The 57,671-nt window shown below is 42.3% G+C and carries 53 protein-coding genes and 1 riboswitch (2 of these 54 only partly in view); of the genes, 10 read left to right on the plus strand and 43 right to left on the minus strand.

Translation table 11 applies throughout. The features are described 5' to 3' along the window. On the minus strand, window positions 1-1,518 hold the 5' portion of the coding sequence (locus tag ABFY09_RS01345) for a methyl-accepting chemotaxis protein (RefSeq protein WP_347982494.1). It extends 474 nt beyond the left edge of the window; 1,518 of the gene's 1,992 nt are visible here — the first part of the coding sequence; the start codon lies at window positions 1,516-1,518; its stop codon lies off the left edge, out of view. 252 nt (window positions 1,519-1,770) lie between these two features. Between ABFY09_RS01345 and nspC the strand changes: the two genes are divergently transcribed. Further along, window positions 1,771-2,868 (plus strand): carboxynorspermidine decarboxylase, encoded by a 1,098-nt coding sequence (nspC, locus tag ABFY09_RS01350; protein WP_347982495.1) that lies wholly within the window; start codon window positions 1,771-1,773, stop codon window positions 2,866-2,868. 37 nt (window positions 2,869-2,905) lie between these two features. Then, window positions 2,906-4,144 carry a saccharopine dehydrogenase family protein gene (locus ABFY09_RS01355; RefSeq protein WP_347982496.1) on the plus strand — a complete coding sequence of 413 codons (1,239 nt, stop codon included), beginning with the start codon at window positions 2,906-2,908 and terminating at the stop codon, window positions 4,142-4,144. A 105-nt stretch (window positions 4,145-4,249) separates the two neighbouring features. Here ABFY09_RS01355 and ABFY09_RS01360 read toward each other — a convergent pair whose 3' ends face one another. The 11 genes from ABFY09_RS01360 to ABFY09_RS01410 all read right to left on the minus strand — a co-directional run bounded on the left by ABFY09_RS01360 (window position 4,250) and on the right by ABFY09_RS01410 (window position 14,959). Then, window positions 4,250-4,846 (minus strand): ABC-type transport auxiliary lipoprotein family protein, encoded by a 597-nt coding sequence (locus ABFY09_RS01360; protein WP_347982497.1) that lies wholly within the window; start codon window positions 4,844-4,846, stop codon window positions 4,250-4,252. 16 nt (window positions 4,847-4,862) lie between these two features. Further along, entirely contained in the window at window positions 4,863-6,509 is a 1,647-nt protein-coding gene (gene pqiB, locus ABFY09_RS01365) for an intermembrane transport protein PqiB (RefSeq protein ID WP_347982498.1), read from the minus strand. Then, the gene (locus ABFY09_RS01370; protein WP_347982499.1) at window positions 6,506-7,780 is read right to left on the minus strand and encodes a PqiA/YebS family transporter subunit; all 1,275 of its coding nucleotides are present in this window, start codon (window positions 7,778-7,780) and stop codon (window positions 6,506-6,508) included. The genes pqiB and ABFY09_RS01370 overlap by 4 nt, the downstream gene beginning before the upstream one ends. Window positions 7,781-7,859: 79 nt before the next feature. Beyond that, a complete protein-coding gene (locus tag ABFY09_RS01375) occupies window positions 7,860-8,723 on the minus strand; it encodes an LEA type 2 family protein (RefSeq protein ID WP_347982500.1) in 864 nt (287 codons plus the stop codon). A 34-nt stretch (window positions 8,724-8,757) separates the two neighbouring features. Continuing rightward, window positions 8,758-9,759 (minus strand): hypothetical protein, encoded by a 1,002-nt coding sequence (locus ABFY09_RS01380; RefSeq protein WP_347982501.1) that lies wholly within the window; start codon window positions 9,757-9,759, stop codon window positions 8,758-8,760. Between the two features lie 74 nt (window positions 9,760-9,833). Further along, window positions 9,834-9,974, minus strand: coding sequence for a hypothetical protein (locus ABFY09_RS01385; protein ID WP_347982502.1), 141 nt, complete (start codon window positions 9,972-9,974; stop codon window positions 9,834-9,836). A 138-nt stretch (window positions 9,975-10,112) separates the two neighbouring features. Then, a complete protein-coding gene (rluF, locus tag ABFY09_RS01390) occupies window positions 10,113-11,162 on the minus strand; it encodes a 23S rRNA pseudouridine(2604) synthase RluF (RefSeq protein ID WP_347982503.1) in 1,050 nt (349 codons plus the stop codon). Between the two features lie 240 nt (window positions 11,163-11,402). Beyond that, the gene (locus ABFY09_RS01395; RefSeq protein WP_347982504.1) at window positions 11,403-12,299 is read right to left on the minus strand and encodes a DMT family transporter; all 897 of its coding nucleotides are present in this window, start codon (window positions 12,297-12,299) and stop codon (window positions 11,403-11,405) included. A 68-nt stretch (window positions 12,300-12,367) separates the two neighbouring features. Next, complete coding sequence (locus ABFY09_RS01400) at window positions 12,368-13,834, minus strand: NAD(P)/FAD-dependent oxidoreductase (RefSeq protein WP_347982505.1); 1,467 nt, start codon at window positions 13,832-13,834, stop codon at window positions 12,368-12,370. A gap of 12 nt (window positions 13,835-13,846) precedes the next feature. Next, window positions 13,847-14,386 carry a hypothetical protein gene (locus ABFY09_RS01405; protein ID WP_347982506.1) on the minus strand — a complete coding sequence of 180 codons (540 nt, stop codon included), beginning with the start codon at window positions 14,384-14,386 and terminating at the stop codon, window positions 13,847-13,849. A 75-nt stretch (window positions 14,387-14,461) separates the two neighbouring features. Further along, entirely contained in the window at window positions 14,462-14,959 is a 498-nt protein-coding gene (locus ABFY09_RS01410; protein WP_347982507.1) for an ATP-binding protein, read from the minus strand. Window positions 14,960-15,379: 420 nt separating this feature from the next. On the opposite strand from ABFY09_RS01410, the gene ABFY09_RS01415 reads away from it, so the two are divergent. Next, a complete protein-coding gene (locus tag ABFY09_RS01415; protein ID WP_347982508.1) occupies window positions 15,380-17,428 on the plus strand; it encodes a bifunctional diguanylate cyclase/phosphodiesterase in 2,049 nt (682 codons plus the stop codon). A gap of 198 nt (window positions 17,429-17,626) precedes the next feature. Here the strand turns inward: ABFY09_RS01415 and ABFY09_RS01420 are convergent, their stop codons facing one another. Beyond that, window positions 17,627-18,337 carry an FRG domain-containing protein gene (locus tag ABFY09_RS01420; RefSeq protein ID WP_347982509.1) on the minus strand — a complete coding sequence of 237 codons (711 nt, stop codon included), beginning with the start codon at window positions 18,335-18,337 and terminating at the stop codon, window positions 17,627-17,629. A gap of 481 nt (window positions 18,338-18,818) precedes the next feature. Here ABFY09_RS01420 and ABFY09_RS01425 point away from each other — a divergent pair, with 481 nt between their 5' ends. Continuing rightward, window positions 18,819-19,502: an NYN domain-containing protein gene (locus tag ABFY09_RS01425; protein ID WP_347982510.1), complete on the plus strand. Its 684-nt coding sequence runs from the start codon at window positions 18,819-18,821 to the stop codon at window positions 19,500-19,502. A 271-nt stretch (window positions 19,503-19,773) separates the two neighbouring features. On the opposite strand, the gene ABFY09_RS01430 is transcribed toward ABFY09_RS01425, so the two are convergent. From ABFY09_RS01430 to ABFY09_RS01455, 6 genes are all read right to left on the minus strand, one after another. Further along, window positions 19,774-20,973 (minus strand): sirohydrochlorin chelatase, encoded by a 1,200-nt coding sequence (locus tag ABFY09_RS01430; protein WP_347982511.1) that lies wholly within the window; start codon window positions 20,971-20,973, stop codon window positions 19,774-19,776. 78 nt (window positions 20,974-21,051) lie between these two features. Beyond that, entirely contained in the window at window positions 21,052-24,957 is a 3,906-nt protein-coding gene (gene cobN, locus ABFY09_RS01435) for a cobaltochelatase subunit CobN (protein ID WP_347982512.1), read from the minus strand. A 37-nt stretch (window positions 24,958-24,994) separates the two neighbouring features. Further along, complete coding sequence (gene cobW / locus ABFY09_RS01440; protein ID WP_347982513.1) at window positions 24,995-26,074, minus strand: cobalamin biosynthesis protein CobW; 1,080 nt, start codon at window positions 26,072-26,074, stop codon at window positions 24,995-24,997. A 2-nt stretch (window positions 26,075-26,076) separates the two neighbouring features. After that, the gene (gene cobM, locus ABFY09_RS01445) at window positions 26,077-26,868 is read right to left on the minus strand and encodes a precorrin-4 C(11)-methyltransferase (RefSeq protein WP_347982514.1); all 792 of its coding nucleotides are present in this window, start codon (window positions 26,866-26,868) and stop codon (window positions 26,077-26,079) included. A gap of 33 nt (window positions 26,869-26,901) precedes the next feature. Then, window positions 26,902-27,678, minus strand: coding sequence for a precorrin-3B C(17)-methyltransferase (gene cobJ / locus ABFY09_RS01450; protein ID WP_347982515.1), 777 nt, complete (start codon window positions 27,676-27,678; stop codon window positions 26,902-26,904). A gap of 119 nt (window positions 27,679-27,797) precedes the next feature. After that, window positions 27,798-28,163, minus strand: a complete 366-nt coding sequence (locus ABFY09_RS01455) for an MliC family protein (RefSeq protein ID WP_347982516.1) — start codon at window positions 28,161-28,163, stop codon at window positions 27,798-27,800. Window positions 28,164-28,412: 249 nt separating this feature from the next. Beyond that, window positions 28,413-28,585, plus strand: a riboswitch (FMN riboswitch). A gap of 117 nt (window positions 28,586-28,702) precedes the next feature. On the opposite strand from ABFY09_RS01455, the gene ABFY09_RS01460 reads away from it, so the two are divergent. After that, complete coding sequence (locus tag ABFY09_RS01460) at window positions 28,703-29,194, plus strand: 6,7-dimethyl-8-ribityllumazine synthase (RefSeq protein ID WP_347982517.1); 492 nt, start codon at window positions 28,703-28,705, stop codon at window positions 29,192-29,194. Window positions 29,195-29,291: 97 nt separating this feature from the next. Here the strand turns inward: ABFY09_RS01460 and ABFY09_RS01465 are convergent, their stop codons facing one another. Next, window positions 29,292-29,531: a hypothetical protein gene (locus tag ABFY09_RS01465; RefSeq protein WP_347982518.1), complete on the minus strand. Its 240-nt coding sequence runs from the start codon at window positions 29,529-29,531 to the stop codon at window positions 29,292-29,294. Next, window positions 29,528-29,782, minus strand: coding sequence for a hypothetical protein (locus tag ABFY09_RS01470; RefSeq protein ID WP_347982519.1), 255 nt, complete (start codon window positions 29,780-29,782; stop codon window positions 29,528-29,530). Before ABFY09_RS01470 ends, ABFY09_RS01465 begins: the two co-directional genes overlap by 4 nt. 445 nt (window positions 29,783-30,227) lie before the next feature. Here ABFY09_RS01470 and ABFY09_RS01475 point away from each other — a divergent pair, with 445 nt between their 5' ends. Then, window positions 30,228-31,721 carry a methyl-accepting chemotaxis protein gene (locus ABFY09_RS01475; RefSeq protein ID WP_347982520.1) on the plus strand — a complete coding sequence of 498 codons (1,494 nt, stop codon included), beginning with the start codon at window positions 30,228-30,230 and terminating at the stop codon, window positions 31,719-31,721. A gap of 59 nt (window positions 31,722-31,780) precedes the next feature. Here the strand turns inward: ABFY09_RS01475 and ABFY09_RS01480 are convergent, their stop codons facing one another. Further along, the gene (locus ABFY09_RS01480; RefSeq protein ID WP_347982521.1) at window positions 31,781-31,936 is read right to left on the minus strand and encodes a DUF2496 domain-containing protein; all 156 of its coding nucleotides are present in this window, start codon (window positions 31,934-31,936) and stop codon (window positions 31,781-31,783) included. Between the two features lie 142 nt (window positions 31,937-32,078). Between ABFY09_RS01480 and ABFY09_RS01485 the strand changes: the two genes are divergently transcribed. Together ABFY09_RS01485 and ABFY09_RS01490 are read left to right on the plus strand one after the other, a co-directional pair. After that, window positions 32,079-32,726 (plus strand): thiopurine S-methyltransferase, encoded by a 648-nt coding sequence (locus ABFY09_RS01485; protein WP_347982522.1) that lies wholly within the window; start codon window positions 32,079-32,081, stop codon window positions 32,724-32,726. Between the two features lie 159 nt (window positions 32,727-32,885). Next, window positions 32,886-35,150 (plus strand): YgiQ family radical SAM protein, encoded by a 2,265-nt coding sequence (locus ABFY09_RS01490; RefSeq protein WP_347982550.1) that lies wholly within the window; start codon window positions 32,886-32,888, stop codon window positions 35,148-35,150. 34 nt (window positions 35,151-35,184) lie between these two features. Here ABFY09_RS01490 and ABFY09_RS01495 read toward each other — a convergent pair whose 3' ends face one another. The 19 genes from ABFY09_RS01495 to iscR all read right to left on the minus strand — a co-directional run bounded on the left by ABFY09_RS01495 (window position 35,185) and on the right by iscR (window position 53,620). Continuing rightward, the gene (locus ABFY09_RS01495) at window positions 35,185-35,841 is read right to left on the minus strand and encodes a hypothetical protein (protein WP_347982523.1); all 657 of its coding nucleotides are present in this window, start codon (window positions 35,839-35,841) and stop codon (window positions 35,185-35,187) included. Window positions 35,842-36,108: 267 nt separating this feature from the next. Continuing rightward, window positions 36,109-37,446 carry a ribosome biogenesis GTPase Der gene (gene der / locus ABFY09_RS01500; protein WP_347982524.1) on the minus strand — a complete coding sequence of 446 codons (1,338 nt, stop codon included), beginning with the start codon at window positions 37,444-37,446 and terminating at the stop codon, window positions 36,109-36,111. A gap of 87 nt (window positions 37,447-37,533) precedes the next feature. Beyond that, on the minus strand, window positions 37,534-38,667 hold the full coding sequence (gene bamB, locus ABFY09_RS01505) for an outer membrane protein assembly factor BamB (RefSeq protein WP_347982525.1): 1,134 nt from the start codon (window positions 38,665-38,667) through the stop codon (window positions 37,534-37,536). A 2-nt stretch (window positions 38,668-38,669) separates the two neighbouring features. Next, window positions 38,670-39,311: a tetratricopeptide repeat protein gene (locus tag ABFY09_RS01510; protein WP_347982526.1), complete on the minus strand. Its 642-nt coding sequence runs from the start codon at window positions 39,309-39,311 to the stop codon at window positions 38,670-38,672. A 58-nt stretch (window positions 39,312-39,369) separates the two neighbouring features. Then, complete coding sequence (gene hisS, locus ABFY09_RS01515) at window positions 39,370-40,644, minus strand: histidine--tRNA ligase (protein ID WP_347982527.1); 1,275 nt, start codon at window positions 40,642-40,644, stop codon at window positions 39,370-39,372. 9 nt (window positions 40,645-40,653) lie between these two features. Further along, window positions 40,654-41,766 carry a flavodoxin-dependent (E)-4-hydroxy-3-methylbut-2-enyl-diphosphate synthase gene (gene ispG / locus ABFY09_RS01520; RefSeq protein WP_347982528.1) on the minus strand — a complete coding sequence of 371 codons (1,113 nt, stop codon included), beginning with the start codon at window positions 41,764-41,766 and terminating at the stop codon, window positions 40,654-40,656. A gap of 8 nt (window positions 41,767-41,774) precedes the next feature. Further along, window positions 41,775-43,055 (minus strand): RodZ domain-containing protein, encoded by a 1,281-nt coding sequence (locus ABFY09_RS01525; protein ID WP_347982529.1) that lies wholly within the window; start codon window positions 43,053-43,055, stop codon window positions 41,775-41,777. A gap of 1 nt (window position 43,056) precedes the next feature. Continuing rightward, window positions 43,057-43,782, minus strand: coding sequence for a hypothetical protein (locus tag ABFY09_RS01530; protein WP_347982530.1), 726 nt, complete (start codon window positions 43,780-43,782; stop codon window positions 43,057-43,059). Between the two features lie 42 nt (window positions 43,783-43,824). Beyond that, complete coding sequence (gene rlmN, locus ABFY09_RS01535) at window positions 43,825-44,940, minus strand: 23S rRNA (adenine(2503)-C(2))-methyltransferase RlmN (RefSeq protein ID WP_347982531.1); 1,116 nt, start codon at window positions 44,938-44,940, stop codon at window positions 43,825-43,827. 145 nt (window positions 44,941-45,085) lie between these two features. Further along, complete coding sequence (ndk, locus tag ABFY09_RS01540) at window positions 45,086-45,493, minus strand: nucleoside-diphosphate kinase (protein WP_347982532.1); 408 nt, start codon at window positions 45,491-45,493, stop codon at window positions 45,086-45,088. Window positions 45,494-45,669: 176 nt separating this feature from the next. Beyond that, the gene (locus tag ABFY09_RS01545) at window positions 45,670-46,824 is read right to left on the minus strand and encodes an IscS subfamily cysteine desulfurase (protein ID WP_347982533.1); all 1,155 of its coding nucleotides are present in this window, start codon (window positions 46,822-46,824) and stop codon (window positions 45,670-45,672) included. Window positions 46,825-46,888: 64 nt separating this feature from the next. Further along, the gene (locus ABFY09_RS01550) at window positions 46,889-47,314 is read right to left on the minus strand and encodes a SufE family protein (RefSeq protein ID WP_347982534.1); all 426 of its coding nucleotides are present in this window, start codon (window positions 47,312-47,314) and stop codon (window positions 46,889-46,891) included. A 118-nt stretch (window positions 47,315-47,432) separates the two neighbouring features. Next, on the minus strand, window positions 47,433-47,963 hold the full coding sequence (sufT, locus tag ABFY09_RS01555) for a putative Fe-S cluster assembly protein SufT (RefSeq protein WP_347982535.1): 531 nt from the start codon (window positions 47,961-47,963) through the stop codon (window positions 47,433-47,435). Between the two features lie 6 nt (window positions 47,964-47,969). Continuing rightward, the gene (locus ABFY09_RS01560) at window positions 47,970-48,320 is read right to left on the minus strand and encodes an iron-sulfur cluster assembly accessory protein (protein ID WP_347982536.1); all 351 of its coding nucleotides are present in this window, start codon (window positions 48,318-48,320) and stop codon (window positions 47,970-47,972) included. A gap of 9 nt (window positions 48,321-48,329) precedes the next feature. Continuing rightward, on the minus strand, window positions 48,330-49,547 hold the full coding sequence (locus ABFY09_RS01565) for a SufS family cysteine desulfurase (protein WP_347982537.1): 1,218 nt from the start codon (window positions 49,545-49,547) through the stop codon (window positions 48,330-48,332). A gap of 11 nt (window positions 49,548-49,558) precedes the next feature. Then, window positions 49,559-50,818, minus strand: coding sequence for a Fe-S cluster assembly protein SufD (gene sufD, locus ABFY09_RS01570; protein WP_347982538.1), 1,260 nt, complete (start codon window positions 50,816-50,818; stop codon window positions 49,559-49,561). A 3-nt stretch (window positions 50,819-50,821) separates the two neighbouring features. Then, complete coding sequence (gene sufC / locus ABFY09_RS01575; RefSeq protein WP_347982539.1) at window positions 50,822-51,607, minus strand: Fe-S cluster assembly ATPase SufC; 786 nt, start codon at window positions 51,605-51,607, stop codon at window positions 50,822-50,824. A gap of 13 nt (window positions 51,608-51,620) precedes the next feature. Beyond that, window positions 51,621-53,057 (minus strand): Fe-S cluster assembly protein SufB, encoded by a 1,437-nt coding sequence (gene sufB / locus ABFY09_RS01580; RefSeq protein ID WP_347982540.1) that lies wholly within the window; start codon window positions 53,055-53,057, stop codon window positions 51,621-51,623. Window positions 53,058-53,131: 74 nt separating this feature from the next. Continuing rightward, window positions 53,132-53,620: a Fe-S cluster assembly transcriptional regulator IscR gene (gene iscR, locus ABFY09_RS01585; RefSeq protein WP_347982541.1), complete on the minus strand. Its 489-nt coding sequence runs from the start codon at window positions 53,618-53,620 to the stop codon at window positions 53,132-53,134. Between the two features lie 293 nt (window positions 53,621-53,913). Here iscR and ABFY09_RS01590 point away from each other — a divergent pair, with 293 nt between their 5' ends. Next, window positions 53,914-54,405 carry a hypothetical protein gene (locus ABFY09_RS01590; RefSeq protein WP_347982542.1) on the plus strand — a complete coding sequence of 164 codons (492 nt, stop codon included), beginning with the start codon at window positions 53,914-53,916 and terminating at the stop codon, window positions 54,403-54,405. A gap of 94 nt (window positions 54,406-54,499) precedes the next feature. Here ABFY09_RS01590 and ABFY09_RS01595 read toward each other — a convergent pair whose 3' ends face one another. Continuing rightward, window positions 54,500-56,521: an NADPH-dependent 2,4-dienoyl-CoA reductase gene (locus ABFY09_RS01595; protein WP_347982543.1), complete on the minus strand. Its 2,022-nt coding sequence runs from the start codon at window positions 56,519-56,521 to the stop codon at window positions 54,500-54,502. 95 nt (window positions 56,522-56,616) lie between these two features. Here ABFY09_RS01595 and ABFY09_RS01600 point away from each other — a divergent pair, with 95 nt between their 5' ends. Further along, window positions 56,617-57,228, plus strand: a complete 612-nt coding sequence (locus tag ABFY09_RS01600) for a TetR/AcrR family transcriptional regulator (protein ID WP_347982544.1) — start codon at window positions 56,617-56,619, stop codon at window positions 57,226-57,228. Here the strand turns inward: ABFY09_RS01600 and ABFY09_RS01605 are convergent. Next, window positions 57,214-57,671, minus strand: partial view of a DMT family transporter gene (locus tag ABFY09_RS01605; RefSeq protein ID WP_347982545.1) — the 3' portion only. Its footprint extends 451 nt past the window's final position; 458 of the gene's 909 nt are visible here — the last part of the coding sequence; its start codon lies off the right edge, out of view — the gene reads right to left on this strand; its stop codon occupies window positions 57,214-57,216. The genes ABFY09_RS01600 and ABFY09_RS01605 overlap by 15 nt on opposite strands.

Here is a 57,671-nt window from a genome sequence, read left to right on the forward strand (position 1 = left end):
TGTTTGCTCTGCAATAGATTCAATGGTCTCTAAGATAGTACTAATTTGCTCTGTGTTTTTAGCAACAGATTGTACAGCTTCGTGGCCGTTTTCCACTTCCGAAGAAAGGCCCGTTATGGACTGTAAGATAGCTTCCATATTACCAGCACCTTGTGTGCTCTGCTCATAGAGCGTTTCTGTTGTCTCTGAAGATATCTGCATGTCTTTTGAAATAGTAGCACTCGTCAAAGACATTTCTTCCATCGCGGACGCCATTAAATCGGTTTGATTAAATTGCTCTTGAGTTTCCTGCAAAGCGCTCTTAGAAAAGCCGCTTAAAGTACTCATACACTCTTTGGATTCAGAAGAAAGCTCAAGCATGACACCAAAAGAACGTCTTAGATGACTTAGATGTAAATTCAAATAATGAATGATCTCCCCCAATTCATCATGGGATGAATTATCTATTTCAGAAACTAGATCACGTTTATCAGACACATTTAACAATGATGAATTAATCAGTCGAACACGCGTATTAATAGAGCGAATTAAAACAAAAGCTAAGAAGATAATAGGGCCAATCAATGCAAAAAAGCTGATGATTAAGCCATTGAAATAGAGCTTATTCGTGGACGTCAAAGACATATTCAAATCCTGAAGCTCTGAGCCTATTTCATCCGTTACCGATTTTATTAAGGCTATTTTCCCTGTTGCCAAAGCAAACCAGTTTTCTGGCCCTTGCACATAGGAAACATCCGTTAGTGTTATAAACTCTTCTGTTATTTCTTCGACCTTTTGCCACTGCTCATCTTTAAAGGCTTCATTTAATAAATTGGCTTCCCAATCCGAAGACACTGTATAGAAATGTTCCAACTGATGATGTTCATCGTCGATAAAAGCAACAATCTGGGACTGGCGCATGTCGGTTGTCTTTTGCGCGGCAAACACTCCGTTTAAAGCGCCTCGATATTGACCAATACGCTCTTTCATCCACAAAAGACTTAGGCGCGCTTCAAGCGCTTTGGCGATGGTTCGGTCTTTAATATCTGACATGACTAACTGAATGGCATTTAACGCCTGTCTATTGACCTCTGAATAAAAGACAAATGCGTTATTATTCGTTACTAAACGATCTACTTTCTGGCGAATATCGTTCTTTTCTTTTAGCCTAGATAATATCGGATCACGTACGTGATTCAGCTGCTCTAATGTCATCATATTAAAGGAATCAGGATTAACATTTTGAAGAGCGACTTCGGTTTCATCCGCCACTTTACGCTGGGCTAATAATGCCTCTTTTCCTTTACTCCCTTTACTACCAAGAAAGCCTGCTGATAGCCCTCTTTCTATCGCAAAATTATGAGCAACATCGTCCAACAGTACAGACAACCTCACCATATCTTCTGCGACGAGCCCTTCATTCACTTGTTTGTTTAAATCTAGAGCCAAAAGAGCAGTAACAAAAACGGCAAAAAGAGAAGGAAAAAAACCTACTATAACAATAGCTTGGGACACTTTCAGATTGGATAAAATCGACACTCTAACACTCCCTATTAAACATGCTCAAAACAAGCTTAGACCAAGTTATAAATATTTTCTATAAATCATACAAATAAACCTAAGAGTTACCCTACTAATACCATAATAATCAAAAAAGCATTCACACCTCAAAGCAAGTTATTTAAGACAGAGAAAGGCACCGGAAAACACCATTAAAATACTTTCGTTTAAACTAGAAAAAGCCTTTTCCTTTCTCTAAAATACCGCGTTTTCACATGTAAGCAGATTGCCATGATTAAGACACCTTATTATCTCATCGACAAAGCCGCTCTGTTAAAGAACTTAGAGAAGATTGCCTATGTACGCGAACAGTCTGGCGCGAAGTCTTTACTTGCTCTGAAATGCTTTGCTACTTGGTCTGTGTTTGATCTTATGCAGGAATACATGGATGGCACGACGTCTTCTTCTTTGTACGAAGTGAAGCTAGGTAAAACAAAATTTCAAGGTGAAACCCATGCCTACAGTGTGGCGTATGCGGACGATGAAATCGCCGAGGTGTTAGACCATTCCGATAAAATCATTTTCAATTCCATTGGGCAGTTCTCTCGCTTTAAAAATGCCAGTGAAGGAAAAGTCCGTGGGTTACGAGTGAACCCTCAAGTGAGTACGTCTGAGTTTTTGATCGCTGACCCTGCGCGCCCTTTTAGTCGTCTTGGTGAGTGGGACCCAGAAAAAATCGAAACCATCATCAATGACATTTCTGGTTTTATGTTCCACAACAATTGTGAGAACGATAACTTTGAGCGTTTCGATGAGATGCTGACGCTTATTGAAGAACGTTTTGGTCATCTTATCCAGCAAGTAAAATGGGTCAGCTTAGGTGGTGGTATTCATTTTACTGGTGACAATTACCCTATTGATGAATTCTGCCAACGCTTGAAAGCCTTTTCAGAAAAGTACGGAATCCAAGTTTATCTAGAACCGGGTGAAGCCTCGATCACCAAAAGCACAACGCTCGAAGTGACCGTGCTAGACACTTTGTTCAATGGTAAAAATCTGGCCGTTGTCGACAGCTCTATTGAAGCGCACATGTTGGATTTATTGATTTATCGAGAGAATGCCAAAATGGCGCCGTGCGAAGGCAATCATGAATACATGGTTTGTGGTAAATCTTGTCTCGCTGGTGATATTTTTGGTGAGTTTAAATTTGATGCACCATTAAAAGTCGGCGATCGTTTGTCTTTTCAAGATGCCGCGGGTTATACCATGGTGAAGAAGAACTGGTTTAATGGTGTTAAAATGCCATCCATTGCTGTACGCCAATTAAATGGCGAGATCGAATTGGTTAGAGAATTCGACTACCAAGATTTTGAGCAGAACCTTTCTTGATTCTGCCAACACTCACACTCTAAAGAGAAACACGATTATGAAAAAGAATGTATTGATTATTGGTGGCGGTGGCGTCGCGCGCGTTGTGGCTCACAAATGTGCCCAAAACAATGACGTGTTAGGCAACCTTGCCATTGCATCACGTAGCGTCAATAAGTGCGAAGAGATCGTTGCTAGCGTCAAAGAAAAAGGCAGCATGAAAGTGGCTGGTGAACTAAAAGCTTACGCACTGAATGCTTTGGACGTTCCCGCAACGGTACAGTTAATCAAAGACACACAATCCGAGATCGTCATCAATGTGGGTTCGGCTTTCATTAATATGTCGGTTCTTGAAGCGTGTATCGAAACAGGCGCAGCGTATTTAGATACAGCCATCCATGAAGAGCCAGAGAAAATCTGTGAGCAACCACCTTGGTACGCTAACTACGAATGGCAGCGTCGTGATCGTTGTAAAGACAATGGCATCACAGCGATTTTGGGTGTGGGTTTTGATCCGGGTGTGGTCAATGCTTTCGCAGCGTTGGCTTACAACGAATATTTCGATAGCGTGAGCGACATTGATATCATCGACATTAACGCTGGCAGCCATGGCAAATATTTCGCGACGAATTTTGATCCTGAGATCAATTTCCGTGAGTTCACTGGTCGCGTTTACTCTTGGCAGAACCGTGCATGGCAAGAAAACAAGATGTTCGAAATCAGCCGAACAGATGACTTACCAGTAGTCGGTAAGCAAACCGCTTACATGACAGGCCATGATGAAGTGCATTCTTTGTCGCAAAACTTAGACGTGCCAAACGTGCGTTTCTGGATGGGCTTTGGCGAGCATTACATCAATGTATTTACGATTCTGAAAAACCTTGGTTTGTTGTCTGAGCAACCCGTTACTACAGCAGAAGGTTTGGAAGTGATTCCACTTAAAGTAGTAAAAGCGGTACTTCCTGATCCTTCTTCTCTTGCGCCTGAATACACAGGCAAAACTTGCATCGGTGATGTGGTAAAAGGCATCAAGGATGGTAAAGAGAAAGAAGTCTTCATCTACAACGTGGCGGATCACAAAGACGCTTACAACGAAGTAGGCAGCCAAGGCATTTCTTACACAGCGGGCGTTCCACCGGTTGCCGCGGCTATCCTTGTTGCGAACGGCACTTGGGATGCAAAAGAAATGCGTAATGTTGAGCAGCTTGATCCAAAGCCTTTCCTAGGTTTGCTAAACGACATGGGCTTACCCACTCGCATTAAAGACGAAGACGGCGACCGCCCTTTCACGCTTTAAAAACGGACGCCTAACGTTACGTTGAAGTAAAAAATAACCCCGTCATTATTAAAGTGACGGGGTTATTTTTTATCTATTCATTTTCAATTATACGCAATGATAAAACTATTTATTCAAGGTCTGCGCAATGCTGTTGGCCATTGGGCCTATTACATCGTTAAACCAACTCTCTGATAAAGCCTGCACCATAGAAGCATAACCGTCCGATGTTAAGCTCTCTGTCACATAAAAGGTTTCAGAGGCAGACAGCACGCCTGATGCCGACATCATCTGCCAACGCCCAGAAATATGAACCATACCTTTTAGATCGACATAAAAGTCATCCACTTCTATGTTCAAAAGCGCAATGGCCTCTGCTGGTAACCTTTGACCACCAAACCAAGTCACATTAGGCAGGGCTTTTTCTAGGCGTTGTTGAGTCAATCGCGTCAATTGTGGCGACAAGGTTTCCGCCCATAAATTATTCGCTGATCTATGTACTTGGCCTTCTTCAGTGACCAATACGATTTCATTACCTGCCAAATAATTGGCCACGGAAACAGGCATTATCTGCACAAACATATCTTTTGTGGCTCTTGTTTCCACCTTCATAATGTCGGCATCTATCAACAAATATTCGTTGCTTGGCGGTGTTGTACTCGCGCAAGCTGTTACCAAGCTTGCAAGTATTAGAATTAAAAAAAGTCGCCACTTCATCATCATAATTTTTGTCTCTTTTCTATTTCGCTGCTTTCGGTTCAATGTCCGATCGTGTCTGACTGTCAAATATCAAGGTACTTGGATTCTCTCTCAATTGACGCAACAAAGGTTGAAGTTCGTTCAATGCTCGGCCTAACGACACCATGTTTTCTCTTAATGGCCTGCCTATTTGTCCATTGGCTTGATAAGTTTCTAAAGTCAAATTTAGCTCCGCCATCACCTCAGAAATGTCTGAGGGCAATTGTTGAGTTTCTGACTTTTCAAGCAATAAGGTCACGCTTTCACTCATTTCTTGAAGTTGGCGTAATGTTTGATTTGCTTCGCCCATAGTTTGCCCAAGCTGCTCAAACGCGTCTTTAAGCGGCACTTCTGCTAGGTTATCCAATAAGTTAGACACCTTGCTTTCAAGATTAGCCAAGGAATCTGGCCCTGTTGGAAAGACCTGATACCCTTCTAATTCTTGAAGTTCGGCTGCTGGCGGGTTATCCATGAAATCAAGGCTAATCACTTTGGCAGCATTCAAATAGTTACCGATTTCCAGTCTTGCTCTCAGCCCTTTTTCGATTCGATCTTCCAGTAAGGCTTTCCATTGTTCTACTGACTGCCCTTCCGGCACGTTAAAAGCGTTCAGACGTTGTGGTTCAATACGAGCAAGTACAGGAATCACAGGGCGATCTTGAGACGCTAGAGCATCAACGGATAAACCATTAAACGGCACTTCTAATACGCTTCCCACTCTTACTCCTCGGAACTCGACATCAGCACCCACGGCTAAACCACTAACGTTAGAATCGAACAAGAAGACATACTCCGCTGCTTGCTCGTAAAAATGATTATCTGCATCCGTTTTGGAAGCAAACAAGGTGAAAGCTGTTAAATCTTCTACCTGTGTCCCAGATGTTTTTCCTTTGCCTAACCCAAACGAAATACCACCAGATAAGAAGGTTTCCAAGGAATCCAACTTCACTTCAAACCCTTGCACAGAACTTCTAAAAGACAAGCCTGGTGTTATCCAAAACTGCACTGAGCTATTCACTAACGCATCGTAAGGAGGCTGAACAACAATACGATAAGTAATGGCTCCAGTGTTGGTATCAAAGCCAACTTCTTCCACATAACCCACTTCATAACCGCGAAAATGCACCAAGGTTCCAACATCCAGCTTTGCGCTGTCCATACTGTGCAATAAGATACGAATGCCTTCTTCGTTATTTGATAAAGGCGGTTGGCTCAATAAAGTAAAATCCTCGCTTTCTCGGCCTTGCTCACCTGGTGACATATCAATATAAGCACCAGACAACAAAGTCCCCAAACCACTGACGCCATCTTTCCCGATGCGCGGTTTCACCACCCAAAACTTGGCGTCTTCCCTCAACATGCCTTGAGTGCCTTGATTCATTCGGACTTTAATAATGGCGTTGTCGTAATCATCGCTCAAACGGATATCAATCACTCGCCCTACATCGACATTTCGGGCTTTCAACTTTGTCTGGCCTGCTTCCAAGCCGTCTGCGTTTGACGCGACCAAGGTAATAATCGGACCTTGGCTCGACCAATTCTGATACAACATCCAACTGGCGACCAGAACTGCCACAATAGGAACAAGCCAAATAGAGTTGAAATGAACTCGTCTCAGGCTTTCGATATTTTTGCGCTCTTCCATCATTCTACTTCCTCTGACAAAGACGACTTCACTTCTCTGTCTTTGTCCCATAATAATCGTGGATCAAACATCATCGCGGCTAACATGGTCAAAACGACCACCGCGGCAAAAGACAATACGGCGGGGCCGGGTAAAATTGAGATCAAATTCCCCATTTGTACCAAGCCAGTCAAAACGGCAACGACAAAAATATCTATCATTGACCAGCGCCCAACTACTTCTGTCATTCGATATAACTTAATTTTCTGCTGTGTTTCACGCTCTGTCGGCTTGCATGACTGCCAACATAACCAACTAAGTGAAAATATCTTTGCAAGGGGTATGACAACACTGGCGAGAAAAATCACCAAGGCAACAGGGTAAGATCCCAAAGACCAAAGTAAAAAGACACCCCCCATGATCGTCGATGGTTCAGAGCCGCCTAAAAACGTCGTCTGCATAATAGGAAAAACATTCGCCGGAACAAACATGATAATAGCGGCAATCAAAAAAGCGATGGTGCCTGCCAAGCTATTAGGGTGGCGACTATGAATCGAATGGCCACAACGGCTGCAATGCTTGGTATGGCGTTGTTGCGTTGCGCCACAAAAGTGACAGCCTATTAAACCTTCTTCCACTGCAGTGGCATTTTTAACACTGATAGCGTGCTCTGGCCCCGGTCCTGCGACTTTATTCCATAACCAACGTCGATCTACCAAACTGATGGTTTTGACCAACAAAACCACATAACCGCAGAAAGCCCAAAAGGATAAGCCCAGTTCAATATCTGCAAGGCTGTTCATTTTCACTAAAGCCACCAAAGCCCCAACGAGAAATACATCCACCATTAGCCATGGCTGAATACTAATCACCCAGCGAGTAAAGTAACGCTTTAAGGCGCTATTAATATTGTTATGTATAAATGACCAAATTAAACAGGAAATAGCGAATAAATACGCGACAGGAAATACAAAAAGCGCCAGACAAACAATCGCACTCAAAATCAAATAATCTTGCTGAATCAATACGGTTACGACATTAAACAAGGTAACACTGCGTTCGGCACCATTGGTGGAAAAGCCTAGAAAAGGGAAAACCAGCGCCAGCGCCAACATGAGAAGTGCCGATCCTGCAGTGCCTAAAATTCGCCCATAAGCATGTTCATGTACATTCAACAGAACATGCTGGCAACGCTCACACTTAAAACGCTCTCCCCCTTTTAACGGCGGAATGCGGTGCAGCAAATCACACTCTTCACAAGCAGTCACTGTTTCATAGAATGACAAATAACGCATACCTTCTCAACATGCTTTCTAAACATAGCTAAACAACCACTTCTATAGGTAACATAAGAATATGACAAATATTCTTTCTTTAACGATTTAACGTTTGTTGAGTTTGGTATTGCAGCGGCGTGGACTTCCAACCATCAACACTCGTATCAACATCTGCACCAATACTCACATCCACATTAATTGGATCAGAACTGGTCATCAAACGATAAAGACTCATTCCCATGTCACTCATGCCAATAGACAAAGGAATAGTGATTCCGCGTTTTTCACCTTGTGGTAAGTCGATGGCTTTTATATTACCTTGTCCGATTGGCTTGCCTTCTATCGCCAACGCATAGTTCAAGTTGTTTAGATTAAGGTCAAACACATTCGGATTGGTGACCTCCAAATCGACACTCACTTGAGCGCCACTGAGACCAATTGAATCCAGATTGAAATTTTTCACTTCTACTTCTGGTTGCTTAGGCACAGGTAAAACGCCTGCATAATCAACAGGTATATCAATGTCGCCTAAAACAGGTAAGTTAATCGCGACCTTTCCTTCAATGCCATAATCGACTTCGGCTTTATCGCCCAATCCACTAATGCTAGCGAGCACTTGATCAAATGTTAAAGTCACTGGCAACGTCATGTTATTGCTGCCTTTTGCAGGTAAAGACAAGCTCGCATCAGGCTGAGCAATGGTTGCAATCTTGCTCTTGTTGATCATTAAATCCAGATCAAATCCAGCGGTATTCAACTTAAAAGCGTTTGGGTTAACGACATTTACATCCACCAGCAAGGTTACTGCGTCAGTGGATAAATCTTTAATAGATACGCCTGTCACGGAAGCTTCTGGCTTTTTCACATCCAATGTTTTTTGCAACGCAGAGCAGCCCGATAGAAACACCACCAAAGCAATAAAAATTAATCGACTCACCCCAAAACCCTTCTGAAAAAACATACTCAGTCCTTCATTTTCAAACATTTCTAATTGTTTATTTTTTGACGACTTCTGGTACAGAAGCTTGAATAAAATTAGGCAGTGCAAGCACCAGTTTTGCCCTCATTTTCTGCCAATAAATAGACAGTAATAGCAAACACGCACCCATCATCACGCCCGTCACTGCAAAGCTGTAACCAATGCCACCATAGCCTTCGATCAAGCTCGACAGCGCGTAAATCACATACACCAATGACGACACCATAAAAGCACGGCGATCAATGGAAATCGACACCAAGGTCATAAACACATACAACAACACAATCATGAGCATATTAGCAAAGCTGTCATTCCCTTCTAATACACCAAGGCTTGAAAAGATGGGATGAATAATCAAAGGTGCCGATAAAAGATGCAGCCAAAATGCTACATCAGATTTTCTGGTTGTGCGGGTTCTATCAGACGAATCCCAATACATAGCGCATGTAAAAGCAATGCAACCACAGAAGAAAACCGTCACCATTAAAATGCCCGTACTTGCTGGAAAAATACTCACAATGATAGAAGCCAACAAAGCTAAAGCGGCTCCTGTTCCCACAGCAATCGTGACAGGCACCTTAAAGCGTCGCCAATGTAAATACGCCGCCAGAGTAGATAACGCCGTTGAAATAACCAGCGTTGACGTCAACACACTGCCAAACAAAGCTTGTGAAAAGGCGAATACACCACCGACAAACGCCAGCAGTAACACAATCGCAGGCAATGCCATTTTACGTTTTAAGATGAAGACTTCCGCCAATCCCCAAGATAAGCCAGCAAACACTAAGTAGCCTAAAACGTCACTTACGGAACCCACCACCCAAAGAGATGAGAAGAGCAATAAGGTGCAGGCAATCACTATAAAAATATCATTGAAACCACCGACCAAACGAAAGTTCTCCTCATCCACAGCAGGCGAACCATTAGATGATGACACCATGTTACGAAATGCCTCTACGGACTCAGGCGAGAAAACCTGTTTCTCAATCGCCCGATTTAAATCTTCATCTGTGTACATAACATCCTTTAAAACTGAAATAAGACACGTTCAACCCAATATAAAAAAGGAACACCGAAGCATTCCTTTTTCACTTATTTATGGTCTGCAGTTGCACCGCCACCATGATTCCCACCATGACTATGCGGCCCACCCGGCATAAATACACAAGCAGTTACACTAAGAGATAAGACAACAAAAAATACAGGTCGTGCCAAAAACTTAATCATTTTCATAAAAAACCTCCTCATTGAGATTCAAAGCCTAATAATAAAAGCCCAAGAATAGCGATACAAACCCAGACTTTTAAATACCTTCAAATATCCTTAGTACAGAATAAAACCCTCATAAAATTTACATAATTTAGCTCAAACCTAAGCTTTTCTGCCCTTTGGTGGACGCTGTCCTTTACCTGCTGGTTTACCTCTTCCAGAAGACTTACCACCATTTGGCTTACCGCCGCTAGGAAACTTGCCATTTCCCGCTGGCTTTTTTGAATCACCAAATGGACGTTTGTCTTTTCCTTTGGAAGACCCAGAAGGTTTTCGATCGTCGAGCCTAGGATGCTTCGTATTGCCTCTTGGGGTTCTAGGTTTTCTCTCATCAGACGTTTTAGAGGAATTATTTTTGGATGGGTTGTTTTTGGATGGGTTGTTTTTACGTGGCGCATTGCGAGATTTTTTCGCTGGTGCGCTACTTTCTGACGAAGAGTCTTCTACGGCTTTTAATAAAACGGCAAGTTCTTTCTGAGTCAAATCTCGCCATTCGCCAACAGGTAAACCTTTGAGGTTCACATTCATAATACGTGTGCGTTCAAGCTTCATGACTTCGTAGCCAAAATGTTCACACATGCGTCGAATCTGACGGTTTAAACCTTGCACCAAGGTGATATTAAAGACGTTGGCCGTCACTTTTTTTACTGGGCATTTCTTGGTCATGGTGCCAAGAATAGGAACACCGCCAGCTAAGCCTTGGATAAAGTCGTCGGTGATCGGTTTATTCACTGTGACTAAGTATTCTTTTTCGTGATTGTTACCCGCACGCAGCACCTTGTTTACAAGATCGCCATTATTGGTCAAAAAGATCAAACCTTGGGAATCTTTATCCAAGCGACCAATAGGGAAAATCCTCACGCCGTGGCTAACAAAATCAACAATGTTATTTCGCTCAGAACTTTCTGTGGTACTGACAATCCCAACCGGTTTATTCAACACAATAAACACAAAATCGTCAGCGTCTTGTGGCTCAATCAACTGACCGTTCACTCTAACCGTATCGCCCGCCATGACTTGATCGCCTACTTTAGCGCGTTTGCCATTGATAAAAACATTGCCTTGCTCAATAAAGCGATCGGCATCTCGGCGAGAGCAAATACCGCTTTCACTGATGTATTTATTTAAACGGGTGGAGGAAGCGTTAAACATAGAGTGTCGTCTTTTATCTGTTAAAAAGTCGTTTAAAAAGCCAAAAACGAGAATGGCCGTATTATATAGGAAACCATGACGACATTTTAGAAGAGAAGAAAACTAATCCATGAATATTTCTGCTCTTTATTGATGGGTTCGCAAACAGGGCGCCTCTACATTTGAAAAACCAAGGAACACTCACATTCACTTGGCTGTTATTTGGCATGGAATGACATTCATGAGCAAAGTAACAAACGCCTATAAAGCTTTACGTTTTGAACGGACAAATATCGACCTAACCTGAGGCCAGCGACTAGTTAACATAGCAATAAAGACCAAAAAGCAGCCAATCGTCTGCCCTATCGTCATCATTTCATTAAACCAAAGCATGGCAAAAACCGCCGCCCAAACCGGCTCTAAATTCAAAATCACCGCACCATGACTCACAGGCGCCAAACTCATGGCATACATTTGTAATAAGTATCTCAAACTGGTGGAAATTAATGCACTGCACAAAAGCCAACCCACAATATTGATACTAATACTCGACGGTGTACCTTCCACAAATAAAGACACAATTAATAGCAAAACCCCCGTTGTTGTTAGCTGAATACTCGTTAACACCAAAGCATGCATACTCATCAGAAAGCGAGATAACAGGTTAAGCTGAAAAGCGACACAAATCGCTGTTCCTAAAAAATACAGATGAGAAATTTCCAACTCTAAGCCATCGCTGAGTGCTAAAAAAGCGAGCCCCAAAACAGCAATAGGTAGTGATAGCCAAATACTTAATGTTGGGCGTTCACCAAACAGTAACCGACCGACAAAAGGAACGAAGACAACACCAAGACAAGCAATAAATGCCCCAACACCTAAATTCGAGCTTTGTTTGAGGCCCATAATCCATAATAACATGGCCATCGCCATAACCGCGCCAATTAAGATAACAGGAAATACTTCACGCCATTGCACACCATGGAAATACTTCTTCCCGATAAGCAATAAAACACTGCCTCCTATTAAAAAACGCATAGCAATGAAAAATAGTGGTGGCATTCCGGCAAGGGACTCTTTTGAAAACACCCAACCAAGTGCCGCAAAAATAGTCACCAATATAAGAAGCAGTTCTGCCTTAAACGCAAATTTTTGATTCAAAATGTATCCTTACTTATTTTTATAATGGATAAAGAATCCATCTAACAAAGAACTCAGTGCCACCTTTCCTATACACTTTCTCTTTTTAAGCAACGGCCTCTCGGTTCGTCTCCTTCGTGCAATACGAGGTCTGAATGCAGAAATTCAGCAGCCTCAGCTGAACCCTCTACTTTCACAGCACTTCGTTCTAACATCTCAGCCTCAAACTCAGTTAAGACGCTTTTTCTCAAACCGGCTTCTCGCCATTGAGACAAAGACCAACACCCCTTAGTAATGCTTCTTGCCAAGGCTAATGCGTCCAACAAAGCTTGGTTCGCGCCTTGCCCTTTGAATGGACTCATTGGGTGCGCAGCGTCCCCAATCAAGGTAACGTTATTACCTTTTTCTAACCGTTCCGATGTGAGTAATTCACGATCATAAACGGGGTAACCCGATACTTGCTCCGCTTTTGTTGAGAATAAGATCTGAGGAATAGGAGCATGCCATTGGGTTCTTCGACAGGCTTCTTCTTTGAGTGCTTCAGGGCCTTTTTCACTTAGCGTTTTAGCCTCCTCTTCCGACATAGGAAAACTCAGCTGCCACATAACCGAATCCGCAGAATACGGCATCATGTAGATTCGCTCATTACCATTGGCAGTTTGGAATACCGTCGCTGAATCCAACAAATCGCTTTCAACACCTTCAAGCGCACTCAAAGGACAAATCCCTAAGATGACAATGCAACCTAAATAACGCAAAGGCGTTACCTCTTCGCCAATCAACTGTTTACGTACCACACTGCGAATACCATCTGCTCCGACCACTAAATCCGCCTTAGCTTGTCTTTTTTTACCATGAACAAGAAACGTCAATTCAACGCCGTCTTTGTTATCCGTAAAATCGAGCAATTGATGATTCCATTGCACGCTAGCATGACCTTCCAACTGTCCAAGTATGGCCAAGCGCAAAGACTGACGAGCAATGTGCATATTGGTTCGTTTTGGCGACGCTTGCCTTGAAGGTCGTGAGTTTGTCGTGTCACTGGATTGCATCCATTTACGCATCCCCCATTCGCCTACGACTTTTCCTTCTGGGGTATGAACCAAATGCCTTGTGGACACAACACCGTCTTTTAATGACGTAATTCCCAAACCTTCAACCGCTCTTGTCGCCTGCTGCAAAGTCAACCCATACCCCTGAGAACGAGCATCAAAGCCACTGTCTCGTTCATAAAGAGTAAAAGGAATACCGCGATATAAGCAGGCTACAGCCAAAGCCACGCCACCAATGCCTCCGCCAATAATGGCAATATGAGGATAGTTGTCACTCTTGGAAGACGGCGGGGTTGGCGCAGGTAACACTCCCGTTCCTGCACATTTTGAACAAGCCTCAAGGTGACCTTTAGGGCGAACTGGTTCAACACCGTCACCACCCGACTTTTCATATTCGGCCAGCTGCTTTAGGTAAAGCAAACGCACTTTTTTACGGAGTCGCCGGCTGCGTTTCCCCTGCCCCTGACAATCAGAACACGCTTCCCAGCTCGCTTCTTTATTCACTTTTACAACTCATTAGGAATCGAATTCCGCGTGTTCATCAATGATGTCTGCTTCATTGGCACTGTGAAAAGTCACAGTAAACCAATCTTCTTGTTCACCTGCACAAGGGAAATGCCAAGTATTTTTTGGCACCACATCCCAGCAATCTGTATAGGGCGTCGTGCTGTCAACTGGACTATGAATCGCACAAGGAGAAAAGCTTTTATCAATTCCGCCTGGTTGAGCGGAATGAATCGCTCCCTTGCCTTTATAAGACACCAAACGCTGAATACTGTTACGATGGATTTCAGCCTTCGGCATTTGGCAACCCGCCTTCAAAATAAAGACTCGGCACAACCCTACTCGCCCTTTTTCTTCAGAAGACAAAGACGCTTCAAAATGCGTAATCGGCAAATTGTAGGAAACATAAGGCAAGGCATAATCTGGCTCATCAAACTGAGCCAAAGCGTGATTAAAGCCGTCTTCGATTAATGCTTGAGTCTCTGCATTTTGAAATACAAGAACATGAAGCTGCTCGATAAGTTGAGCATCGCTATTACTGGCTTTTGGCAAACTAAAGACCTCTTTACTGTAAACAGGTTATGTCATATCCGACAAGATAAAACGTTTCATCTCTTAATTTCGTTTTCATAAGGATGATACTCGCTCTATATTAAACCCTTCTTCTCTCGAAGGTGGAGAAAAATATGCTGTCACCTTTTCAAACATCTCAACCGTATCGGTCGCCGCTCGTTCAGGTTGCTCATGGCGTCGTTTTTCTATTCGCTCCAAACAAGTCTCATTAGCCACATCGATGAAGATAAGACGATGAGGGCCATGAACTTCAGAGAAAATTTCGTTAAACCAAGTTCGTTGGTTCGGCGTATTCGCAGGAAAATCCATCACCACATCCTTTCCTGATAACAGAATAGACTGCACCAACTTTTTCATCTGCGGTTTGAGTAAATTGGAATAGTAAATGTAATCCTGCAAAGACAAGATTTTCTGAGGATACAAGGAAGCTAACCATTCATCTTCAGACAACAAAATGGCATTTAATTCTTCCGTGATTAACTTAGAATAGGTTGTCTTCCCAGCTCCCATCTTGCCACTAAAAAATACCAAAGTACCTACTTGCGATTTCATATCCACTCCATTTTTAGCCTGAATTTAGATAATAAATCCAGCACAACAAAACAACCAAATTTAAACCAAAGGTGGTGATTTTTAAAAGGGGCAGAGGAAGGGGGAATGAGAGAGGATAACAAAACAACCAAATTTAAACCAAAGGTGGTGATTTTTAAAAGGGGCAGAGGAAGGGGGAATGAGAGAGGATAACAAGCTTAGCTTCACCAAATCATTTTTTCAAAAACTCGAATATTCACAAACTTTCCTTGAGGCGAATATTGTTTTCTTAGATTTAATTTTCCGGTGAGCAACCTGTGGTGGTGTTCGATAAACTACGAACCACAGCTTAATTTAAGGAGTGTTGCACTTCTAAGTTGAATTCGCGCTATAATACTTTATTAATAAAGAGATTTTACCCTCCCCTCACTAGGAACATTTATGTTTTTTAGAGCTAATTTTAAAGTTCTTGTTTTACTAGTTCTTTTGACATTTTCTGCGCTAGCTTTACATCGCTTTGGCTTTTTAGACACCTCTTTATCTCTTCTAGAAAACCGCAGTTCAGACTTATTTAGATCCGTATCTACCAGTAGCGTTATAGGAAGCCTTACAAAAAAAAGCGATCATATCGAATTAAAATGTCACCTTGAGTCAACGGAAGGATTTAATTTATGTGGCTTGTCTGTTGATTTAAGAGATGGATTGGGAAGAGGGATTGATATTAGGCACTATGATGAGCTGGACTTAGAGCTATTGTATAGTGGACCTTTTGCCAACCCTAAAATCAAAGCCTCTTTCAGAAATTTTCATTCTCATTACTCTTCTTTGCAAGATCCTGTCTCCATGAAATTTAACACTATTATCTTTTCTGCTGAAAAATATTCTGGTGCTCTAACTGTTCCGTTGGATGCATTTAGGGTAGAGAATTGGTGGATAGAACAATACAACATTGATTTTAAAGACAGCCAAATTGACTTTTCAAATATTTTTTACTTAGAGCTTTTAAGTCACAACATGCCAGTTAGTGGTGACTATAAAATCACCCTTGATAAAGTTATTTTAAGAGGGGAAATAATTTCTCAGAGTAATTTGCTTAAGCTGATTTTTTCAACTTGGTTATTGGTTGGAGTCATATTTTTAATTAGACAGCACAGTAAGCTAAATGAGATCTCAAAACACGACATGCTAACAGGCCTTTATAACAGAAGAGGTATACAAGAGAGATTGAGTAGTATATCTGCAAATCATACTGTTTATATGTTCTATATAGACATCAATGACTTCAAAGGCATTAACGATACTTACGGTCATGATGTTGGCGATAAATTGCTGATCTGCTTTAGTAGGATGATTGAAGTAAAGCTCGAAAAACACAAAAATCGTAGTTATTTTTCTCGTTTCTCTGGTGATGAATTTGTGATCATTTTTGATGATCTGAGAAGAGAAGATATGCTGGCATTGGCTTATGCCATCACTCTCAATTTTGAAAAGCCAGTTAATATTGACTCTTATAGTATCCCATTTTCTATCAGCTTAGGCATTGCAAAGTCGTCAAATGACGATAATAACTTCGACTCTCTGCTGGCCCATGCCGGTGCGGCAATGTATCACGTTAAAAATAACCGTTTACTTTCTTTCCAAGAGTTTGACGAAGCCTTCTCTGAAAATGTTTATTATAAAAAGCGTGTATCAGAGTATATTAAGGAAGCTCTAAAACAAGATAAATTCTTTCTAAATTACATGCCTATTTATGATGCCGAATCATTAAAAATTGTGGCGTTTGAGGTTCTATTACGAACAAATTTCAATGAGATGAAAGGTATCGGGCCACACATATTCATTCCTATTGCGGAAGAATATAACTTAATCAGAGAGTTGGATTTATGGGTGTTAGAGAACACCTTTAGAGGCATCAAAGATAACTACGAGTTCTTGTCAGATAAAGCACTGACATTTTGTATCAATATGTCTTGCGATGAGTTGAATAACCCCTTATTTATCAGCTCTCTAAGAGATCTTTTAGAAAAATATGCTATACCGCCTGAATGGATTGAGTTGGAGTTGACCGAGACAAGCTTTGTTGAAATCGGACAAGAGGGTATTAATATATTAGAAAGTATACGTGCCCTCGGCGTGAAGCTTGTTTTAGACGATTTTGGTACGGGCTATATCTCTTTTAATCAGTTGGTGAATTACCCAGTAAATGGGTTAAAAATTGATAAATCCTTTGTTGATTTGCTAGAAACAGAAAGTGTGTCTTCAGGAAGAATTATCCAAGCTATTCTTTCGATTGCAGATTCTTACCAGCTGGAGACCGTTGCTGAAGGTGTTGAAACAGCAGAACAGTTTGTTTATTTGCGAGAGTTAGGTTGTCAGCATATGCAAGGCTATTTACTGAGTAAACCTGTTTCTTGGTTAGTCGCTAAAGATCAGCTGATTAATCCTGAAACGGAAAAGCTAAAAAACCTTACATCAGCTATAACCTCCTAAATTCATGTTCTGGATTTTTTAGCTAAAAATACAAAAGCAAAGCAACAAGCTTACTGATCTTCATCGCGCCATTCTTTTCAGCAACTCGAATGGTCACAATATTTTCCTTGAGGCGAATGTTGTTTTTTTAGCTATTAATTTAATACTGAGGCAATTATTAACGTCCCAGCGAGCGAAGCGAGTGCCTTAAATGGTTTGCTATGTTTTTCTTCTCGTGACCATACTTTCAGTTTGCCTATTCTTATGCTGAGACAAACCATCTAGGTCGGGAAATATCATAGAACTATTGATGCCATAATCGCTAATCATTTCTTCAAGCTCTTTTTTAAGAGTACGAGGAATGATGATTTTTATAATATTTGTTCGCTCAGAGGTTAACCTAGATTTAGTAATTTCTATTTCAGAATTTGCAGGTGAATGAACAGTAAACATGCCTTGTTGATTTAGTAACCTTGGTGAAATAGCTCTTGGAAAATAACACGCAACACCATTGAGTTCGATTAGTTGTTCTCTTGTAATATCATCTTTAATGAAAGTTTCGAGGGGTTCAAGTATATAAATTGCTCCATCACAATTAGATTCAGTTGAGACTGCAAAGTATGCTGCTACTAAAGGGTTTTGTGTCCAATCAAGTAATCTAGTTGCAAGGCCATGATGTTGAGCTAATGCTAAACTTTGTACCAAATTTTTAGGTAAAGCTTGATAGGCAATAGCTTGTTTCTCCCAGTCATAAAACCTACCTAAATCTCGATGATTTGGTAAGAAATATTCATCTCGACCAGCTTTAGGAATTAAATTCCATTCCACATTAGCTTGCCCTCTAAACCATGATCCAACTCCATTATGGCTCCTATAAGTTCTAAAGAATAAATGAAGTTGTTCTAAATTCTTTAATGTAGATGTATCCACAGACTTCCTTGAAAAACATAACATTTTAATAGTGCACATGCGCGTTTACACATTTTAAGAACTCTCTAAAAATCTCTATAACCAACTGAACTTTCAGTGTTTTACAAAACTATCCACAGAATTAAAAACTGGTTAAACGAGCATGCGCGTTATTTTCTAGGAATAAAAAGAAGGGATTTTGCGAGGGATAACCATCCGCTAGTCACTTTGTTTTCATTCCATTAAGGTATTAATGTAGCTTGGGGTGGTTCGGATTTCCAGAACAAAATCAGAGCCAAAGCGTGATCGTCGAACAAAAGTTCGACCTACGACAATAAGATTGAATGTAGAGCAAAACGAGCACCAAAAACGAGGCTAAATGCAGTGTATTGCAATTGAAAATGACAGAGGTATACTTATTTCACATCTTAGCCTCTGGTAACTCCTCCCACAATCCGGGAAGTGACGACCCAGAGGCTTCTTACATTATAAGGATATAGAAATGGCTCAAAGGACTGTAGCTATCTTTGTTGACGCTGGATTTTTCATCCGAAATTTCACCAATATTGCAGACCCCGATATGTCTGCTGAACCACAACCATTAGCGAAAGCTATGTGGCATTATTGGATAAAGCATGTGGACAGAAAAAATGACGAAGAATTATATCGTATCTATTTCTACGACTGCCCTCCTCTCTCTCATAAAGCACATCATCCAATAACCAATCAACTCATTGATTTCTCTAAAAGTAATATCACACAATATAAAAATACATTGCATGAGGCACTCCTCCATCAACCTTATGTTGCTTGCAGAATGGGACATTTAAGCCTTACGGATAATGAATGGGGTTTTATCAGGAAAGACAAAACTCACCACTTTAATAAGTTAATTCGTGGAGACGTAGACCCCAAAGAAATTAATCCTGATAACGTATCTTTAAGACCCAAACAAAAAGGGGTAGATATGAAGCTAGGAATTGACATAGCAAGTGTCGTGCTTAAGAAATTGGCCAATAAAATAGTGTTGATTTCTGGAGACAGTGATTTTGTTCCCGCTGCAAAATTAGCGCGGATCGAAGGAGCACACTTTATTCTTGATGCTATGGGACGCTCAGTAAAAGGTGATTTATCTGAACACATCGATGGCTTAAAAACCTTCAAAAATCAAATAACGAAATGCTGAAATCGAGTTCAGAATAAAAGCCGTTTGTCGGATCACGGTCGTTTCTTCCTCATACCGCCCTACAAGATAATTTGGACATCACGTTGATTTAGTGAGGTAAATCAAAGCCGATGAGCAAGGTCAAACGATAGTGTCGAGTGAATAGTTTTGGTTTGGCGATAGTAAGTAAAGAACCCCACCTTAGCCTTCTCCTTGAAGAAAAGGGAAGGAACAAGAACAAATAAAAATGCCCAGCATTTCTGCTGGGCATTTTAAGTTCAGTATCACACTTTTATTTATTGTGAGCTAAAGCTGTTTTGGTGCAATCGCCGTCGATACGGTGTTTTTCTTCTTCTAAGATTTCTTTCGTAAACTGCCCCATGAAGCAGCAGCAGATGCCTTCGCCTATCATGGTTCTTGGCCCCATTGGGTGCCCGATGTGTTTGTACACTCCGTGGGAATGCCCGTGCCCATGGCTGTGAGAATGGCCATGTGAGTGATCATGACTATGAGAGTGATCGTGGGAATGTCCGTGGTCGTGGCTATGAGAATGGTCATGTGAATGGCCGTGAGCTTTGTCAGTTTCTGCAACGCCTTGGGTGTCGTCTTCTGGATCAACGTATTCTGCATGATGATGGTGAACGTCCACTTCACCAGCGGCTAAGCGACGCTTGAAGGAGTTCATCAGGGTTTCTTCGCCAGAATCCAGTGCGCCTTGCATGATTTCTTCCACACGATGTTGGAAAGCATCAATGACTTTCGGGTGGTCGCTTAGGTAAGGCGTATTAATAAATTCGATTTCTGGATTCGCTTGGGCGACTTGGTTCACGTAGCCTTGAATACGCTTGATCAATCGACCAGTGAATAAGAAGTAAGGCGCAACCACGATGCGCTTAAAACCTAGCTTCATGAGCTTTTCTAACCCAACACCAACGGATGGGTAAGTCACGCCAGAATAAACGGTATCGGCCCAGCCAAAGCCCATGTTTTCATTGACGATGCGAGTCAATTTCGCGGCTTCCGCATTCGCCGATGTGTCTGACGTTCCGCGGCCAACCACAACTAACATGGTGTCGTATAAATTCTCAGGTGGGTTTTCTGGATCCAATCCTAGCGACTCATAAATACGCGCTTGGAAAGCGTCGATCATGTCGTCCTGCAAGCCCAGCTCACGGCCGTAAGTCACTTGAAGACCTGAGTTCTTTTCTTCGTAGGTTGTGAGCACCGACGGAATGTCGTTTTTCGCGTGTGTCGCAGCGAAAAGCATGCCCGGAACGGCGTAGATTTCTTCCACACCTTGGTCAAGCAAACTGTTTAATCCCATGTGAATATTGGGTGCAGAGAATTCAAGAAAACCGTATTCAACAGGCAAATCAGGAAAGCGTTCTTTTAGGCCTTTTGCCACTAAACCAAACTCGCGCTCCGCATCTTTATCACGGCTTCCGTGACCACAAATCATAATGCCCTTTTTGACTGTCTTTGTATTACTCATTGTCTCTCTCTTTGTTATTTGGCTTCTGCCCAAGCCTGCTGTTTTCGTCGTTTGGGGATTAAAGCCCCTCATGATAGTTTATCTTGCTTGCTCCTGCTGCTGATCTAAATCAAGCAACAGAGACTGAATTTTGCCTTCATAATCATCGGCATTTTGCCACATGCCGCGCTGGATTGCTTCCAATAAGCGTTCGCCCATTTCTTCCAATGCATGAGGGTTATTATCACGCATAAAAGCTTGGTTTTCTGGGTCGAGCAACAAGCGATCGGTCACTTGTTCGTATTGATAATCGGCAACCAGATCGGTTGTGGCGTCATAGGCGAACAGGTAATCCACCGTGGCGGTCATTTCAAACGCGCCTTTGTAGCCGTGGGTCTGCATGGCTTCAATCCATTTAGGATTCAAAACCCGCGAGCGCACTACTCGGTTCAACTCTTCTTTTAAGGTACGAATTTTCGGCGAGCTCGGATTAGAATGATCGCTATGATAAACGCTTGGCGCTTGGCCGCTGAACTCCGTCACCGCGTTCGTCATGCCGCCTTGGAACTGATAATAATCGTCTGAGTCGAGAATATCGTGCTCGCGGTTGTCTTGGTTTTGCACCACAGCATCGAGCTGAGATAAGCGTTCAACAAAGGCGGATTTCGCCTCGACGCCATCTTGCTCGCCGTTATAAGTATTGCCATCGTAAGCGTAACCGCCCCAATTCACATAGGCTTCAGCGAGGTCGGCTTTAGTGTCCCAACAACGCTCGTCAATCAAACCTTGCAAACCTGCGCCATAAGCGCCCGGTTTGCTGCCAAAAACGCGATACGTCGCTTGGCGATTGGCAAGCTCTTCGTCCATGCCTTGATCAAGTAACGTTTGTTTTCTGGCTTGCACGTTGGCGCGAATGGTATTACTTGTGCCCGGCTCTTCATACTCGGCGATGGCTTGAACCGCCGCGTCATAAAGTCGCATCACATTGGCAAACGCATCACGAAAAAAGCCAGACACTCGCAGCGTCACATCGACTCTAGGACGACCCAATTGCATACTCGACATGACTTCAAAATCCGTCACGCGATTTGATCCCGGCGCCCAAATAGGACGAACACCCATGAGCGCGAAAGCCTGCGCAATGTCGTCTCCGCCGGTTCGCATGGTGGCGGTTCCCCACACAGACAAACCTAGATCTTTTGGGTAATCACCGTGCTCTTGAAGATGTCGTTGAACCAAGGCTTCTGCGGATTCTTTGCCAATCGCCCACGCCGCTGGCGAAGGAATGGCGCGATTGTCTACCGAGAAAAAGTTGCGTCCTGTTGGCAAGGTGTCTAATCGACCTCGAGTTGGCGCACCGCTTGGCCCAGGAGGAATAAATCCGCCAGATAAGCCTGTGATAAGTGCTGATATTTCATCGTCTGCACTTTGTTCTAATGCCGCCATCAAAGTCTTTTTACTGTGAGCTAAAAGCACCGCTGTTTCAGGTAACGAGGCTTCTATCGAGCTCAAAGATTCCCCTCGAATAAGGTGTGTCATCACCAAATTTTGTGCGAGCAATTCCAAGCGTTCTTTGGTGTCTGCATGCGTTCGCCATTGAGCATTTGTAACCGATAAAAGTACTTCTGGCTGTTTTCCAAGCCAAGGCGTACGAAGGCTTTGCATAGGATCAAAACGCGCCTCATCGACTTGCCCTTGGTTCAAATCCAGATCCTTCACCAAAGCATGAAGAATGCCTTGGCTGGTCAAATCGCTACCACGAGGCAAACGCAATAACGCCACCAGCGTGTCGGCCAATTTTTCGTCTGCTGGTAATTCGCCAAGGCGATGCAAACCATGGCGAATTTGCGCTTCTTTTATCTCACACAAATAAGCGTCTAAACCTTCTAAAACCGAGGTTTCGTCTTCTGAGTCTGTGTCGGTGAGTTCTTCTAATAAATGACTGGTTTGGACTTTTTTAAGAATCTGCTCTTTTAACCAAGTTTCCCGTCGAGCATCCATTCCCATAGCTTGGTAATATTCGTCCACCAAGTTTTCTAATTCCGCCATGTCGCCGTAGGTTTCCGCTCGTGTCATTGGCGGCATCAGGTGATCAATAATGGTCGCTTGCGTACGGCGTTTCGCCTGCGCGCCTTCACCGGGATCATTGACAATAAAAGGGTAAAAATTCGGCATTGGCCCAAGGGCAATATCTGGCCAACACATATCAGACAAGGCCGTGCCTTTTCCCGGTAACCATTCGAGGTTGCCATGTTTGCCCACATGAACAAAGGCATCCACTTTATAAACATGGCGTAACCAAAAATAAAACGCCAAGTAACTGTGTGGTGGAATCAAATCTGGGTCATGATAATTGGCCACCAAGTCGAGATTGAAACCGCGCGCAGGTTGAATACCAACAAAGGTTTCGCCTAATCGAATGCCTGCCAACATGATACGTCGTTGGCCATTTTGCTCTCGGCATTTGTGATCGTCTTCTGGCGGCCCCCAACGATCCCAAACCGCATTTTGGCTTTCTAGCGGCAACTGATAAAAGTAAGTTAAGTAGTCTTCTAAAGACAAACTTTGCCAACAACCACGCTCATGAAGTGTATTTGGATTGTTCGTCACTGCGCCTAATAATGCTTCAATTAGGGCGTTGCCGTTTTCAGGGATTTGGTCAATTGGATAGCCAGCTCCTTGCAAAGCCGACAATAAATTTACGGTAGAATGAGGTGTATCAAGACCCACACCATTACCGATTCGTCCATCTTTGGTCGGATAATTCGCCAACACAAAGGCAATGCGTTTTTCTTTGTTCGGTTTGCTCGCTAGGTTCGCATAGCGTTTCGCCAATTGCGCCACAAAACGCGCTCGCTCTTCGTGTAATTCATAACGCACTAAATCAACTTGAGCGGTTTCATTGTAATGACTTAAGGCTTTGAAGCTCACCGCGCGAGTCACAATACGGCCGTCCATTTCTGGCAATACAATTTGCATCGCCACATCACGGCTTCGTAAACCTTGTGTTTGTGCTTGCCAATCTTCTTGTGTGCTGCCAGATAAAATGAGCTGTAAAACAGGAATAGGAGAATCAAAAGCGGATTGAAAGTCGGTCGGCTCAGACGCCAGATCTGGGCTGCCCACTCGATTTGCGGCAAAACCTGTGGTGTTTAAAATCACTCTGGCGTGAGTTTGTTCGGCGAGGTTTTCCACCAAGCCCACCGACACAGGGTCTTTTAAGGAACTAACCGCAATCGCCAACGGCACCAAACCTTCTTGTTCCATAATGCTCATCAGCGCATCGAACATGGCGGTATTTCCCGATTGTAAATGGGAACGATAAAACACCACCAGCGCCACAGGCTGATCCTTTAATGATGAGGCATAATGACTGCGCCATTCGTTCAAACTGGCCGCGCGACCTTGATTCTCGCCATTCCCTCGATAATAAATCAATGCACTGGGCAAAGGCGCTGGCTCAAGCCAAGTAAGCGGCTCATGAGAGGACGTTTGATTAAAAAACGTTTGTGTCAGAAAGCGCAGACATTGTTCGTTATTCGCCTGTCCGCTTTCTCGTAAATATCGCCATACACGATGGGCGTCTTCCATTGAACAGGTTGACGCCTTCATCAACTCAACATCTGGCGTGTCATCTCCGGGCACCAAGATCAAGGTGCGATTCGGTTTGGCATTCGCCCAAGCCTGTAACCGCTGAAAACCATAAGGCCAATAATGTTCGCCGCCCAACAGGGAAACGACCACCACTTTGGTTTTTTCTAATACTTTGTCTTCATAAAGGTCATACGCGGCTGGCTTGGCTAATTGCATCCAATTGGCAAGGCGAACGCTGGGCAAGGTTGCGGTAAGTTCATCTCTTGAATGCAACGCATCCAAGGCGTTTCCAAGCGCGCCAAGCACAGAATCCGCCGCCGCCAAAATCACCATATCCGCAGGGCTTTGTCCTAAATCGACAATGCCTTCATCGTCTACAAATCCGCCCGGTTTGGCTGCCAGTAAATGCACTTAGATTTCTTCCCTTTGGCTCATAATAATGAACAGATCAAGCACTCAAAGCATCGTTTAGAATGCCTTCAATTTGCGTTTTTGAAATGCCTTTACCAATGAACACCAATTGCGTTTGGCGAATTTCATCGGTTTGCCATAAACGATCGAAATAACGGTCTAAACGTTTACCAACCGCTTGAAAGACTTGTCGCATTGGTTTGCCATGAACGGCGGCAAACCCTTTGATACGGAAGATATTATGCTCTTCCAACAACTGAGAAAGGGTTTCTTGCAATAAGTCAGATTGCACTTCACCAAGGCTCACCACAAAAGAATCAAAATGGTCGTGGGCGTGATCGTGATGTTCGCCGTGAGCGTGATGATGGTCATGATGATTGTGCACGTCGTCAATTCGACTTTCTGTCGCAGCGTCGATGCCTAACAAAGCATCCAGCGCCACTTCGCCATTTTCAATGTAAGTGGTCTTCACGCTTTTTGGCACTTCGTGATGAATGATGCTTTGCACTCGTGTGCGAGCATCGTTGTCCAATAAATCGTTTTTCGTCACCACCACAAGATCCGCGGCGCTTAGCTGATCATCCAATAACTCTTGCAAACTTGGGTCATGATCAAGGCTATCGTCTGCTTCTCGCTGAGCCTGTACTTTATCTTCATCGTGAGCGAAACGACCGGCCGCAACGGCTGCGCCATCTACCACGGTAATCACCGCATCCACTGTGCAATGTTCTTTAATGCCCGGCCAATTAAAGGCTTGCACCAAAGGCTTAGGTAATGCCAAACCGCTGGTTTCAATTAAGATGTGATCGATGTCGTCACGACGCGCCACCAGCTGTTCCATCACAGGTAAAAACTCTTCTTCAACCGTGCAACAAATACAACCGTTCGCCAGCTCATAAAAGCCATCGTCACTGCGTTGGCCGCTTTCTTGCTCGTCGTCACAATCCAAAGGGCAAGAACGAAGCAACTCTGAATCTATGTCCAGTTCACCAAATTCATTTACAATGACCGCGATGCGTTTGCCTTCGGCTTGCTTTAACACATTAGACAATAAGGTGGTTTTACCGCTTCCTAAAAAGCCAGTTACGATGGTTGTTGGAATTTTATTAAGTTGCATGATTAACCCTGCTCTTTGGCGTTTTTGTTTTTAGGTTTATGTATTTTTCTGAAGATATGCGCTTGCCCTTTATCGTATAAATAAGAGTCTGCGAAATCGTCGGTATCCAGTACTTTTCCGACTAGAATCAAGCTGGTGCGAGTGAATTTTTTCTCACGGACTTTCGCGACGATGTCCGCCAAGGTACCAACCACATAATCTTGATCTGGCCAACTCGTTCGATAACATACCGCCACAGGGCAATCTTCGCCATAATGGGGAATCAGTTCTTCAACGATTTTATGAATGCGTGTGATGCCTAAATGAATGGCCAAGGTCGCGCCACTTTGTGCCAACGCGGGCAAACGTTCACGCTCTGGAAACGGAGTTTTGCCTTCATAGCGCGTCATAATGACCGTTTGCGATACGCCAGACAGTGTCAGCTCTTTTTTCAATAAGGCCGCAGAAGCCGCCACGGCGCTAACCCCCGGAATCACTTCATAGTCAATATCGAGCGCTTCCAAGCGACGAATCTGTTCGCCAATGGCGCCGTACAAAGCAGGATCGCCAGACTGCAAACGCGCAATATCTTTGCCCTCTTTCGCGGCTTGTTCGATGACAGCGGTGGTTTCCTCTAGGTTCATTTCAGCGGTATCGTAAATGGCTTCCGCCGTACCACGAACACTGTCAATCACTTGCGTTGGAATCAAAGAACCCGCGTATAAAATGACTGCGCAGCGTTCGATGGTTTTCACGGCTTTCACTGTCATTAAGTCAGGATCACCCGGCCCTGCACCAATAAAATAGACTGTCATGTATTATTACTCATTCAGTGTGCGATGGATTTCCTAGAGTTTTTTCGAATAGCCGCGAGGAGTGTAAATCCATTCTTTCTCGCCATTTACTATGTGTTTGGAATCTGAATTCCCCACACTTACCATGGTAAACATGTCCACGTCTTTGGCGTCTAATTCTCCCAGTGTCGTAAACCTAATGTCTTCTTCTGGTCTGGTTAATTGACGGCCAATCATCACAGGCGTGCTTGCAGGACGATATTGCAATAAGACATCACGGGCGTGATTCAATTGCCAATCGCGTTTTTTAGAAACAGGATTATAAAAAGACACAACAAAATCGCCCATGCCACAAGCATGAAGGCGTTTGTCTATGGTTTCCCAAGGGGTTAATAAGTCCGATAAAGAGATCGTACAGAAGTCGTGGCCCAACATCGCGCCGACTCGGCTTGCGCCCGCTTGCATCGCGGAAATACCCGGAATCACTTCAATCTCGACATCGAGCCACTCTGGGTGATTTTCTTTGCCTTGAAGCTGCAAGTCTAATAATTCAAACACCAAGGTCGCCATAGCATAAATGCCAATATCGCCACTGGAGATCAGCGCCGTATTTTTACCTTGTGCCGCAAGCGTAAGTGCCAAACGCGCTCGACCGATTTCTTCGCCTAACGGCAAATCATGGAAGGTTTTGCCGTCACTTAACTCACCCAGTAACTCTAAATAGTAACCATAAGCGACCCAGTCACTACAGGCGGTTAATGCTTTGGTTGCATTCGGCGCAACCAAACCTAAATCACCGGGTCCCATGCCCATTACAAATAACTTGCTCATTCATTCTCTACATATAACAAAGCGCAACCTGCGCGAATGGCGATATTGTACACGGATTGGACGTTTAACGAGATGAAAAGGCTGGAATTTTAAGTGAGAGATGTTCAGGTAAAAGCCGATTAAGAATCAACCTGCAACAAACGACATTGAATCTCTTTTACGCTTTTTGTGCTTAACACTGCTTTTTCATTTTGAATGACAAAGGACAAAGACTCTCCTAGGAAAGAAGATCCTGACGCACTCACAGCATGATTCAATAAGTGAGTTTTGTTTTCCCATATTAATTCTGCTTGCTCACCATGAAAGTAAACATTCAGCAACTGATCATCGCAGGAATAAACAGCAGCGTTTGTTTGCACCACATCCTCAATCTCATAAATTTCTTCCTCAATAACCTTCTCGTTATTAACGGAAGAACAAGCCACCACAAAAAACAGCATAGAAGCAATCAATGTGCTGCGTAAAAATAAGATAAAAGACATCATAATGTAGAACTCCTTACTTGCATTAACCCTTTGTCCCATATAGTGCATTTAAGCATGAATGGCTGCTTTATCTATCTTATATCGACGATACTTTTGAAATGTGTACTCTATAAGTAGGAATAAGTAACTTTTTGTTGCTGTTTTAACTTTCAGTCCAAATGTTTCCTAAATTCCATCACATTTACTCCTTATCTTACTTTGACATAATGCAACAAATAAAAGTATATTCAGCCCATCGGAAAATTCCGATTTCGTTCTCGGGGCGGGGTGAAACTCCCCACCGGCGGTGAAGATAACATGTAAATGTAATATCTAAGCCCGCGAGCGCCTTTACATCATTGATATTTCAATAGTTTAAAGGGTCAGCAGATCTGGTGAGACTCCAGAGCCGACGGTTATAGTCCGGATGATAGAGAGCGTGTCAGACAAAACCTATAACAGAGTCGTATTCTTACGTCGCTGTAGTAAGGTATGCCATTTATATGGTGTTTTTGCCTGCCCGTTCGCCCTGATTCACCTTATATTTATAGGATTTTAAAATGAATCAGAGCTCAACGAATCACATTGATTTCACACCAGCAACAAAACGTATTGCGATACTGCATGCAGCTTGGCATGAAGAGATCGTATTAAATTGCGTTAACAGTTTCAAAGATGAGTTAATTTCTCGCGGATACGATGCATCACTTATTGATGTCATTCCTTTACCCGGTGCTTATGAAATTCCCCTACAAGCAAAGCTATTGGCAAAAAGCGACCAATATGCTGCTATTGCAGCCAGCGCATTAGTGGTAGATGGCGGTATTTATCGTCACGACTTCGTTGCGCAAACAGTTTGTAATGCACTTATGCAAGTACAGTTAGAAACTGAAGTGCCAGTTTTAACCGCTGTTTTAACACCTCATAACTTTCATGAGCATGATGAACACAAAGATTACTTTAGTCGTCATTTTGTGAAGAAAGGAGCCGAACTTGCTAATGCATGCGATCAAGCGATTCAATTAACGGAGAAAGCCAAAGCTCTGCTTTAAGGGCTTTCACTTGTAAAAATTGAGTCTAGTTCCTTCCTCTTTAAGCTTAAGGAGGAAGGTTTAAAATGATACTGTTTTTACGCTGATCGTTTTATCTTCATTCAAGCACTCTTTCTTTCAATGCCTGATAAGCTTCACCTCCTTTGTCTCTTTCGTGACACAAACTAAGCATGTCGACTATAAAAGTCTCACGGCCTGTTGCTCGATTTGTTTCGATGCCTTGTTGTTGCGCTTCCGTAAGATTTTCATATTTAGAAGCGGCACCAAAGTCGCTGAAAAGTAGGAGCTCACTTTGGTTTATTACAGCGTTGTGCGTGTATAAATCACCGTGATTCACTTTTTTGTTTTGAAAGTGCTCAACCAATAGATCAAAGTGTCTCGCGCGCAAGTAACAAAGCTCAGTGGTTGATCAAGGTTTGTGTAGTCTTCTGAAATACGCTCCATTACTAAAGCCGAACAATTTGGCTCGGCAATTTTAGCCAAAGGTTTGACTAAACTATTGTCATCTTCCACGGCAAAACAAGCATCCAGCTCGTCTTCTGAGTAACCGTCGCTGGTGACTTCACCTTTAAAGACTTTAACCGCCACAGACTCAGGAAAAGCATAAACATTTTTTCCAAGCCGCTTGAGAAATAACGCCAGAGGCGCCTTGCCCTAATATATGCTGCCAGGCAAGACTCTCAGGCTGAACTGTTTTAAATTTACTGTGGTAGCACACTCAACACAAAACGAATTCCCCGAAAATGCGAGCCAAGCCAAACGCGGCAAAGTGAGTAGTTGGTTTGGAGGTGCCTTTAGTTGATTTACCGCAATACGAATAAACTCTAGACTTTTACATGCCTTTAAAGCCCATTCGTTTTTTTGATTTTCCTAAAAGTCCCCTTAACTCCAATGATCGTTTCAAAAAAACACAAAACAAATGCTCTTTTAAAGGTAAAATATATAGCGATTAAAATAGGTTCTCTCGCAAAAACTAAAGAAAGAAACACTCATATTCTAGGAATAAACAAATTCTCAAGAGGTAAAAAAGCAGATGAAAAGCCAAAGTCGGACATTAAAAAATGACCTATTCATTTATAAAATCTTAATGGCTCAAACCCTTGTTTTATTATCGAGTGGTTTAATTGGAGAAAAGCTTTTTTCCTTTACATTAGTCGCATCAGGTCTTTTAGTTGTCGCCACTCAAGCGGCTTATAGCTTATTCAAAGGAACGCTCACTTTTTCCATCATAGCTGGCATATTAATGATGCTGGTGTCCTCTTCATTAATCCAGAGTCAATTAGGATTAGTTGAAATGCATTTCCATATTTTTGCTTCTATGGTGGTTTTCCTAATTTATCAAAAATGGCAACCAATTATCGCAGCCCTTCTCACAACGGCTGTTTATCATATTGGTTTCATGTATGTTCAGATGGCAGGCGTTCATATTGGTGATATGCCAATTATGCTATTTTCTGGCCATCACAATATGGGGCTTATGATCGTCCACTGTGTATTCGCCATTGCCGAAGCTGGCGTTCTTTGCTACATGGCCTACTTAATGAGAAAAGAGTCCTCTGCTAATATCAACATTGCCTCTGCCGTTGAAAAAATATCAAGCAATAATGACTTATCTATTCGCATAAAAGACGCTAAGTCTCCTGCTGAAGTTTCATTAAATAGTCTACTAGAAAAGCTTTCTAGTTTATTCGCAGACTATCAAGAAATTGCTAGGGTTTTAGTAAATACAAGTAACAAAATTCATGAAATCAGCAAGGAAGCTAGCACAAGTGTCGAGTCTAGCAAGCACCGCTCTCAAGAAGTGGCAGCAGCTTCTGAGCAAGTGGCTCAGTCTATGAAAGTAGTTACTGAAAACACCACAAACTCTTCAGATATTGTCCACACTTTAGAACAAGACACAATTAAAGACAGTAAACATGCCTTAACCATTATGGAAGACATGAAACTACTAGCAAAGGACACAACATCGAGCTCTGATTCTTTACAGATGCTAACAGAGGATGTTGAGGCCATCACTCAGCTTCTGCAGTCTATTAGAAGTATTTCCGAGCAAACCAACCTACTCGCTTTAAATGCGGCTATTGAAGCTGCACGCGCAGGTGAAACTGGCCGAGGATTTGCTGTTGTAGCTGATGAAGTAAGAACATTAGCCCAACGCTCTAGTGAATCAACAGATGAGATAGAAAAAGTATTAGCCAATCTCAATACAAGTGTTGATAAGACTGTTAACTCAATGGAGTCCAGTAAAGAAAGAACATCAATCAGCGTTGAGCACACGCATGAAATTTCTCAAGGACTTTCCGAAAGAGCGAAAAGTGTTAGTGAAGTTGCAGAAATCAGCCAAGACATTGCAAAAGAAACGCTTGAACAAGACCATGTTATGACCGCTATTAGTGAGTCCATTAATGAAAATGCTCAAGACATTCAGTTGCTCGCTGAAAATATGATTAACCTTGCTAAGAGTAGCGAGGAGATCTATAAGGTTATTAAAGAATATGAAGTAAAAGCTGCTACATTTAAAATCTAATCCAAGATAAAACCAATCGACCATATTTTATGTAATATGGTCGATTCCTCTCTCCCTCTTCATTTTTGCACTTCTACCTCTAACTTTACCTTACAATCAGCCAAAACCAATTCCAATGCTTTAACAGCAACAGCATTGTCTACGTTATTTATTTCAAGCAATTCAATAAGATCCACAGCCAATTGAACATGGGCTGGCGCATTGTCTAAAGACATAATAAAACCACACTTAAAATGAAGTAATTGATATGTAAAAATAGCCAGAAAATGGCTTAAAAATATTGTCTAAGTCTATACTGGGATGAGTCTTATCAAAAGGCCCTTTACTTCATCACCTATTTTCTTATATGAGGTTACCGTGATTACTAATGACTTTTGGTTAGATCGATGGCAAACAGGCCGCATTGGCTTTCATCAAGAAGGCGTTGATTCAAAACTGATTGAGTTCTGGCCGGCGTTACCTAAAAACAGCCGCGTGCTTGTGCCTTTATGTGGGAAATCAAACGATTTGATTTGGTTGGCTGAACAAGGTTACCACGTAACTGGGGTGGAACTGTCGTCTCTCGCGGTGATTCAATTCCTTGGTGACAACGATTTTACCTATGAGACACATCAAGAAGACGAGCTAAAAATATACACAGTCAAAGAACTCCCGTTACGTATCATCGAAGGCGATTTTTTTCGCTTCAAAGAAAGCGGATTTGACGCCTGTTACGACCGAGCAGCAATGGTTGCCATGCCAAGTTCAAAGCGAGTAAATTATGTCGAACATACTGTCGCTCGCTTATCCCCACATGCGTTTGTATTAGTAATTTCCTTAAGATATGACGGCGATAAAAACACACCGCCCTTTTCTCTTGAAGACTCTGAAGTGAAAAGCTTATGGGGAAACCAAATTCAAAAGATTGCTTGTGAAGATTTAGCGCAGACAAACCCAAGATACACAGAGCAAGGCTATACTTTTTTTGAAGAAAGTGCGTGGCACATCCCACTTAAAAACGAATAAAACAGACCACGATATGACTGCCAAACAGGTATTTATATTAAGCCTGTCTACAAAGGTCTTTTTCTGGGATAATGCGCCACAATTTTTTAGCGATTTAACCCTGTATTCCCATAACGATTACTTATAATGTGATTGCTGTGCCGATACCAAGAGCGAATGATGATTAAACGACATAAAACCGCCAAGCAACTTTTTTCTTACCCACTGTATTGGGCTGAGTGCTACGGTGTTTCACCTTTCCTTCCTACTACACGTGAAGAAATGGACGCGCTTGGCTGGGACAGTTGTGACGTTATTATCGTTACAGGCGACGCTTATGTGGATCACCCAAGCTTCGGCATGGCGGTATTAGGTCGTTTATTGGAAGCACAAGGCTATCGCGTCGGGATTATTGATCAGCCAGATTGGCGTAACACTGACGATTTTATGCGTCTTGGTCGACCGAATTTGTATTTTGGCGTCACCGCTGGAAATATGGATTCCATGATCAATCGCTACACAGCCGACTTAAAAGTCCGAAACGACGATGCTTACACGCCTTATGGTGCAGGTGGTAAACGCCCAGATCGTGCCGTCATAGTGTATTCTCAACGCTGTAAAGAGGCGTTTCAAGATGTGCCGGTTATGATCGGAGGCATCGAAGCCAGCTTACGCCGTATCGCCCAATACGATTACTGGAGCAACGAAGTTCGACGCTCAGTGTTGATTGATTCCACTGCAGACATCTTGCTTTACGGTAACGCCGAACGCGCTATTATCGACGTCACTCATGAAATCGCCATGGGCAAAACCATGAATGAGTTAACCAGCATTCGTGGCACAACCATTGTTCGTGATACGCCACCGGGCGGTTTTACAGAGATCGATTCAACACGAGTGGATTGGCCGGGCAAAGTGGACCAAATTTACAGCCCTTACGAATACATTCCTGAAGGCAAGTGCCAAACCAAAGAGGAAGAATCGGATGTAATGCCGATTCGAGTCATTCCTGCGCCTTTACGTCGCGGGCAAAAACTTGACCCAGAAAAAACTTATATTCGTCTGCCTTCTTTTGAAAAAGTCTCTAAAGACCCTGTTTTATACGCTCATACATCGCGTATTTTGCACCTTGAATCTAACCCACATAATGCACGTGCCTTGATTCAGAAACACGGTAAAAAAGAAATTTGGGTAAATCCGCCACCTATTCCATTGGAAACACCAGAAATGGATGGCGTGTTTGATTTTCCCTATGCGCGCGTTCCACACCCTAAATATAAGAAAGCGCGAATTCCCGCTTATGACATGATCAAAACATCGATCAATATTATGCGTGGTTGTTTCGGTGGTTGTACTTTTTGCTCTATCACAGAACACGAAGGCCGCGTGATTCAATCCCGCTCTCACGAATCCATCTTAAACGAAATTGAAGACATAAAAGCCAAAGTACCGGGGTTCACTGGCCATATTTCAGACCTTGGTGGCCCAACGTCAAACATGTACACCTTGAACTGTAACGACGACGAGGTTCAAGCGTCTTGCCGTAAGCTATCCTGTGTCTACCCAACGATTTGCTCGAATTTAAATACCGACCACAGCCCGACAACAGACTTGTATCGTAAAACACGTGCCGTTGAAGGCATTCATACCGTGTCTATTGCCTCAGGCTTACGCTACGACCTTGCGGTAGAAGACCCTGAATACGTTCGTGAATTGGTGACGCATCATGTGGGCGGTTTACTAAAAATCGCGCCTGAGCATTCAGAAACCGACACATTATCAAAAATGATGAAACCGGGAATGGGAACATACGACCGCTTTAAACGCATGTTTGATAAGTACTCTAAAGAAGCGGGTAAAAAGCAACATTTGATCCCTTATTTCATTGCGGCTCATCCAGGCAGCTCAGATACGGATATGATGAACCTTGCTCTTTGGTTAAAAACAAATGATTTTAAACCAGATCAGGTTCAAACCTTCTACCCATCGCCTATGTCTCTTGCGACCGCTATGTATCATTCCGGAAAAAACCCACTTAAGCCGGTAACTTACAAGAGTGAAAATGTTTATACACCGAAGGACGCAAAACAGCGCACGGTGCAAAAAGGCTTCTTACGTTATCACGATGCAAATAATTGGAAGGATCTGCGTAATACTCTCATTCACATGGGACGTGCAGACTTAATCGGTAATGGTGCTAATAAGTTGGTACCATCAGCAGATAAAGATATTCAAACACCTCGTCGTCCTAAAAACGCCAAACCGGGACAAACAACAGGCGCTTCTCATATGTCTAATCGCCCAACAATGGCGAAAAATGCTGCTAACGAAAAAGCACGAGCAAAAAGAAATAACAATACAACAGCGGCAACAGGTAAAGCATCAGGTACGCCGACAAAGGGCAATACAACTAAACGCCGTAAACCAAAAATCAAATCCCGTTAAATAAGCACTTAATGGAATAAAAATACTTCATGCTTTAGCAGCATGAAGTATTTTTTTGCTCTGGTGAAAAGAAACGGGGCGTAGCCGCAAGTGAGTATTTTTTGCGCTTCAAACAAGCCAACACAAGCTCAACAGCTGATATTAAAACCAAACTATATCCAAAGGTCTCAATCCCCTCTTCCACTATATTTTTGACAACTCGTATATAGGAATCACCCATTACGGATTGCCAAAAAGATGAACGCCCCATTAATCTTGAAAAAGCTAATAAAGTAACAAAACCTGCCAGAAAAACCCCCGCGCTCGCCTGCAACGAATATTCAGTTAACGAAGCATAAGCCTTAGAAAGCTTACCTCGCAAGAAAGTAACCACACAGGCAAGAATCAATAAAACAATCACCTGCCAAGCACCATCAAAGACATATTGATCTAATAAAGCATCTGATTCACGGACAAACATCATGCCTAACAAAGCCGCAAGAAGCACAGACACAATATGAAGCTTATCGTCTAAGCGTGACGCATAGAAAAACAAGATACAGCTCAGAAGCGCCATCACGTCTTGCATGTATTCTGTCAATGAGTGTTCACTGTATTGAGCAAGAGCCAATGCACGATAGCCCTCTAAAGAAACAAGCTGAGCAATACCAGCAATACCAAAAAGATAAAAAAGACTGCGGAGAATAAACATAAAAAACCTCAACTAATGAAGCTAAGATTCTATTGAAAGGGTACAAAAAATACGACACCGCACGGCGTAATAACATGATTGTTACTGTCTTTATCCTGAAACAATCCTACATCTTCTCAAAGTGTCAAACATTGCAATACCGCTATTCCTTACCCTTATTTAAGATATGAAAGTGATGATATTCAACATAAAAAAAATCCCCAAGAACTTTCATTATAGAAAGTGCTCAGGGACTTAGTATCATGAACCTAATTGCAAAAAGAAATGCTATTTCTTCGGGGCAAAGGGGTTTTCAGAAGACTTAAACTCAAAAATAATAGGCGTACCTGTTATATTCAGTACGGTTCTAAATTTATTTTCGAGATAACGCTTATAACTGCCAGGTAATGAATTCGTCTGATTACCATGAACAACAATACGTGGTGGGTTAGATCCACCTTGGTGCGCGTATCTTAGTTTGATTCGACGACCATTTACCATTGGCGGCTGATGCTCAGAAACCGAATCTTCCAATATGCGTGTTAAGCGGTTAGTCGACCACTTAGAATAGCAAGACTCGTAAGTACTTTGAATTGTGTCATACAAGTCACCAACACCCGTTCCGTGCAAAGCTGAGATGTAATGTACTTTTGCATAAGGAACAAAACCTAAACGACGTTCAACTTCACTCTTAATGTGTTCACGTTCATCTTTTTGTAAGCCATCCCATTTATTAATCGCCAGAATCACACCTCGGCCAGCATCCAATACATAGCCGATCATATGCAAATCTTGTTCAACCAAGTCTTCATGGGAATCAATAACCACAATAACAACATTGGCATCTTGAATGGCTTGAAGCGTTTTAACAATCGAGAATTTTTCAACGGCTTCTTTAACATGTTTACGACGACGTACGCCCGCCGTATCAATTAAAGTGTACTCTTGATCATGGCGTACATAAGGAATGTAAACACTGTCACGAGTTGTACCTGGCATGTCATACACAACAACACGGTCTTCACCCAGCATGCGATTCACCAAAGTAGATTTACCTACATTTGGTCGTCCAACCACACCGATGCGAATACCACGAGACTCTAGATTAATCTGTTTTTTTGCTTCTGCAACTTTTTCAGCAAATGGCAACATAACCTTATCAATCAGGATATGAACACCCTTACCATGAGAGGCAGCAATTGGGTGTAGCTCACCAAGACCTAACGAATAAAAGTCAGCCAAGGCAATATCTTCATTAATACCGTCGGTTTTGTTAACCACTAGCGAAACTGGCTTATTAGATCGACGTAAATGATTTGCAATCATTTCATCTGCAGGGTTCAAACCATGTCGTCCATCAACTAAGAATAAAACGGCATCGGCTTCTTCAATGGCTAGCAATGACTGACGCGCCATTTTTTCATCAATACCTTGCTCATCACCACTGATACCACCAGTATCAATAACAATAAACTCGTGCTCTCCAATCTTCCCGTCACCATACTTACGGTCTCTCGTAAGCCCTGGGTAATCAGCTACCAAGGCGTCACGAGATCGAGTTAATTGATTAAAAAGCGTAGATTTGCCAACATTGGGTCTACCTACCAATGCAATTACTGGAATCATTTTTTTACCTATAAAAATACAAAGTGGCCACCATCCCTTTTGGAATGGTAGCCTCTTAAAAAATCGCTAAAAAAGATTAAAACAATCTCAATAGCTCAGCGCCGTCACATTAGAATCCGGCGTAAGAATAAATAACAGTTCACCATCTGCTACCATACGACTACCTGGTGGAACGTCATCATCTGCTAATTTGTATGCAATAACGTCACCAATTGTTACGTCAAGCAAGTGCACATAACCAGCTCGATCCATTACAGCAACATAGTCACGATAAAATTCTGGAGAAATTAAGTCTCGGTCGAGAAGTGTTGTGTTTTCCCAAATTTCTGAACCATTTTTGGCGTTTAAAAGAAAAACATTACTTTTCATATCGACGACAGCAAGTAGCTCATCTTTCAAAGCAAGGCCTACAGAGCTAGCAATACTTCTTTGCCATAAAGGACGACCAGTATCAATAGATAAAGCCGCTAACGTGCCATTATAAGCAATAGCATAAACAACACCATCTTTTACAACTAAACGGCCATCTAAGTCGCTCAATCGCTCAATTTCATAACGGCCTTCAGGTTTACCAACTTCATAAGACCAAATCAAGACACCACTCTGTAAAGAATAGGCGTTTAACTTACCATCAGCAAAGCCAGCGATTACTTTACCTTCCTCAATAATAGGAGCACTTGTACCACGCACAGTTAAGGGCGGCAAATCTTCTTTAGCGCGCCAGAGTATATCACCTGTCCCAGCGTCTAAAACGCTTAACCAGCCATCCGAAGTTTGTACCGCAAGTTTTCCAGCTGCATAAGCTACTTCCGACAACACTTCTGAACTTAGTTTCTTTTCCCATAATACAGAGCGGCTTTCTAGAGAAATAGCGACTAATTGAGCATCGTAAGTACCAAAATACAAAATATCTCCATTACGTGTAACACCAGCACTTGGTGTGTATTCCGTAGGAATAACGCGTATTTTGTTTCCCTTTTCTTGCCCTAACTCATAAAGACTTCCTTCATCTGTTGCGAAGTATAATGAGCCATCTTCAGCAACAAGATTAAAGCGTTCGCTAGACTCACCGAAGTTACCATCAACACCTTTTCGCCAAGTTTTTTTGAAACCAACTTTATTTTCCATTTTAGGGAGCTTTTCTAATGCTGGGCGAGCATTAGAGCAACCTTGAATCACTAACACAGCAAATAGAAGGGCAAACAAAAGAGACTTATTCATATTTAGCCTTTCACCAAGTCCTGAAGTTTAATATCAAGCAAAGGATGATTTACACCTGCAGACAATGCTTCGCTTGCTTTTTCATAAGCAATTCGAGCATCATCACGCTTGTCTTGAGCCAAGTAAATATCTCCAATAAGTTCTTGTTGTTGAACAACAAATTCTTCTTCCGATACTTTTTCTGCTCTCGCCATAGCACCTGTGTAATCTTCTTTCTGAAGCAGTAGACGAGCTGCACGGAGATGTACAATCGCAATAAAAGAAGCATCATCTGTGCTAGCAATCGCATGATCTAATGCAGCGATCGCTTCATCATATTGACCATTTTCAACCGCTACTCGCGCCAAAAACAACTGACCAAATGAAGCGTAACCAGTGTCACCGTAATCTTCAGTAAGCTGTTTAGCAATAAAAGTAACAGTTTGCTTATTGTCTTCATCACTTAAGTCAGCGGCTGCTTGCACCAAATTCTGATATAGAGCCGATGCTTCACTTGTGTAATTCGCTTGGTTGTTTTTCCAAGCCTGAAAACCAAAATAACCACCTGCAATAACAGCAACAGCGGCAATTAGCATAACACCGTTTTTCTTCCACCATGCTTTAAAGGCTTCAATTTGTTCTTCTTCAGTCTTTAATTCAGACACATCTACTTCCTCATTCAAGGCGTCGCCGATTCACAAAGCGACACTCTGTTAAATCACATTATAATTTGCTGTTGATGTATGAAACCACATCATCAAACGCGCAAGTTTCCTGTTCACCAGTTAACATATCTTTTACTTGGCAAACACCTTGATCCACTTCATCTTGCCCAATAATTAAGGTCAATCGTGCTTCTGAGCGATCCGCTTTTTTCATCTGATTCTTAAAGTTTCCGCCGCCACAATGACGTAAAACAACATAACCTGAATCCGTTTCACGTAGCTTCTCAGCCAATACAAAAGAAGCTAGTTCGGCATTGTCCCCCATGCTGACAATAAAGATATCTGTTGAGAATTTTGCTGCAGCAGGAATCAAGTCCAGCGTTTCAAGCAATAGAATCAGTCGCTCTATTCCCATCGCAAAGCCAACACCTGGTGTCGCCTTACCACCCAATTGTTCAACAAGGCCATCATAGCGACCGCCAGCACATACAGTCGCTTGCGCACCAAGATGGGTTGTCACCCATTCAAATACTGTCTTACCGTAATAATCCAAACCACGAACAAGGCGGTGGTTAATGACATAAGAAATATCATTGGCTTTTAGAATCGCTTGTAGGCGCTCAAAATGCGCTTGAGATTCTTCACCAATAAAGTCTTCAAGGTTTGGTGCATCTTGTAAAACGGATTGCGTTGACTCGTCCTTAGAGTCCAAAATTCTCAATGGATTAGTGGTCAATCGACGTTGGCTGTCTTCATCTAATTGATCTTTGAACTCAGTTAAATATTCAACCAATGCAGCCTTAAAAGCTTCACGCTCAGAAGCCAAACCAATGCTGTTCAACTGCAATTCAACGTGCTCAAGAAGCCCTAATTTCTGCCATAACCGAGCAGACAAGATAATCAACTCTGCATCGATATCAGCCGAGCTTATACCAAAAGCTTCAACACCGATCTGATGAAATTGACGATAACGACCTTTTTGTGGGCGCTCATAACGAAACATTGGCCCTGTGTACCATAAACGCTGCACTTGATTAAATAATAATCCGGCTTGATCAGCTGCACGTACACAGCTGGCCGTACCTTCTGGACGTAAGGTTAAAGACTCACCATTACGATCTTCAAAGGTATACATCTCTTTTTCTACGATGTCGGTTGTCTCACCCACACCACGTTTAAATAAATCAGTGCTTTCAACAATAGGAAAACGAATTTGTTGATAACCATAAGATTTAACAACGTCGGCTACTGTTTTTTCTAAATATAGCCAAACAGAAGATTGACCAGGAAGAATGTCGTTCATTCCTCTAATCGCTTGAATTTTTCGAGCCACTATGGATCCTTAATTTTTTACAATGATGTTGGCTAATTCCTGCTCTTTTAGGGCTGCCTTATCACGAATCATTTTTTCTAAATCATCAACCAAGGTTTCATTTTTGGTTTTGCTATTCGGCTTACCATCTTGATAAATGAGATTATTGGGAGAACCACCAGCCAGACCGATATCAGCCTCTTTTGCTTCACCTGGACCGTTAACAACACAACCAATAACAGCAACGTCCATAGGGATCACAACATCCTCCAGACGCTCTTCCAATTGATTCATGGTTTTAATCACATCAAAATTTTGGCGAGAGCAGCTTGGGCAAGCAATAAAATTAATACCGCGATTACGTAACTTTAAGCTGCGCAACATATCCCACCCAACTTTTATTTCTTGAACAGGATCAGCAGCAAGTGAAACCCTTAAAGTGTCACCGATACCATCCATTAGCAACAAACCAAGTCCAATAGAAGATTTTACTGTTCCTGAGCGTAAACCACCTGCTTCCGTGATCCCCAAGTGCAATGGGTTATCTATTTGGCTTGCAATTTTACGGTATGCTTCAACTGTCATGAAAATATCAGACGCTTTTAAACTTAATTTATATTCATGAAAATCTAACTCATCAAAATACTGAATTTGACGAAAAGCCGATTCAACCAATGCATCAGGGGTCGGTTCACCATACTTTTTCTGCAAGTCCTTTTCCAAGGAACCAGCATTTACGCCAATCCGAATAGGAATATTCTTATCACGAGCACAATCAACAACAGAACGAACTCGATCTTTATTACCAATATTACCTGGGTTAATACGTAAGCAATCCACTCCGTACTCTGCCACTTTCAAAGCAATCTTATAGTCGAAATGGATATCTGCAACCAAGGGAACGGAAACAGATTCACGTATTTTCTTAAAAGCTTCTGCGGCATCCATTGATGGAACCGAAACACGAACTATGTCTGCCCCAGCGTCTGCAATGGCACGTATTTGTGCCACAGTTGCATCGACATCACAGGTTTCCGTATTTGTCATACTTTGAACGCTGATTGGCGCACCACCGCCAACCGGCACATTCCCAACCATAATCTGACGAGAATGACGACGCTTTATAGGTGACTCAAAATGCATAAGAATCTCTACTTGAGCTCAAAACGAGCCAAATCTTGACGAATAAAAGAAGAAAATGCGAATTCCTCACCCTTATATTTCAAAGATGAAACGCCTCTTGCGTAGCCTAGCACGACACGATAAGGAGCATTGCCAGATAATTTCAAAGTTTGGCCTGCTGTTTTCACACCAGAAAACAAAATTCTTCCACTTGCGTCACGTATTTCTGTCCAGCAATCTTTCGCAAATGCAATATCAACATCATGCGTATAAGTTGGTGTTGATGGTTTCTCTCCTACAGGTTCTGGAGCAGGAACAACTTGAGTTGCCTTAACCACTTTATCTGGACTAACACCTGCATCTTTGAGAATAGCAACAGTCTCAGGAAACAAACCAGTAACCACATTACTCTCAGATTCACTCGCTACTTCAACAAGTGTACTAGGTGCAGAGTTAGCAGTATCATCAGCCTCTGCCACACCACCTTCATTTTGCACACTAGACTGAGAAGTATCAGGAGTAAGAACAGACTCTGTCACGTCACCTTCATTTTGCACACTAGACTGAGAAGTATCAGGAGTAAGAACAGACTCTGTCACGTCACCTTCATTTTGCACACTAGACTGAGAAGCATCAGGAGTAAGAACAGGCTCTGTCACGTCGCCTTCATTTTGCACACTAGACTGAAAAGTATCAGAATTAAGAAGAGGCTCTTCTGCTTGCGCTATTTCGGCAGTTTCATTTATAGGGTTTTCATCTGCAATAACAGATTGTGCAGATTCTGACGGCCACCAAAAAACGAGGAACACCAAAACCGCGACGATAACAACCGAGATAAAGGTGACGATAGGATCGCCCAAATGGGTTTGCGTGTTTACTTTATCGACAGGTTTGATTGTTGACTCTTTATTGTCTCGATTACTATCAAAAACATCTAAAATTTCCATTTGATTAAGACCAACAACTCGACAATAGCTTTTTAAGAAACCGCGAGCAAAAGCAACGGAAAGGAAGTGGTCAAAATTGTTGGCTTCAAGTGCTTTTACTTGATCAAGGGAGATTTTTAAACTTGTCGCTATATCTTGTTCTGTAAGCCCTAACTCTGTTCTTTTGGCTTTTAAGGTTTGACCAATAGTAAGGTCGCTTTCTGTTGCGTCTGTATCGTTCAAAGTATCTATTTTCTCATCTGTTGTAATGTTGCTATTTGTACCGATGACATCCATATTATTTGTTGTTTCAATGTTATTGGTATTCTCTGGATTATTTGTCGCTTCTAAATTTTTTTTACTTTCAGGAACATCAGTTGTCATTTTAATACCTTGAGCCATTCAGGCATGTATAAATACTCGTCGACGGGTACTTTGTAGGGTCAAACCCGTGTGCATTTAATTGCCACGACAGACAGTTGTACTCATCAAAATGAACCGATCCGCTGGTAATTCCATCACCAGATTGGATATTGTTAAGGATTGTTCGAGCTTCGATAATATTACCCCGTATTAAAACAAGATTGAGCTCTGTCATCAAACCAATAAGTGGCAATTCCTCAATTTCTTTTGCTTGTTTTAAGTAGGTCTCAGCCAAATTTACGTGATTTTGACGCAATGCACATCGAGAAAGGTTAATTTGCACAGATTGGCGTGCTACGAAAGTATTTTCACTGGCTTTCAAAAACACCTTACATGCTTCTGTCCAGTTTCTTTTCTGCCCCAGCAGCACACCATAATTGTTCAAAATAAAACTATCGTTTGGGTATTTTTCCAAAGCACTTTGATGAGCAGAAAAAGCCACGTCATACTCACTAACACTCAACCAATACAAGCTAACCAATCGCCAATAATCACGACCTTGATCAAGATCATCAATCTGATCTAATTGATTTTTAGCCATTCCAACCTGTCCCAATAGCAAATGCGCTTGAGCAAGTAACAGTCTTTTTTCTACAGACGCAGGAGGAGAATCAGGTAAAACAGGTTGATAAGCACAAGAAACACTGAAGAAACAGCACAATAAAAAAAGTAATCGAAATATGCGCATACTGACATCCTTGTCATGTATTCAATAATTTAACTTTATAAATTAGCTATTTATCTCTCGCAACTCAATGTATTTTTGACTACGGCGTGTTTTGTCATGAAAATCGCCAACCAATTGACCACAAGCGGCATCGATATCATCACCACGTGTCGTCCTAACCGTGACAGTGTAGCCAGCATCAGCCAATATTTTCTGAAAGCGACGAACACGATTATTCGACGGTTTTTCATAACCAGAATGCGGAAATGGATTGAATGGTATGAGATTAATCTTACACTCTAAATCTTTGAGCAATTCAGTCAATTGGTAAGCTTGCTCTTCATTGTCATTCACGCCAGACATCATTGTATATTCAATGGTAATGTGTCGCTTATCTGGCAAGTTAGCCAAATAATGTTGACAAGACTCAAGTAACTCAACGATTGGATATTTCTTATTGATTGGCACCAATACGTTACGTAACTCGTTGGTTGGAGCATGCAAAGAAATAGCCAAAGACACATCTGTGCGTTTCACTAATTCATAGATTTTAGGGACAACACCAGAGGTACTTAACGTCACTCGGCGCTTAGACAACCCATAAGCGTGGTCATGCATCATCAAGATCATTGAATCAACAACTGGCTCGAAATTCATCAAAGGTTCGCCCATTCCCATCATCACGACATTCGTCACTCGGCGAGGGCCATTGGGATCCATCGGACCAAAAGACTTAATGGCGATCGAAACTTGGCCAATAATTTCAGCGGGAGTCAGGTTACGGTTAAAACCCTGCTTGCCTGTCGAACAAAAGCTGCAATCTAGTGAACAACCAACCTGAGAAGACACACACAAAGTCGCACGGTCGCCATCTGGAATCAAAACCGTTTCAACACAGTCGTTCTTCCCCCCATCCGTACGAATAATCCATTTACGAGTTCCATCTTTGGAGATGTTTTGAGAAACCACCTCAGGGCCACGAATCTCAGAAATTGTCTCTAGTTTTGCACGCAGCGCCTTGCTGACATCCGTCATCTCATCAAAGCTCTCTGCGCCTTTTTGGTGAATCCATTTGAGCACTTGAGTCGCTCTGAATTTCTTTTCACCGATCGACTCAAAGAATTCAATCAATTTATCTGGAGATAAACCCAATAGGTTTACTTTTTTTGTGTCAGTCATAATCAGTATCGCTTGCTATGTTTTAGCATTAAATTTAAACGAAAAAAGCTTCTGAAAAGAGAATGTCTTTTCAGAAGCCTCTGCAAAAAGGCGGACTAACGTCCGCCTTCTCTATTTCGGATAGGCGATAAACCCTACCGATCAATTACTTACCGAAGAAATAAGCAATTTCACGAGCTGCAGATTCAAGAGAATCAGAACCGTGAACAGCATTAGCATCGATAGATGCTGCGTAATCTGCACGCAAAGTACCAGCAGCCGCTTCTTTAGGGTTAGTTGCACCCATTAGTTCACGGTGACGAAGAACAGCGCCTTCACCTTCAAGAACAGAAACAACAACAGAACCAGACGTCATGAAAGCAACTAAGTCTTTGTAGAATGGACGCTCTTTGTGCTCAGCGTAAAAACCGCCAGCCAATTCGTCATCCAGTTGAATCATTTTTGCTTCAACAATTTTAAAACCAGCACGCTCAAAACGAGTGTAAATTTCGCCAATTACGTTTTTCGCAACAGCATCAGGCTTAATGATAGATAGAGTACGTTCTAACGCCATGATATAACTCCAAATTAGATTTTAAAGGGCGATGACTAGCATAGTGATATGCCATAAAAGCCATGACCCAGGACATAAAAGTTTAGCGCGTGGATTATACGCACCAATTGATTAAAATTGTATGCTCAAAACAAGATTATTTACGTCTTACAACATAAAAACTTCTTTTATCCTTTTTACTTTAGAGATCTCAACTTGGAGACAGCAGTTTTAATCGTCTCAGCGGCAAAATCTATCTCTTCTTCTGAAGTAAAACGCCCAACAGAAAGACGTAAAGAGCTATGAGCCAATTCATCATTTAAGCCAACCGCACGTAATACATAAGACGGCTCTAAGCTAGCCGATGTACAAGCAGAACCAGAAGAAACCGCAACATCACTTAATGACATCAAGAGGACTTCGCCATCTACATCAGCAAAGCCAACATTAATCACACCAGCAACACGGTTTTCTGAGTCACCATTTAAATGAACACCAGGCAACTCATTTAGAGAGGACAATAAACGCTCACGCAATGCTTTAATACGGATGCAATCTTCCTGCATATCTTCCGCTGCAATGCGATACGCCTCTCCCATACCAACAATTTGGTGTGTCGCCAATGTGCCTGAACGCATACCGCGCTCGTGTCCACCACCATGAATCTGTGCTTCTAATTTGATTTTTGGCGAACGTCGAACATACAAAGCACCAATACCTTTTGGCCCATAAGTCTTGTGTGCAGTAAGAGACATTAAATCGACCTTCATAGCATTGACATCAATTGTAACCTTACCTGTTGTTTGAGCAGCATCCACATGCAAGAAAATACGGCGAGAAGATGTCATTTCACCAATGGCAGCGATGTCCGTCAAAACTCCTAATTCATTATTGCCGTGCATCAAGGACACAAGAATTGTATCTTCTTGTAGAGCCTCAGCCACTTGATCAGGAGAAATAACACCATGCTCATCAGGCTGAAGATAAGTTACTTCAAAGCCCTCTTTTTCCAACTGTTTGCAAGGATCAAGTACAGCTTTGTGCTCAATCATAGAAGTAATGATATGACGACCTTTTTGGCGATAGGCATAAGCAATGCCTTTTAACGCAAGATTATTTGCTTCGGTCGCGCCTGATGTCCAAACGATTTCACGAGAGTCCGCATTAATAAGATTCGCCACTTGTAACCTAGCTTCTTCGACCGCTTCTTCTGCACGCCAACCAAAAAGATGAGAGCGGGACGCTGGATTACCAAAATTGCCATCTTGCGTTAAGCAAGTCATCATTTTTTCAGCAACCCTTGGATCTACCGGTGTTGTAGCAGAATTATCTAGGTAAACTGGGGTCTTCATTTACAACGCTCCAAAACTCTATCAAATAACAAAAACAGCTAACAAAATATAAAGCACAGACTAATTAAACCGCCGCCTGTGCAATACTTTTAATTCGACTAACAATAGAACGCAACCCGTTGCCTCGGGTTGGGCTCAAATGACGTTCAAGATCCAATTCTGCAAAATAACTTGAGATATCAAATTCTATGATTTCTGCTGGCATTTTATGGTTCAAAGCCGCCAATACAAGACCCAATAATCCACGAACAATAATGGCATCACTGTCCACAGAGAAAACCAAAACTTCTCCTTTAGCAGCATCTTGCTCGGTACCAGGCTGAATCCAAACACTACTCTGACAACCTTTTACTAAACGCTCAGGTGTACGCCAGTCTTCATCAAAGGCAGGCAAAGATTTACCTAGATCAATTATGTACTTGTACTTATCTTCCCAATCATCAAAAAACAATAGGTCATCTACGATATCTTCTGTACTAGGTAAGGACATAATTCCCCTCTTTTGGATTAACGCCACAAAAATAGAAAAACGGCACTTAGTCTATTACTAAGGCCGCTTCGTATTATATTCGACTTCACTTATCTACATAAGACTTAGCCAAGAAGCATTAGAAGAAAAGCCCTGCTTCTAATTGCGCTTCTTCGCTCATCATTTCTCGCGACCAAGGCGGGTCAAATACCAACTCAACGTTGACATCTTGAACATTCGGCACTTTCGCAACTCGGTATTTTACGTCACCAACTAACACAGGCCCCATACCGCAACCTGGCGCAGTTAATGTCATATCAATCAAAACAGTTTTGCTTTCTTGATCCAATTCAACTTTATAAACCAAACCAAGAGATACTAAACTAATCGGAATTTCCGGATCAAAAACCGTATCTATTGCCTGCCAAACTTGATCTTCATTGATATCACTGGTGCCCAAGTCTGCAAACTCTAAAACCTCTGGCTGCTGGCCAATTGCTTCCGCATCGGTTCCGTCAATACGCAGCATATTACCTTGCCATGTGACTGTGTAATTACCACCAAGGCTTTGGTTAATAGTAATAAATTGACCTTCTGGAATACTAACCGGCTCACCGCTTGGCACTCGACGCGCAGGACAAGCACGCTGCGTTACGACCATTTTCTGCATGAAACATTAACTCACACTAAAGCTTTCGCCACAGCCGCATTCAGCCACAACGTTAGGGTTGTTAAATTTAACCACTTCGTTAACGCCTTCGCGCACCAAGTCAATCTCTGTTCCATTTAGCATATCAACTGATTTTGAATCGACAGCCAGTGTAACACCATCAAAAGACAAAACCGTATCTTCACCAAGAGGTTCACTCACTATTTCTAGAACATAAGAAAAACCAGTACAACCGCTTTCTTTAGTACTTAAACGAATCAATTTACCTGGTTGCTTAACCAGTTTAGAAGCAAAATATTTCTGCGCAGAAGCGGTTAAAGAAACGCTAGAGACAGGATCAAACGTTGTTGCTGTCATTGAAACCTCCTAAGCCAACATTGTGCGCACTTTTTTCAGCGCAACAAACAAAGCATCGACTTCTTCTAATGTATTGTAAATTGAGAAAGACGCACGCGCAGTGCCAGGCACATTAAAACGCGCCATCAAAGGCTGCGCACAATGATCTCCGGTACGGATGGCAATACCTTGGCGATCCAATAAAAAACCAATGTCCGCTGGATGACCTTGATCCATAACAAAACTCAAAACGCCAATTTTTTCCTTTGCAGTACCAACAATGGTCAAACCTTCAAATGCTTCTGCCAATTCAGTCGCACGGTCTAGTAGAGCTTTCTCATGAGCCGCTACGGCCTTTTGATCTAATGCACTAAACCAACGAATCGCCTCACCCGTCGCAATAGCATCGCCCACATTGGGCGTTCCCGCTTCAAAGCGATATGGCAATACGTTCCAAGTTGCCTCTTCCAAGGTTACCGTGGAAATCATCTCGCCACCGGTACGCCATACAGGCCAATTTTCAAGAACGGACTCTCGCCCCCAAAGAACACCAATTCCCATCGGCCCATAAAGTTTATGCGCCGAGAAGACATAAAAGTCACAAGCAATGTCTTGCACATCAGCCCAACCATGCGCCGCACCTTGTGCACCATCAACCAACACCCAAGCACCAAACTGCTTTGCTTTGGCGGTCATTTCTTTAATTGGGTTAATCGTACCTAATGCATTGGATACATGAGGAAAAGCCACAAATTTGGTTTTATCACTCAACATCGCATCATAAGCGTCTTGGTCGAGCTCACCTTCATCTGTTATAGGAACTGTTTTTAAGGTTGCACCAGACGCTTTACACGCTTGCTGCCATGTCACCAAGTTCGCATGATGGTCCATTCCTGTTGCAATCACTTCATCACCAGGTGACAACAATAAGCCAAGGCCGTTAGCAACAATATTAATGCTTTCTGTTGTACCGCTAGTCCAAATCACTTCTTCGCGTTTTGACGCATTAATAAAGTCTTTAACAATGTCACGAGCCGCTTCAAATCGACGAGTGGCCTCATCCGCAAGACGATGTGCACCACGGTGAACGTTAGAATTGCACGTCGTATAATAATCAACCAAAGCATCAATGACGCATTGCGGCTTCTGTGTCGTGGCCGCATTATCTAGATAAACCAAAGGTTTACCATCAATTTCACGTTTAAGAATAGGAAATTGATCACGGATAGCTGCTACATCAAAACTCATTCGACTCTCGCTTATTTCACTTCCATCTGCGCAAAACGCTCACGAATAATAGGACGAATCCACTCCGCTAACGCCGCATTTGGCATTAAATCAATCAACTCATTGATGAAACCAAAATTGAGCATCACCTGTGCTTTTGAACGGCTTACACCACGAGTTTGCAAGTAGTACAAAGCTTGCTTATCAATTTGAGCTACCGTTGCACCATGAGCACAACGCACATCATCGGCGTAGATCTCAAGTTCAGGTTTGGTGTTGATTTCTGCTGTGTTCGACATTAACAAATTACGGTTATTTAATTCTGCTAATGTCTTTTGAGCATCACGATGAATGTGAATACGGCCGTTGAAAACAGCACGAGAAGAATCTGCAGCGATACAGCGCACATTCTCTTCTGTTGTGCCATTTGGCATAGCATGTTCAACCGTTGCATGAAGGTCAAAAAGCTCTTTACCATCCAACAAGTACATGGCATTCAACTTAGCATCTGCAAATTCGCCAGCATGAATAATATCTGTATCAAGGCGAGACAAATCACTCCCAAAAGCAACGATCGTACTGTGCATTGTTGCATGATCCAGTAAATTAAAGTGGCTACCGCCAATGGCAATATTTGAGCCCGTTTGCAAAGCAAAGCGATAATGTTCAAGGTGCGCTTTTTTAGCAATGTCGTATTCAACAAAAGCTGTGCTTAGCGTTTCACCAGCAGCTTGTACATCTTCAATAACCGTTAAACGAGAACCTTCAGCCAAACTAATTTGAACACGAGTATGAGACTCAGCACCTTGGCTTAATAAAGAACTAATGCGAATAGGCTGAGTAATTTCAGCACCTTCTGCAACCGAAACAACAACAACATCTTGAGCAAGTGCATCATTGACTAAACCAAACATATGACGCTCAGGTTTAATTCTTGAAAATGCATCTAGCGCTTGAGACTTTTGCGCATCATCAAGATTTTGACCAAGAGAGATAGACAAACCTTCTGGTAATGTTTCTGCTAACTGAGAAGCGTCAAACTTGCCATTCAAAAAGACCAGTTCAATTGCTGACAAGCCAGCCACTTCAACAGGAGACAGCTCAGTAGAAGCAGCTACAGCTTGCGCTATTGAACGCTCAACAGGACGCAGTGGCGTATAACGCCAAGCTTCCGTTTTACGGGTTGGCCAGTTGGTGTTTGATAGTAATTCAACCGCATTCGCTCGTTTAGGCGCGAGCCAATCATTAATATCTTGCGCTCGAGTAATGGCGCTTTCTAACCATTCACTCATGCATTACCCCTCAAGCTCGTCTTCTACTGGCTCTTTCTGTAACCAAGCATAACCTTGGGCTTCTAATTCGTGAGCAAGAGACGCATCGCCACTTTTCACAATTTTTCCATCAGACAAAACATGAACAAAATCTGGCTTAATGTAGTCAAGTAAGCGCTGGTAATGGGTAACAACAATGAAGCTACGATCAGCTGAGCGCTGACTATTTACTCCTTCCGCAACCACTTGTAGAGCATCAATATCTAGACCAGAATCGGTTTCATCAAGAATACAAAGCTTCGGTTTTAGCAGTAGCATCTGCATAAGCTCGTTACGTTTTTTCTCACCACCAGAGAAGCCTTCATTCACACCACGCTTAAGGAATGAAATGGGTAAATTAACTTGTTTACAAGCTGCTTTTGCTTCTTTTAAAAAGTCAGCAGATGTAATGGCTTCTTCACCACGCGCTTCGCGTTGCGCATCCACTGATGCTTTCAAAAACTCTAAGTTACTAACACCTGGAATCTCTACTGGATATTGAAAAGCAAGGAACAACCCAGCACGAGCGCGCTCTTCTGTTTCCATCTCAAGCAAATCTTCACCATTTAATTCAACGCCACCACTTTCTACGCTGTAACCATCACGACCAGATAATACATAGCCCAAAGTACTTTTACCGGCACCGTTTGGCCCCATGATGGCATGCACTTCGCCTGGTTTAATGTCTAAATTTAAACCTTTAATAATCTGCTTTTCTTCTACACTGGCGTGTAAGCCTTTTATCGTCAGTAAACTTTTGCTATTCGACATCTTCAACAATTCCTTAACCTACAGAGCCTTCAAGGCTAATTTCTAGTAACTTGCCAGCTTCTACGGCAAATTCCATTGGCAATTCTTTAAATACTTCCTTACAAAAGCCATTAACAATAACAGAGACAGCTTTTTCAGGGTCTAGACCTCTTTGACGGCACAAAAACATTTGTTCATCACTCACCTTTGAAGTGGTGGCCTCATGCTCAACAATGGCTGTCGGGTTACGACTTTCCACATAAGGGAATGTGTGCGCACCACACTGATCACCAATCAGCAACGAATCACACTGAGTAAAGTTACGTGCGCCTTCCGCTCCTGGGTTCATTCGAACAAGGCCACGGTAGCTGCCGTTACTCTTACCAGCTGAAATACCTTTGGCAATAATAGTCGACTTGGTGTTTTTACCAAGGTGGATCATTTTTGTACCAGTATCGGCTTGTTGACGCCCACGAGTTAGGGCAACAGAATAAAACTCGCCTACACTGTTATCGCCTTTCAAAATACAGCTAGGATATTTCCAAGTAACAGCAGAACCTGTTTCAACTTGTGTCCAAGAAATTTTGGCACTGGTGTGACAAATACCGCGCTTAGTGACAAAGTTATAAATACCACCTTTGCCGTCTTCATCACCTGGGTACCAGTTCTGGACCGTAGAGTATTTAATCTCTGCGTTATCCATTGCAACCAATTCAACAACTGCCGCGTGCAACTGGTTTTCATCGCGTTGGGGCGCCGTACAACCTTCTAGATAACTAACGTGACTACCTTCATCAGCAACAATCAAAGTTCGCTCGAATTGACCTGTATTTTGTTCATTGATTCGGAAGTAAGTAGACAATTCCATCGGACAGCGAGTGCCTTTAGGAATGTAAACAAAAGAACCATCAGTGAATACTGCGCAGTTTAATGCCGCGTAGTAGTTGTCTTTTTTAGGAACCACACTACCAATGTATTTTTTGATAAGTTCTGGATATTTTTGAATAGCTTCAGAGATTGGGCAGAAAATAACGCCAGCCTCTTCCAGTTTCTCTCTAAAAGTCGTTACAACTGACACAGAGTCAAATACAGCATCAACTGCCACACCTGCTAGCATTTGTTGTTCTATAAGAGGAATACCAAGCTTCTCATAAGTACGCAGTAATTCAGGGTCAACCTCGTCCAAAGACTTAGGTTTGTCTTTCATACTTTTTGGCGCGGAATAATAGGAGATTGCCTGAAAATCTATTTTTGGGTAATCAACCAAAGCCCAATCAGGCTCTTCCATTTTAAGCCATTCACGAAATGCGCTTAAACGCCATTCAAGCATCCATTCAGGTTCGCCTTTCATTTCAGAAATACGTCGGATGACTCTCTCATCCAAACCAGGTTCAAACGTTTCTGATTCTACATCAGACACAAAACCAGCTTCGTACTCCCTTGCCAGCGCCTTATCTATCTGCTCAGTCATATAAAAACTCACTCATTATAGGAACAAACACACCAAATATCAGTGGGCTAAGTTCTACTAAAATTATTCTTCACTTAATCAATAATTGCCGCGCTAATCATGTGGCTATCGACGCCACCTTGTCGGCTTTCTATGTTCTGTCGGTCGGCAACTTGCTTAACATCATTTCTATGGACCAACTGAGCCAAACTAATTTGGCTCAAAAAATCATGTATCTGGTCACTTAAATCACACCACAAATGATGTGTTAGGCACGTATTGCCACTCTGACAATCACTGCGTCCTTTGCATCCTGTTGCATCAACTGATTCATTTACCGCATCAACTATTTGAGCAACAAAGATATCTTCATTTGAACGACTAAGGCGATATCCTCCACCCGGACCTCTGACACTTGTCACTAATAGCTTTTTACGAAGCTTAGAAAACAACTGCTCAAGATAAGAAAGTGAAATCCCCTGCCGATTAGAAATATCAGATAAAGACACCGGCCCTTGATCCGAATGCAATGCCAAATCCAGCATGGCGGTTACCGCATAACGACCTTTTGTTGTCAGGCGCATAAGCTATCCAATTAAGACGATTCTTTGAGGGCGTAAATAGTACACAAAACCTACCGTTTTTATCAAGTATTTACCCGACCAATTTAGTAGGTTATTACATCAGTTAATAATCGTGGCGTATTTTACGTGTTACAGTAGAAAAACTAAACTACAGAATGTGTCATTATGGTGAATAAAGAAGCGGCACATCCGGTTTAAGACAGATCCTTCAAATAAAAGCACTTCTATCTCTTGCCCTTTTCCCATAAACAAGCACACTAATATATAAAGCAACTAATAAATGTGAATATCTCATGACTAATAACGAAGACACTCCGAAAAAAAGCTCTAAATTAATCTGGGTTGGATTTATCCTATGTTTCATTCTTAGTGTGGGGGCATCCGCCGGTGTCACCTTCTTTTTAACTCAACCGAAAGAAGCTGAACCAGTCACGTCACCAAAAGATACAGAACAAGATGCTTTATTACTCAATCTAAAGTCATCTATTGCCCAGCAAAATAGCCAATTAGCTGAATTGAAAGCTCAGAATGACGTATTAAAGCTATATCTGAGACACAGCAGCTCAACAGCTCTGAAGAACATTCTCATTAATCAGGAACAAAACATACAAGCTTATTTAGTCTTGATGAAATCAGCGATGGGTGACTTGTCCAATATTGTTCAAGGTGCTTCAGACTGGGATAACAAATATCAGTACCAATTAGATATTGCGCAGAAACGCAGTATTGAAAGAGAAGACTTATTAAAGCTATTAAAAACAGGCGAACCAAACGACACGGAATAAAAAGCACGATAGCCTAAAATGCATTCTCAGATAGGGTGAAAACATGACAGCTTTATCTGAGAATACCACCCAGAACTTCCTTCATAAAAGCAACCTACATATCGACAGCTAAAAGCGTTCCTTGTTTAATTGCAAGCTTCGCATCCAGTTCAGACGCCATATCCGCACCACCAATCAGATGTACTGTTTGAGCAATTTCACTTTCCAGTAGTCGATTCGGCTCTTGCCCTGCACAAACCACCACGGCATCTACTTCCAAACATTGATCTACACCATCAATAGAAAGATGAAGCCCCTCATCATCAATACGTTGGTATTCACATTTAGAATGAAATACCACACCTTTCGCGAGTAACTCAGCCCTATGTATCCAGCCTGTTGTTTTACCTAACTGAGATCCAACTTTGTTTTTTTTACGCTGCAGCAAAAATACCTCTCTTTCCGCTTTTTCAAAGATGGGCTTCATGCCTTCAACACCGCCTCTGGCCGCTAGAGTCGTATCAACGCCCCATTGCTTCATAAAGCTTTTAATATCTTGCTGCTTATACACCTTCTTATGTATTAGGTATTCCGACACATCAAAGCCAATCCCGCCAGCGCCAATGACTGCAACACGTTGACCAACATGAACACCGTTCATAACATCCAAATAGCTCAGCACTTTTTTATGCTCAATACCTTCTATTTCTGGCGTCCTTGGTAAAATTCCTGCGGCTAAAACCACTTCATCATATTGTGCCTCATTGAGAAGCTTGCCATCTACGCGAGTGTTTAACTGCAGACTCACTCCTGTAATCTCAATTTGCTTTTGAAAATAACGTAAGGTTTCAAAAAATTCACCTTTTCCGGGAATTTGCTTGGCGATATTAAACTGCCCACCAATATCACTCGACGCATCATACAAGGTTACCGAATGACCTCGCTTAGCGGCAGTTGTAGCAAACGCCAATCCTGCTGGACCAGCCCCAATAACAGCAATACGCTTTAATTTGTCAGCAGGGCTGATGATTATCTCTGTCTCATGACAAGCTCTAGGGTTTACAAGACAAGACGTCAGTTTGTTTGCAAAGACATGATCTAAACAAGCCTGATTACAAGCAATACATGTATTAATTTCATCGGCGCGATTTTGTTCGGCTTTTAAAACAAACTCAGGATCAGCAAGAAAAGGTCTGGCCATGGAAACAATATCAGCATCGCCACAAGCCAGAATTTGCTCAGCCACATCTGGCGTATTAATTCGGTTTGACGTTACTAATGGAACCGTTAATGATTTTCGCAACGCAGCGGTAACCCACGTAAATGCTGCTCTGGGTACTTTGGTTGCAATAGTTGGTATTCTTGCTTCATGCCAGCCGATGCCTGTACTTATGATATTTACGCCTGCTTTTTCAATTTCTAATCCAAGCTCAACCACTTCATCAAGACTGCTACCGCCTTCAACTAAATCCAACATAGATAGTCGATAAATAATAATAAATTGCTCACCAACGGCGGCTCGAATTCGCTTAATGATCTCAATGGGCAATCGAATTCGATTAGCGTATTCACCACCCCAATCGTCTTCACGGTGATTCGTTTTTGAGGTAATAAATTGATTCAGAAGATAGCCTTCAGACCCCATTACCTCAACGCCATCATATCCAGCTTTTTGAGCCAAAATAGCTGTTTTTATAAAATCTGATATTTGCTTTTCAATCCCTTCTTCAGTTAGCGCTTCGGGCTCAAACGGGTTTATCGGTGCTTGAATTGCTGATGGCGCAACCGATTTTGGATTGTATGCGTAACGCCCTGTATGCAAAATCTGCATACAGATTTTTCCACCTTCTTTGTGAACAGCCTCCGTTATCTCACGATGTTTTTCAGCATCTTGTTCGGATGTCATTGCCGCCGCACCAGCATAAACAGCGCCTTCAGCATTAGGAGCAATACCGCCTGTCACAATAAGCGCGACGCCACCTCGTGCTCGCTCAGTATAGAAAGCCGCCATACGCTCAATTCCACCTTTCATTTCCTCTAAGCCTAAATGCATAGAACCCATTAAGACCCGATTTTTTAGCTTTGTAAAACCTAGGTCTAATGGCTCGAATAAGTGGGGATAGGTTGAATGACTCATAATGACAGCTCTCTTTATTTATTACCCTTAATCTTGACACTGTCAAGATAGTTTTAAATTTTGACAGTGTCAAGATGAGAGGTTTTAATAAAAAAATGACGACATCAAAAAAGCAATATCATCATGGCGACTTAACCAAGTCGCTACTAGAAGCTGCGACCTTGATTATCAAAGAGCAAGGGGTAGAAAGCCTTAGTATGCGTAAACTTGCCGACGTAGTTGGCGTTTCAAGAACAGCGCCTTACCATCATTTCAAAGATAAAAACACGCTACTTTGCGCTTTAGCCGAACAAGGTTTCTACGAGCAAAAACAAATCCTAAGCACCCTAATGAAACAAAAACACTCAGCAAGAGAACGCTTTACTAAGTACGTATACCTCTATTTAGAATACGCTCGGCTACACAATGAAACTTATGACTTGATGTATGGCAGAACAATCTGGAAAGCAGGCAAGCCAAATGAAGCGTTAAAATTAGCATCTAAACGAACATTTAAAACATGGATTGAATGGGTAGAAGAGTTACAAGCCCAAAAAGTGCTCACCAACAGCAATACACCATTAAGGATTGGCCAAACAACATGGGCGAGCCTACATGGGCTCGCTAGGCTCTTTATAGACGGAATATATCTAGAGCAATCCGAATTATCCGATATGATAGAGCAAATGGTAAAAAACTTATGTATTGATGAGTCAACCAGCGCCTAGATTGGATCGCACATTAGATAACAGTTGCTCCTTACGTAACCTCTTAATATCTTGATGGCTCAAATACAGTAAAGGTAAAACCACAAAGAGCGAACCAATCAATAACCCAAGATCCGGCTTATTACCAAAGGCTAACCATCCCATTAGAAAAGCAAAAATAAGGCCTGAGTATTCCGCACTTGTCACTTTACTGGACGCCACATAACGATACCCAATCAAACAAGACACACTGTATAAAATAGAACAGACAGACGTCAAAGCGGCGTAAATCAATAAATCAAATTGCAGGGCCTCACCCTCCATAAGAGCCAATATTGCTGCTAATGGCAAAGCTGAAAATTGAGTAATACACAACCCACAAAACATATCTTGATTCTGTGGCAGCTTTTTAATTAACAAACTGTTTGCAGCCAATACCATCGCAAAAAGAATAGCGCTGATCA

The sequence above is a fragment of the Marinomonas sp. 5E14-1 genome (assembly GCF_039939215.1).
GTDB lineage: Bacteria > Pseudomonadota > Gammaproteobacteria > Pseudomonadales > Marinomonadaceae > Marinomonas.

Bases quoted from the DNA above. Each gene is read 5' to 3' on its own strand.
- nspC (WP_347982495.1), top strand. From the start codon at position 1,771: ATGATTAAGACACCTTATTATCTCATCGACAAAGCCGCTCTGTTAAAG.
- ABFY09_RS01355 (WP_347982496.1), top strand. From the start codon at position 2,906: ATGAAAAAGAATGTATTGATTATTGGTGGCGGTGGCGTCGCGCGCGTT.
- ABFY09_RS01360 (WP_347982497.1), bottom strand. From the start codon at position 4,846: ATGATGATGAAGTGGCGACTTTTTTTAATTCTAATACTTGCAAGCTTG.
- pqiB (WP_347982498.1), bottom strand. From the start codon at position 6,509: ATGATGGAAGAGCGCAAAAATATCGAAAGCCTGAGACGAGTTCATTTC.
- ABFY09_RS01370 (WP_347982499.1), bottom strand. From the start codon at position 7,780: ATGCGTTATTTGTCATTCTATGAAACAGTGACTGCTTGTGAAGAGTGT.
- ABFY09_RS01375 (WP_347982500.1), bottom strand. From the start codon at position 8,723: ATGTTTTTTCAGAAGGGTTTTGGGGTGAGTCGATTAATTTTTATTGCT.
- ABFY09_RS01380 (WP_347982501.1), bottom strand. From the start codon at position 9,759: ATGTACACAGATGAAGATTTAAATCGGGCGATTGAGAAACAGGTTTTC.
- ABFY09_RS01385 (WP_347982502.1), bottom strand. From the start codon at position 9,974: ATGAAAATGATTAAGTTTTTGGCACGACCTGTATTTTTTGTTGTCTTA.
- rluF (WP_347982503.1), bottom strand. From the start codon at position 11,162: ATGTTTAACGCTTCCTCCACCCGTTTAAATAAATACATCAGTGAAAGC.
- ABFY09_RS01410 (WP_347982507.1), bottom strand. From the start codon at position 14,959: ATGAAATCGCAAGTAGGTACTTTGGTATTTTTTAGTGGCAAGATGGGA.
- ABFY09_RS01415 (WP_347982508.1), top strand. From the start codon at position 15,380: ATGTTTTTTAGAGCTAATTTTAAAGTTCTTGTTTTACTAGTTCTTTTG.
- ABFY09_RS01425 (WP_347982510.1), top strand. From the start codon at position 18,819: ATGGCTCAAAGGACTGTAGCTATCTTTGTTGACGCTGGATTTTTCATC.
- ABFY09_RS01430 (WP_347982511.1), bottom strand. From the start codon at position 20,973: ATGAGTAATACAAAGACAGTCAAAAAGGGCATTATGATTTGTGGTCAC.
- cobW (WP_347982513.1), bottom strand. From the start codon at position 26,074: ATGCAACTTAATAAAATTCCAACAACCATCGTAACTGGCTTTTTAGGA.
- cobM (WP_347982514.1), bottom strand. From the start codon at position 26,868: ATGACAGTCTATTTTATTGGTGCAGGGCCGGGTGATCCTGACTTAATG.
- cobJ (WP_347982515.1), bottom strand. From the start codon at position 27,678: ATGAGCAAGTTATTTGTAATGGGCATGGGACCCGGTGATTTAGGTTTG.
- ABFY09_RS01455 (WP_347982516.1), bottom strand. From the start codon at position 28,163: ATGATGTCTTTTATCTTATTTTTACGCAGCACATTGATTGCTTCTATG.
- ABFY09_RS01460 (WP_347982517.1), top strand. From the start codon at position 28,703: ATGAATCAGAGCTCAACGAATCACATTGATTTCACACCAGCAACAAAA.
- ABFY09_RS01475 (WP_347982520.1), top strand. From the start codon at position 30,228: ATGAAAAGCCAAAGTCGGACATTAAAAAATGACCTATTCATTTATAAA.
- ABFY09_RS01480 (WP_347982521.1), bottom strand. From the start codon at position 31,936: ATGTCTTTAGACAATGCGCCAGCCCATGTTCAATTGGCTGTGGATCTT.
- ABFY09_RS01490 (WP_347982550.1), top strand. From the start codon at position 32,886: ATGATTAAACGACATAAAACCGCCAAGCAACTTTTTTCTTACCCACTG.
- ABFY09_RS01495 (WP_347982523.1), bottom strand. From the start codon at position 35,841: ATGTTTATTCTCCGCAGTCTTTTTTATCTTTTTGGTATTGCTGGTATT.
- der (WP_347982524.1), bottom strand. From the start codon at position 37,446: ATGATTCCAGTAATTGCATTGGTAGGTAGACCCAATGTTGGCAAATCT.
- bamB (WP_347982525.1), bottom strand. From the start codon at position 38,667: ATGAATAAGTCTCTTTTGTTTGCCCTTCTATTTGCTGTGTTAGTGATT.
- ispG (WP_347982528.1), bottom strand. From the start codon at position 41,766: ATGCATTTTGAGTCACCTATAAAGCGTCGTCATTCTCGTCAGATTATG.
- ABFY09_RS01525 (WP_347982529.1), bottom strand. From the start codon at position 43,055: ATGACAACTGATGTTCCTGAAAGTAAAAAAAATTTAGAAGCGACAAAT.
- ABFY09_RS01530 (WP_347982530.1), bottom strand. From the start codon at position 43,782: ATGCGCATATTTCGATTACTTTTTTTATTGTGCTGTTTCTTCAGTGTT.
- rlmN (WP_347982531.1), bottom strand. From the start codon at position 44,940: ATGACTGACACAAAAAAAGTAAACCTATTGGGTTTATCTCCAGATAAA.
- ndk (WP_347982532.1), bottom strand. From the start codon at position 45,493: ATGGCGTTAGAACGTACTCTATCTATCATTAAGCCTGATGCTGTTGCG.
- ABFY09_RS01545 (WP_347982533.1), bottom strand. From the start codon at position 46,824: ATGAAGACCCCAGTTTACCTAGATAATTCTGCTACAACACCGGTAGAT.
- ABFY09_RS01550 (WP_347982534.1), bottom strand. From the start codon at position 47,314: ATGTCCTTACCTAGTACAGAAGATATCGTAGATGACCTATTGTTTTTT.
- sufT (WP_347982535.1), bottom strand. From the start codon at position 47,963: ATGCAGAAAATGGTCGTAACGCAGCGTGCTTGTCCTGCGCGTCGAGTG.
- ABFY09_RS01560 (WP_347982536.1), bottom strand. From the start codon at position 48,320: ATGACAGCAACAACGTTTGATCCTGTCTCTAGCGTTTCTTTAACCGCT.
- ABFY09_RS01565 (WP_347982537.1), bottom strand. From the start codon at position 49,547: ATGAGTTTTGATGTAGCAGCTATCCGTGATCAATTTCCTATTCTTAAA.
- sufD (WP_347982538.1), bottom strand. From the start codon at position 50,818: ATGAGTGAATGGTTAGAAAGCGCCATTACTCGAGCGCAAGATATTAAT.
- sufC (WP_347982539.1), bottom strand. From the start codon at position 51,607: ATGTCGAATAGCAAAAGTTTACTGACGATAAAAGGCTTACACGCCAGT.
- sufB (WP_347982540.1), bottom strand. From the start codon at position 53,057: ATGACTGAGCAGATAGATAAGGCGCTGGCAAGGGAGTACGAAGCTGGT.
- iscR (WP_347982541.1), bottom strand. From the start codon at position 53,620: ATGCGCCTGACAACAAAAGGTCGTTATGCGGTAACCGCCATGCTGGAT.
- ABFY09_RS01590 (WP_347982542.1), top strand. From the start codon at position 53,914: ATGACTAATAACGAAGACACTCCGAAAAAAAGCTCTAAATTAATCTGG.
- ABFY09_RS01595 (WP_347982543.1), bottom strand. From the start codon at position 56,521: ATGAGTCATTCAACCTATCCCCACTTATTCGAGCCATTAGACCTAGGT.
- ABFY09_RS01600 (WP_347982544.1), top strand. From the start codon at position 56,617: ATGACGACATCAAAAAAGCAATATCATCATGGCGACTTAACCAAGTCG.